Source organism: Sulfitobacter pontiacus (assembly GCF_040790665.1).
Lineage (GTDB): Bacteria > Pseudomonadota > Alphaproteobacteria > Rhodobacterales > Rhodobacteraceae > Sulfitobacter > Sulfitobacter pontiacus.
Genome location: NZ_CP160849.1, coordinates 1,079,041 through 1,135,974 on the forward strand (window position 1 = coordinate 1,079,041; position 56,934 = coordinate 1,135,974).

55 protein-coding genes and 1 pseudogene (2 of these 56 cut by a window edge) are annotated in these 56,934 nt (G+C 59.8%); 28 read left to right on the top strand and 28 right to left on the bottom strand.

Annotated elements, in window-relative coordinates:
- From AB1495_RS05335 to AB1495_RS05350, 4 genes are all read right to left on the bottom strand, one after another.
- On the bottom strand, window positions 1-723 hold the 5' portion of the coding sequence (locus AB1495_RS05335) for an ABC transporter permease (protein ID WP_005850514.1). The gene continues 99 nt to the left of window position 1, outside the view; only the first 723 of its 822 coding nucleotides appear in the window; its start codon is at window positions 721-723; its stop codon lies beyond the left edge, outside the window.
- Complete coding sequence (locus AB1495_RS05340) at window positions 720-1,595, bottom strand: ABC transporter permease subunit (RefSeq protein ID WP_037942582.1); 876 nt, start codon at window positions 1,593-1,595, stop codon at window positions 720-722. Before AB1495_RS05340 ends, AB1495_RS05335 begins: the two co-directional genes overlap by 4 nt.
- Before the next feature lie 2 nt (window positions 1,596-1,597).
- Window positions 1,598-2,725, bottom strand: coding sequence for an ABC transporter ATP-binding protein (locus AB1495_RS05345; RefSeq protein WP_074636525.1), 1,128 nt, complete (start codon window positions 2,723-2,725; stop codon window positions 1,598-1,600).
- Between the two features lie 92 nt (window positions 2,726-2,817).
- On the bottom strand, window positions 2,818-3,909 hold the full coding sequence (locus AB1495_RS05350) for a polyamine ABC transporter substrate-binding protein (RefSeq protein ID WP_074636527.1): 1,092 nt from the start codon (window positions 3,907-3,909) through the stop codon (window positions 2,818-2,820).
- 140 nt (window positions 3,910-4,049) lie between these two features.
- On the opposite strand from AB1495_RS05350, the gene AB1495_RS05355 reads away from it, so the two are divergent.
- The 6 genes and pseudogenes from AB1495_RS05355 (at window position 4,050) to AB1495_RS05380 (ending at window position 11,922) form a co-directional block, all read left to right on the top strand.
- Complete coding sequence (locus AB1495_RS05355) at window positions 4,050-4,730, top strand: GntR family transcriptional regulator (RefSeq protein WP_005850518.1); 681 nt, start codon at window positions 4,050-4,052, stop codon at window positions 4,728-4,730.
- Between the two features lie 121 nt (window positions 4,731-4,851).
- Window positions 4,852-6,283, top strand: a pseudogene (locus AB1495_RS05360) (aspartate aminotransferase family protein).
- 360 nt (window positions 6,284-6,643) lie between these two features.
- Complete coding sequence (locus AB1495_RS05365) at window positions 6,644-7,744, top strand: ABC transporter ATP-binding protein (protein WP_005850522.1); 1,101 nt, start codon at window positions 6,644-6,646, stop codon at window positions 7,742-7,744.
- 111 nt (window positions 7,745-7,855) lie between these two features.
- Complete coding sequence (locus AB1495_RS05370) at window positions 7,856-8,971, top strand: extracellular solute-binding protein (protein WP_009825599.1); 1,116 nt, start codon at window positions 7,856-7,858, stop codon at window positions 8,969-8,971.
- Between the two features lie 100 nt (window positions 8,972-9,071).
- Complete coding sequence (locus tag AB1495_RS05375) at window positions 9,072-10,739, top strand: ABC transporter permease (RefSeq protein ID WP_074636530.1); 1,668 nt, start codon at window positions 9,072-9,074, stop codon at window positions 10,737-10,739.
- A 4-nt stretch (window positions 10,740-10,743) separates the two neighbouring features.
- Window positions 10,744-11,922, top strand: a complete 1,179-nt coding sequence (locus AB1495_RS05380) for an ABC transporter permease (RefSeq protein ID WP_005850529.1) — start codon at window positions 10,744-10,746, stop codon at window positions 11,920-11,922.
- 79 nt (window positions 11,923-12,001) lie between these two features.
- Here the strand turns inward: AB1495_RS05380 and AB1495_RS05385 are convergent, their stop codons facing one another.
- From AB1495_RS05385 to dapD, 8 genes are all read right to left on the bottom strand, one after another.
- Window positions 12,002-13,261, bottom strand: coding sequence for a lytic murein transglycosylase (locus AB1495_RS05385; RefSeq protein ID WP_244268946.1), 1,260 nt, complete (start codon window positions 13,259-13,261; stop codon window positions 12,002-12,004).
- Window positions 13,262-13,383: 122 nt separating this feature from the next.
- On the bottom strand, window positions 13,384-15,663 hold the full coding sequence (gene rnr, locus AB1495_RS05390) for a ribonuclease R (RefSeq protein ID WP_074636535.1): 2,280 nt from the start codon (window positions 15,661-15,663) through the stop codon (window positions 13,384-13,386).
- A 3-nt stretch (window positions 15,664-15,666) separates the two neighbouring features.
- A complete protein-coding gene (locus AB1495_RS05395) occupies window positions 15,667-16,269 on the bottom strand; it encodes a TIGR04282 family arsenosugar biosynthesis glycosyltransferase (RefSeq protein WP_064217293.1) in 603 nt (200 codons plus the stop codon).
- Window positions 16,266-16,688: a GNAT family N-acetyltransferase gene (locus AB1495_RS05400; protein WP_005850535.1), complete on the bottom strand. Its 423-nt coding sequence runs from the start codon at window positions 16,686-16,688 to the stop codon at window positions 16,266-16,268. The genes AB1495_RS05395 and AB1495_RS05400 overlap by 4 nt, the downstream gene beginning before the upstream one ends.
- Entirely contained in the window at window positions 16,685-17,830 is a 1,146-nt protein-coding gene (gene dapE / locus AB1495_RS05405) for a succinyl-diaminopimelate desuccinylase (RefSeq protein ID WP_074636537.1), read from the bottom strand. Before dapE ends, AB1495_RS05400 begins: the two co-directional genes overlap by 4 nt.
- 139 nt (window positions 17,831-17,969) lie before the next feature.
- Window positions 17,970-18,308, bottom strand: coding sequence for a hypothetical protein (locus tag AB1495_RS05410; protein ID WP_005850537.1), 339 nt, complete (start codon window positions 18,306-18,308; stop codon window positions 17,970-17,972).
- Window positions 18,309-18,369: 61 nt separating this feature from the next.
- Entirely contained in the window at window positions 18,370-18,624 is a 255-nt protein-coding gene (locus AB1495_RS05415) for a GlsB/YeaQ/YmgE family stress response membrane protein (protein ID WP_005850538.1), read from the bottom strand.
- A 61-nt stretch (window positions 18,625-18,685) separates the two neighbouring features.
- The gene (gene dapD / locus AB1495_RS05420) at window positions 18,686-19,513 is read right to left on the bottom strand and encodes a 2,3,4,5-tetrahydropyridine-2,6-dicarboxylate N-succinyltransferase (RefSeq protein ID WP_074636539.1); all 828 of its coding nucleotides are present in this window, start codon (window positions 19,511-19,513) and stop codon (window positions 18,686-18,688) included.
- 152 nt (window positions 19,514-19,665) lie between these two features.
- On the opposite strand from dapD, the gene AB1495_RS05425 reads away from it, so the two are divergent.
- A complete protein-coding gene (locus tag AB1495_RS05425) occupies window positions 19,666-20,517 on the top strand; it encodes a TIGR00730 family Rossman fold protein (protein ID WP_093732082.1) in 852 nt (283 codons plus the stop codon).
- A 14-nt stretch (window positions 20,518-20,531) separates the two neighbouring features.
- Here AB1495_RS05425 and AB1495_RS05430 read toward each other — a convergent pair whose 3' ends face one another.
- The 3 genes from AB1495_RS05430 to AB1495_RS05440 all read right to left on the bottom strand — a co-directional run bounded on the left by AB1495_RS05430 (window position 20,532) and on the right by AB1495_RS05440 (window position 22,831).
- Window positions 20,532-20,744 carry a hypothetical protein gene (locus AB1495_RS05430; protein ID WP_074636541.1) on the bottom strand — a complete coding sequence of 71 codons (213 nt, stop codon included), beginning with the start codon at window positions 20,742-20,744 and terminating at the stop codon, window positions 20,532-20,534.
- 188 nt (window positions 20,745-20,932) lie between these two features.
- The gene (gene rlmN / locus AB1495_RS05435) at window positions 20,933-22,108 is read right to left on the bottom strand and encodes a 23S rRNA (adenine(2503)-C(2))-methyltransferase RlmN (RefSeq protein WP_074636544.1); all 1,176 of its coding nucleotides are present in this window, start codon (window positions 22,106-22,108) and stop codon (window positions 20,933-20,935) included.
- 192 nt (window positions 22,109-22,300) lie between these two features.
- Entirely contained in the window at window positions 22,301-22,831 is a 531-nt protein-coding gene (locus AB1495_RS05440; protein ID WP_005850544.1) for an invasion associated locus B family protein, read from the bottom strand.
- Between the two features lie 179 nt (window positions 22,832-23,010).
- On the opposite strand from AB1495_RS05440, the gene AB1495_RS05445 reads away from it, so the two are divergent.
- On the top strand, window positions 23,011-23,991 hold the full coding sequence (locus AB1495_RS05445; RefSeq protein WP_074636546.1) for an asparaginase: 981 nt from the start codon (window positions 23,011-23,013) through the stop codon (window positions 23,989-23,991).
- A gap of 62 nt (window positions 23,992-24,053) precedes the next feature.
- On the opposite strand, the gene serB is transcribed toward AB1495_RS05445, so the two are convergent.
- Complete coding sequence (gene serB / locus AB1495_RS05450) at window positions 24,054-24,929, bottom strand: phosphoserine phosphatase SerB (RefSeq protein WP_005850546.1); 876 nt, start codon at window positions 24,927-24,929, stop codon at window positions 24,054-24,056.
- 252 nt (window positions 24,930-25,181) lie between these two features.
- Between serB and pcaF the strand changes: the two genes are divergently transcribed.
- From pcaF to AB1495_RS05525, 15 genes are all read left to right on the top strand, one after another.
- Window positions 25,182-26,384, top strand: a complete 1,203-nt coding sequence (pcaF, locus tag AB1495_RS05455) for a 3-oxoadipyl-CoA thiolase (RefSeq protein WP_074636548.1) — start codon at window positions 25,182-25,184, stop codon at window positions 26,382-26,384.
- A 30-nt stretch (window positions 26,385-26,414) separates the two neighbouring features.
- Window positions 26,415-27,407 (top strand): 1,2-phenylacetyl-CoA epoxidase subunit PaaA, encoded by a 993-nt coding sequence (gene paaA, locus AB1495_RS05460; protein ID WP_037942555.1) that lies wholly within the window; start codon window positions 26,415-26,417, stop codon window positions 27,405-27,407.
- 5 nt (window positions 27,408-27,412) lie between these two features.
- On the top strand, window positions 27,413-27,757 hold the full coding sequence (gene paaB, locus AB1495_RS05465; RefSeq protein WP_005850550.1) for a 1,2-phenylacetyl-CoA epoxidase subunit PaaB: 345 nt from the start codon (window positions 27,413-27,415) through the stop codon (window positions 27,755-27,757).
- A gap of 53 nt (window positions 27,758-27,810) precedes the next feature.
- Window positions 27,811-28,533, top strand: a complete 723-nt coding sequence (gene paaC / locus AB1495_RS05470) for a 1,2-phenylacetyl-CoA epoxidase subunit PaaC (protein ID WP_074636549.1) — start codon at window positions 27,811-27,813, stop codon at window positions 28,531-28,533.
- Window positions 28,527-28,994: a 1,2-phenylacetyl-CoA epoxidase subunit PaaD gene (gene paaD, locus AB1495_RS05475; protein WP_074636551.1), complete on the top strand. Its 468-nt coding sequence runs from the start codon at window positions 28,527-28,529 to the stop codon at window positions 28,992-28,994. The genes paaC and paaD overlap by 7 nt, the downstream gene beginning before the upstream one ends.
- 3 nt (window positions 28,995-28,997) lie before the next feature.
- Window positions 28,998-30,062, top strand: a complete 1,065-nt coding sequence (locus tag AB1495_RS05480) for a 2Fe-2S iron-sulfur cluster-binding protein (protein WP_074636553.1) — start codon at window positions 28,998-29,000, stop codon at window positions 30,060-30,062.
- Between the two features lie 10 nt (window positions 30,063-30,072).
- Window positions 30,073-32,097, top strand: coding sequence for a phenylacetic acid degradation bifunctional protein PaaZ (gene paaZ, locus AB1495_RS05485; protein WP_074636555.1), 2,025 nt, complete (start codon window positions 30,073-30,075; stop codon window positions 32,095-32,097).
- Window positions 32,087-32,857: a PaaX family transcriptional regulator C-terminal domain-containing protein gene (locus tag AB1495_RS05490; protein ID WP_074636557.1), complete on the top strand. Its 771-nt coding sequence runs from the start codon at window positions 32,087-32,089 to the stop codon at window positions 32,855-32,857. Before paaZ ends, AB1495_RS05490 begins: the two co-directional genes overlap by 11 nt.
- A gap of 55 nt (window positions 32,858-32,912) precedes the next feature.
- Entirely contained in the window at window positions 32,913-33,527 is a 615-nt protein-coding gene (locus AB1495_RS05495; protein ID WP_005850559.1) for a ribonuclease D, read from the top strand.
- The gene (locus tag AB1495_RS05500; protein ID WP_064217285.1) at window positions 33,524-34,486 is read left to right on the top strand and encodes an SIS domain-containing protein; all 963 of its coding nucleotides are present in this window, start codon (window positions 33,524-33,526) and stop codon (window positions 34,484-34,486) included. The genes AB1495_RS05495 and AB1495_RS05500 overlap by 4 nt, the downstream gene beginning before the upstream one ends.
- Window positions 34,487-34,492: 6 nt before the next feature.
- Window positions 34,493-35,101 (top strand): LPS export ABC transporter periplasmic protein LptC, encoded by a 609-nt coding sequence (gene lptC, locus AB1495_RS05505; RefSeq protein ID WP_009825618.1) that lies wholly within the window; start codon window positions 34,493-34,495, stop codon window positions 35,099-35,101.
- Window positions 35,098-35,592, top strand: coding sequence for an LptA/OstA family protein (locus AB1495_RS05510; protein WP_005850563.1), 495 nt, complete (start codon window positions 35,098-35,100; stop codon window positions 35,590-35,592). Before lptC ends, AB1495_RS05510 begins: the two co-directional genes overlap by 4 nt.
- The gene (lptB, locus tag AB1495_RS05515; RefSeq protein ID WP_005850564.1) at window positions 35,592-36,350 is read left to right on the top strand and encodes an LPS export ABC transporter ATP-binding protein; all 759 of its coding nucleotides are present in this window, start codon (window positions 35,592-35,594) and stop codon (window positions 36,348-36,350) included. Before AB1495_RS05510 ends, lptB begins: the two co-directional genes overlap by 1 nt.
- A 249-nt stretch (window positions 36,351-36,599) precedes the next feature.
- Window positions 36,600-37,166 carry a ribosome hibernation-promoting factor, HPF/YfiA family gene (gene raiA, locus AB1495_RS05520; RefSeq protein ID WP_005850565.1) on the top strand — a complete coding sequence of 189 codons (567 nt, stop codon included), beginning with the start codon at window positions 36,600-36,602 and terminating at the stop codon, window positions 37,164-37,166.
- Window positions 37,167-37,208: 42 nt separating this feature from the next.
- Window positions 37,209-37,673 (top strand): PTS sugar transporter subunit IIA, encoded by a 465-nt coding sequence (locus AB1495_RS05525; protein ID WP_005850566.1) that lies wholly within the window; start codon window positions 37,209-37,211, stop codon window positions 37,671-37,673.
- Window positions 37,674-37,679: 6 nt separating this feature from the next.
- On the opposite strand, the gene AB1495_RS05530 is transcribed toward AB1495_RS05525, so the two are convergent.
- The 8 genes from AB1495_RS05530 to cysQ all read right to left on the bottom strand — a co-directional run bounded on the left by AB1495_RS05530 (window position 37,680) and on the right by cysQ (window position 46,784).
- Window positions 37,680-39,107: a sulfotransferase family 2 domain-containing protein gene (locus AB1495_RS05530; RefSeq protein WP_074636559.1), complete on the bottom strand. Its 1,428-nt coding sequence runs from the start codon at window positions 39,105-39,107 to the stop codon at window positions 37,680-37,682.
- A gap of 2 nt (window positions 39,108-39,109) precedes the next feature.
- Complete coding sequence (locus AB1495_RS05535; protein WP_005850570.1) at window positions 39,110-40,807, bottom strand: beta-1,6-N-acetylglucosaminyltransferase; 1,698 nt, start codon at window positions 40,805-40,807, stop codon at window positions 39,110-39,112.
- Window positions 40,804-41,790 (bottom strand): glycosyltransferase family 2 protein, encoded by a 987-nt coding sequence (locus tag AB1495_RS05540; RefSeq protein ID WP_074636560.1) that lies wholly within the window; start codon window positions 41,788-41,790, stop codon window positions 40,804-40,806. Before AB1495_RS05540 ends, AB1495_RS05535 begins: the two co-directional genes overlap by 4 nt.
- A 173-nt stretch (window positions 41,791-41,963) precedes the next feature.
- On the bottom strand, window positions 41,964-42,941 hold the full coding sequence (locus tag AB1495_RS05545; protein WP_244268949.1) for a glycosyltransferase family 2 protein: 978 nt from the start codon (window positions 42,939-42,941) through the stop codon (window positions 41,964-41,966).
- A 56-nt stretch (window positions 42,942-42,997) separates the two neighbouring features.
- Window positions 42,998-43,981, bottom strand: a complete 984-nt coding sequence (gene galE / locus AB1495_RS05550) for a UDP-glucose 4-epimerase GalE (RefSeq protein WP_009825625.1) — start codon at window positions 43,979-43,981, stop codon at window positions 42,998-43,000.
- Window positions 43,982-44,005: 24 nt separating this feature from the next.
- A complete protein-coding gene (gene galU / locus AB1495_RS05555) occupies window positions 44,006-44,905 on the bottom strand; it encodes a UTP--glucose-1-phosphate uridylyltransferase GalU (protein WP_005850578.1) in 900 nt (299 codons plus the stop codon).
- A gap of 281 nt (window positions 44,906-45,186) precedes the next feature.
- Window positions 45,187-45,987 (bottom strand): 3-deoxy-manno-octulosonate cytidylyltransferase, encoded by an 801-nt coding sequence (locus tag AB1495_RS05560; protein ID WP_074636564.1) that lies wholly within the window; start codon window positions 45,985-45,987, stop codon window positions 45,187-45,189.
- The gene (gene cysQ, locus AB1495_RS05565; protein ID WP_074636565.1) at window positions 45,987-46,784 is read right to left on the bottom strand and encodes a 3'(2'),5'-bisphosphate nucleotidase CysQ; all 798 of its coding nucleotides are present in this window, start codon (window positions 46,782-46,784) and stop codon (window positions 45,987-45,989) included. Before cysQ ends, AB1495_RS05560 begins: the two co-directional genes overlap by 1 nt.
- Window positions 46,785-46,896: 112 nt before the next feature.
- Between cysQ and AB1495_RS05570 the strand changes: the two genes are divergently transcribed.
- A complete protein-coding gene (locus tag AB1495_RS05570; protein ID WP_064217278.1) occupies window positions 46,897-47,721 on the top strand; it encodes an ABC transporter permease in 825 nt (274 codons plus the stop codon).
- A 2-nt stretch (window positions 47,722-47,723) separates the two neighbouring features.
- Here the strand turns inward: AB1495_RS05570 and AB1495_RS05575 are convergent, their stop codons facing one another.
- Window positions 47,724-48,326, bottom strand: coding sequence for an alpha-ketoglutarate-dependent dioxygenase AlkB (locus AB1495_RS05575; protein ID WP_074636567.1), 603 nt, complete (start codon window positions 48,324-48,326; stop codon window positions 47,724-47,726).
- Between the two features lie 208 nt (window positions 48,327-48,534).
- Between AB1495_RS05575 and dnaK the strand changes: the two genes are divergently transcribed.
- From dnaK to AB1495_RS05595, 4 genes are all read left to right on the top strand, one after another.
- Window positions 48,535-50,442, top strand: a complete 1,908-nt coding sequence (dnaK, locus tag AB1495_RS05580) for a molecular chaperone DnaK (RefSeq protein WP_005850585.1) — start codon at window positions 48,535-48,537, stop codon at window positions 50,440-50,442.
- A gap of 77 nt (window positions 50,443-50,519) precedes the next feature.
- Complete coding sequence (gene dnaJ / locus AB1495_RS05585; RefSeq protein WP_005850586.1) at window positions 50,520-51,677, top strand: molecular chaperone DnaJ; 1,158 nt, start codon at window positions 50,520-50,522, stop codon at window positions 51,675-51,677.
- A gap of 106 nt (window positions 51,678-51,783) precedes the next feature.
- Window positions 51,784-52,545: a DNA repair protein RadC gene (gene radC, locus AB1495_RS05590; protein ID WP_074636569.1), complete on the top strand. Its 762-nt coding sequence runs from the start codon at window positions 51,784-51,786 to the stop codon at window positions 52,543-52,545.
- A gap of 64 nt (window positions 52,546-52,609) precedes the next feature.
- Window positions 52,610-53,197, top strand: a complete 588-nt coding sequence (locus AB1495_RS05595; protein WP_074636570.1) for a hemerythrin domain-containing protein — start codon at window positions 52,610-52,612, stop codon at window positions 53,195-53,197.
- Between the two features lie 3 nt (window positions 53,198-53,200).
- On the opposite strand, the gene AB1495_RS05600 is transcribed toward AB1495_RS05595, so the two are convergent.
- From AB1495_RS05600 to AB1495_RS05610, 3 genes are all read right to left on the bottom strand, one after another.
- On the bottom strand, window positions 53,201-54,763 hold the full coding sequence (locus tag AB1495_RS05600) for a substrate-binding domain-containing protein (RefSeq protein WP_074636572.1): 1,563 nt from the start codon (window positions 54,761-54,763) through the stop codon (window positions 53,201-53,203).
- An 18-nt stretch (window positions 54,764-54,781) separates the two neighbouring features.
- The gene (locus AB1495_RS05605; protein WP_074636573.1) at window positions 54,782-55,795 is read right to left on the bottom strand and encodes a hypothetical protein; all 1,014 of its coding nucleotides are present in this window, start codon (window positions 55,793-55,795) and stop codon (window positions 54,782-54,784) included.
- Between the two features lie 112 nt (window positions 55,796-55,907).
- On the bottom strand, window positions 55,908-56,934 hold the end of the coding sequence (locus AB1495_RS05610; protein WP_167543141.1) for a polysaccharide biosynthesis tyrosine autokinase. Its footprint extends 1,103 nt past the window's final position; only the last 1,027 of its 2,130 coding nucleotides appear in the window; its start codon lies beyond the right edge, outside the window; it ends in the stop codon at window positions 55,908-55,910.

Below are 56,934 nucleotides of genomic sequence, written 5' to 3' on the forward strand. Positions count from 1 at the left end.
ACCGATCATGATGGTGGATAATGCGTTAATCTCGGGCGAGACGCCAAGACGCACCGCGCTCCAGATCTTGATCGGCAGGGTTGTGGAGGACGGGCCCGTGGTAAACGAAGCGATAACAAGGTCGTCCAGCGAGAGCGTGAACGCCAGCAGCCACCCCGAGATGACAGCCGGCGCAATGATCGGCAAGGTCACCAAACGGAAGGCGTCGAAAGGCGAACACCCAAGGTCCAGCGCCGCTTCCTCCAGCGACCGGTCAAAAGTCACCAGCCGCGATGACACGACCACTGAGACATAGCACATCGAAAAGGTCGTGTGTGCCAGCACGATGGTCAGCGTCCCCCGGTCCAGCCCGATCCCGATAAACAGAAGCAACAGCGATAGGCCGGTAATCACCTCCGGCATGACCAGCGGTGCGTAGATCATACCCGAGAAAAGCGTACGCCCAGCAAACCGCCCGCCGCGCACAAGGATGTATGCCGCCATCGTCCCCAACACCGTTGCCAGCGTAGAGGACGCCACCGCGACCTTCAGCGTTACCATCGCAGCATTCAGAAATGCCTCATTCTGAAGCAGCTCGCCGTACCATTTGGTCGAGAAGCCGGCCCACACTGTCACCAGTTTCGAACTGTTAAAACTGTAGATGACCAGCAGGATCATCGGCAGATAAAGAAAAGCAAACCCGAGGGTGAGCGACGTAATATTGAACCAGCTTGCGCGTCTCATGACTCCACCTCCGCCTGACGTTGCTGGTTGCGTTGGAACAGAACGATTGGAACGATCAGGATCAGCAGCAGGATCACCGCCACCGCGCTCGCGACGGGCCAGTCGCGGTTGTTAAAGAACTCCTCGAACAAGACCTTGCCGATCATCAACGTCCCTGAACCGCCCAACAAAGACGGGATAACGAATTCGCCCAGCGCGGGGATAAAGACCAGGAAACACCCCGCAATGATCCCGTTACGAGACAAAGGTATCGTGACCAGCCAGAATGCCTTTAACCGTGAACATCCCAGATCTTCAGCGGCCTCGATCAAGGATTCGTCCAACCGATCCAGCGCGGCATAGATCGGTAGAATCATGAATGGCAGATAAGTGTAAACAATTCCTATATAGACCGCGGTCGTCGTGTTCATGATCGTCAAAGGCGTATCGATGATGCCCAACCACAGCAGGAATTGATTCAAAAGCCCCTCATTACTCAGAATACCGACCCACGCGTAAACGCGGATCAGGAAGCTGGTCCAAAAGGGCAAGATCACCAGCATCATGAGGGTCGGACGCCATTCCTCGGGCGCGCGGGCCATGCCGTAGGCCATGGGGTAGCCCACCAAAACCGCTAAAACTGTAGATATTAACGCAATCTTCAAACTGCTTAGGTAAGCCTTCCAGTAGAGATCGTCTGAAGCAAGAAAGGTAAAGTTTTCCAGATCGAATGCCGCGAACATCGCCCAAATCCCGTCCTTTGCCGTCGGGGAGTAAGGAGGAATCGACAAAGCCAGATCAGAGAGAGAAATTTTAAAAACAATGATGAAAGGAATGAGAAACAGCGCGAGCAACCAGGCATAGGGCACCGCGATAAGGAAAAAGCGACGCATATTCATCGCTCCAACAGGACGCCGGCGGTGGCGCTCCATGAAATCCAGACCTTATCCTCCCACGTGATCGTGCGGCGCGACAGCCGACGCGTGTTTGCGGTCTGTGCCTTGATCACTTGACCACCGGCCAGCTGGACATGGTAGGTGCTGAGATTGCCAAGATATGCGATGTCCAGAACGGAGCCCTGAACTGCGTTCTTCATTTCTGTCGGCTTCTCGGTAGAAATGGCGATCTTCTCCGGTCGGATCGCAAGATGAGCTTCCTGCCCATCGCTAAAGGGGCGTTCTGATGCCGCAAGCAAGGGGGCCTCATTCGCGACCCAATCAAGGTGGTACATATTTTCGCCCGCGGGCTTCACCGTGCCAGAGATAATGTTCACGTCACCGATGAAGTCAGCGACGTAGACGGAATTAGGTGCTTCGTAGATACCTCCTGGCGTCGCGACCTGGATGATCTGCCCTTCGTCCATCACAGCCACGCGGCTCGCGACGGTCATCGCTTCCTCTTGGTCGTGGGTAACGATAACAAAGGTGGTCCCCGTGCTTTCCTGGATATCCATCAGCTCAAACTGGGTGTCCTGACGCAGCTTTTTGTCCAGCGCGCCAAGCGGTTCGTCCAGTAGCAAAAGCTTCGGCGCTTTGGCGAGGGACCGCGCAAGCGCGACCCGTTGACGTTGCCCCCCCGAGATCTGGTGGGGTTTGCGTTTGGCAAATTTGGTAAGGCGCGTCAGCTTGAGCATCTCTTCAACGCGCGCGGCGATATGTGCCTTGGACATATCCCCTCGTTTCAACCCAAAGGCGATATTCTCCCAGACAGACAGATGTGGGAACAGGGCATAGGACTGAAACATCATGTTCACCGCCCGCTTGTTCGGCGGGATGCCCGCGATATTCTTACCCGCCAATTCGATCTTGCCCGCGCTTGGGTTTTCAAACCCGGCAAGCATGCGCATCATCGTTGTTTTACCGCAGCCCGAAGGCCCCAGCAGAGCAAAGAACTCGCTTTCATAAATACTCAAAGACAGATCATCGATCGTAACGAAATCGCCAAAACGCTTTGTCACATTCTCGAAGCGGATAAGCGGCTTTTCGTTCGGGTCATCCCACGGGGCGAAAACGGGTTGGCTCACTTTGATCTATCCTTTGCACAGCGTTTACCCCTCCGGATGGAAGGGTCCGGTTGATCGGGTCAAAACCGGTAAGGCTTTGACCCGATGCGATTTTAGATACCAGATTTGATCTTCGTCCACATACGCGTGACGACACGTTGTACCTTGGGTGAATATGAAGAAATGGTATACAGGTTTTCCAGCGTGCCTTCGTCTGGGTAAATCGCTGTGTCCCCGATCACGTCCTCGGCAAGGAACTCCTGGCTCGCCTTGTTGCCGTTCGCATAGTAAACGTAGTTCGACGCGGCGGCCATATTCTCTGGTTCCATCATGAAATTCAAGAACTTATGTGCCCCATCCGGGTTTGGCGCATCCGCTGGAATTGCCATATTGTCGAACCACATCAGCGCCCCTTCTTTTGGCGCGTAGTAGGCGATTTCGACACCGTTATCCGCCTCGGCGGCGCGGTCACGCGATTGCAGGATGTCACCCGACCAACCGAAGGCAACGCAGATATCACCGTTGGCCAGTGCGTTAATATACTCCGAGCTGTGGAACTTTTGAACGTGGGGGGCAACCGCCGTCAAAACAGGCTCTGCCTTCGCAATCACGTCGGGGTCCTGGGTTTGGGGATCTTCGCCCAGAAACTTCAGCGCCGCGGGGATCATTTCTGTCGGAGCGTCAAGGAAATGCACGCCACATTCGGCCAGCTTTTCCATATTCTCGGGCTTGAATACGAGGTCAAGCGAATCAACAGGGGCATCTTCGCCCAGCACTTCCTTAACCTTGGTCATGTTCACGCCAAGCCCGGTGGTGCCCCACATATAGTTAACGGCATATTCGTTCCCGGGGTCGTATTTCGATACGCGGTCCTCGATCACGTCCCACATGTTGCTGATGTTCGGCAGTTTGTCTTTGTCGAGCTTCTGGAAAACCCCCGCCGTGATCTGGCGTTCAAGGAAGGTGCCGGTCGGGACAACCACGTCATAGCCGGACCCGCCTGCAAGCATCTTGGTTTCAAGCACTTCGTTACTGTCAAACACGTCATAGATCAGATCAATGCCGGTTTCTTTTTCAAATTTCTGCAACAGGTCTTCGTCGATGTAGTCGGACCAGTTATAGACCCGCACCTCTTCACCCAAGGCGCTGGTGGCGATCAATGCCGTTGCTGCGATTGAACTGAGCAAGCTATATTTCATTGTCATCTCCCGTTGTGTAGGCTCAGTTGATCCGAACCTTTCGTCAATTTGATCAAGTTTTGCGTCATGCGACAAGATCATTTATAATTTTACGCAGGTGCATGCCGTGGTTCAAAATGTGGTTGAGTACAATTTAGGCAAATTTGATGAACGTAAATTCCGCTGACCTTGCGTCGCAAAAGCCTTTGGAAAGCCCGGCCAAGGTGCCGGCCCATCAGCATGTCTATGAACGCGTGCGCAAGCTGATCCTGTTCGGCGATCTTGCCCCCGGTCAAGCGGTCACCATTCAAGGCCTCGCAGAAACCCTTGATGCGGGCATGACCCCGGTGCGCGAAGCGCTGCGCCGTTTGATCGCCGAAGGCGCGCTGGTGCATCAGGGCAATCGCCGCGTATCGGTCCCTGTACTGGACCTCGAAGGGGTTAACGAGCTGGAATTCATGCGAAAAACCCTTGAAGCAGAGCTTGCTCAACGTGCCACAAGCCGCATGTCAGAGACTGTTTTAAGCGAACTCGCACAGGTGGACGACGCGCTGAACCACGCGATTGATCGTGGGGATATCGGCGAATACCTGACCCAGAACTACCGCTTTCACACCATCGTCAACACCTGTGCCGAGGCCCCTATTCTGGCCGCGACCGTCGACCGTTTATGGCTGATGTTCGGCCCGTCGCTGCGCGTGGTCTGCGGTCGGTTTGGCACGTCGAACCTGCCAGATAAACATGCCGACTTGCTGGCGGCTTTTCGCGAAGGCGATGCGGCAAAGGCTGCGCAGGCCATGGCCGAGGATGTTTCTCAGGGCATGGTCCAGATTCGCGCCTCTCTTTGATTAAAATCTGATCGGCTGATAGCCGTTTATCGTCACCACAGCAGAGCGATTCGATTGACTCTGCATAATTTGATCATATTCTGAGCCCAATCTTCCCTCCCCATTCCCAGAGGTGTTCTTTATGGCCCATATCACCAACCACATGCCCACCGCCGAGCTGCAAGCACTTGACGCCGCGCATCACATGCACCCGTTCACCACCAATGACGAACTTGCCGAGAAGGGCGCGCGGATTATCACCCGTGCCAAGGGCGTCTACCTGACCGACAGCGAGGGGAACGAGATCCTTGACGGGATGGCGGGTCTTTGGTGCGTCAACATCGGGTATGGCCGTCAGGAAATGGCCGACGTCGCCGCGCGCCAGATGCTCGAGCTGAACTACTACAACACCTTCTTCATGACCTCACACGTGCCCGCCATCGCCCTTGCAAAAGAGATCGCGTCACTGGCCCCCGGCGATCTGAACCATGTGTTCTTTGCCGGGTCGGGGTCCGAAGCGAATGACACCAACATCCGGATGGTGCGCACCTATTGGGCCATGAAAGGGAAGCCAGAGAAATCCCACATCATCAGCCGCAAGAATGCCTATCACGGGTCGTCGATGGGGTCCGGCTCCCTTGGTGGCATGAGCTATATGCACGAACAGGGCGGCATGCCGATCCCCGGCATTCACCACATCAACCAGCCCGACTGGTGGGTGGAAGGGGGCGACCTCACGCCCGAGGCCTTCGGCCTTGCCCGCGCGCAAGAGCTTGAGGCCAAGATCCTTGAGCTGGGGGCAGATAATGTCGCGGCGTTCATCGGTGAACCCATTCAGGGCGCGGGCGGGGGTTATCGTGCCGCCAAGCACCTACTGGCCCGAAATCCAGCGTATTTGTGACAAGTACAATGTATTGATCATCGCGGACGAGGTGATCTGTGGCTTTGGCCGGACAGGCAGCTGGTTCGGGTCCGAGACCATGGGGATCAAGCCGCATATCATGACCATCGCCAAGGGCCTAAGCTCTGGCTACCAGCCGATTGGCGGGTCCATTGTGTGTGACGAGATCGCGCAGACCATCGGGTCCGGGGAGTTCAATCACGGCTATACCTATTCGGGGCACCCCGTCTGCTCGGCCGTGGCACTGGAAAACCTGCGGATTATGCAGGACGAAAACATTCTGGATCACGTGAACAATGTTGCCGCCCCCGCCCTGAAGGAAGGGCTGGCCAAACTGGCAGAGCATCCATTGGTCGGCACCGTCAACGTCGCGGGTCTTATGGCGTCGCTGCCCCTGTCCCCGCGCAAAGAAACGCGGTCAAAGTTCGCAGGCGATGCAGGAACCGTCGGTTATATGTGTCGTGAACGCTGCTTTGCGAATAATCTGGTGATGCGCCACGTCGGCGACCGGATGATCATCTCGCCACCGCTGGTGATCACCCCAGAAGAGATCAAAGTATTCATGACGCGCGCCACCAAAGCGCTGGATGAAACCTATACCGCGGTCAGAGAAGGCGGCCTGCTCAAGGCAGCCGAAGACCACGCGCAAGACGCTGAATCGCCGCTCGGCTAAGGCGTGACATACATTCGGGACGAGGCGCAAAGGTCGCCCGTCCCGCCGCTGGAAGCACTGCAAGGACTTGTCTGTTTGCGACATCGGCAGTGGCTGACCAGCGCTCAAAATCGCCGGGTTCGGGGCGAGCCGCTGATGCTTAACCTATGGCAGATATTAACGAATTCCCCTTATTTCAAGCAGGCTGCACAGTAATTCCGCAGGCAAAAGAACTGTTTCTTGTCAAATAACCGTCGATCTTCCCGCAATTGACGCTTTCTGCCCAAAAGTGTCGTTAATTGGTTGCAAAGCGGAAACCAGCCAGTTTTAACTTCCTGTCAACAAGGGCGCTTGAACGTCACAATAAACGGGGAGCCAGCTTTGGCAGATACTTCAGCAACGAATGCGTTCGTAGAATTTGAACGCGTGCAGAAAAGCTATGACGGCGAAAATCTCGTCGTAAAAGACCTCAACCTGTCGATGCCGAAAGGCGAGTTTCTGACAATGCTCGGGCCATCGGGGTCCGGCAAGACCACCTGCCTGATGATGCTGGCGGGTTTCGAAACGGCCACGCATGGCGACATCCGGCTTGATGGTAAATCGATCAACAACATCCCGCCGCACAAACGCGGCATTGGCATGGTGTTCCAGAACTACGCGCTTTTCCCGCATATGACCGTTGCCGAAAACCTCGCCTTCCCGCTTGAGGTGCGCAAGATCGGCAAGTCCGAGCGTGAAGAGAAAGTAAAGATCGCGCTGGACCGTGTTCAGATGGGCGACTTCGGCGGCCGCCGTCCGGCACAGCTTTCCGGTGGTCAGCAGCAACGCGTTGCCTTGGCCCGTGCTTTGGTCTTCGAACCTGAACTGGTGTTGATGGACGAACCGCTGGGGGCGTTGGACAAACAGCTGCGTGAAACATTGCAGTTCGAGATCACGCATCTGGCGCATGAACTGGGCATCACCGTGGTCTACGTGACCCACGACCAGACCGAAGCGCTGACAATGTCCGACCGCGTGGCCGTGTTTGAAAACGGGCGCATCCAACAGTTGGCCCCGCCCGATCTGTTGTATGAAGAGCCCGAAAACAGCTTTGTTGCGCAGTTCATCGGCGAGAATAACACTCTTGAAGGCGTCGTGACCGAGATCAAGGGCGGCACTTGCCTTGTGCAGCTGGACGGCGGCGGCCTGATCGAGGCAAAGCCGATCAACGTGACCCGCGCCGGCGAACGCACCCGCGTATCGATCCGCCCCGAACGTGTCGAATTCAACAAGGACCGGATGCAGGAAGGGGCACACACCCTGAAAGCCGAAGTGCTTGAATTCGTCTATATGGGCGACATCTTCCGCACCCGCCTGCGGGTTGCCGGGACCGACAACTTTATCATCAAGACACGAAACGCACCCGATCAGGTACGTTTGAAGCCAGGCCAGCAGATCGAGATTGGCTGGTTGGCAGAGGATTGCCGCGCCCTCGACGCATAAGCGTCAGGACGCGGCCGGCCGTCCAACGTTCGACGGCGTCGCACGAGGCTGTGGTTAAGCCCGATATCACACCCTCAAGACCCTAACGGGCATATAATGGGAGACTATCTAATGAAGTTTACGACAACGCTACTCGCATCCTCCGCGATCATTGGCGCTGGCACATTGGCATTCGCCGATGCGCATGCGGACATGGCCAAAGAGATGACGCTTGTTTCCTGGGGTGGCGCTTACCAAGCCAGCCAAGACAAAGCGTATCTGCAGCCCTATCTGGAAATGCACCCTGAACTCTCTGCTGTTTGGGATGAAAGCTCCAACGAAGCCGTGGCTAAGCTGCGCGCGATGAACGAAGCCGGCAACGTGACCTGGGATCTGGTCGACGTGGTTGCCGCTGACGCCATCCGCCTGTGCGACGAAGGTCTGGCGATGGAAATCGACGCGGACGAAATGCTGGCAGAAGCCCCCGACGGGACATCCGCTGAAGACGACTTTGGCGACCTGCTGGTCAGCGACTGCTTTATCCCGCAGATCGTGTACTCGACGACATTCGGGTATCGCACAGACATGGTTGGTGACACGCCTCCAACCAAAATCTGCGACGTCTTCGACACCGAAGCCTACCCAGGCAAGCGCGCGCTTGAAAAGCGCCCCATCAACAACATGGAATGGGCGCTGCTCTGTGACGGCGTTGCAAAGGACGAAGTCTATGACGTTCTGGCAACTCCGGAAGGTCAGGAACAGGCTCTGGCCAAGCTCGACACCATCAAGGACGACGTGATCTGGTGGTCCGCCGGTGCCGACACGCCACAGCTGCTGGCCGATGGCGAAGTCGTCATGGGTTCCACCTACAACGGCCGTCTGTTCAGCGTTATCGAAGAGCAAGACCAGCCCGTTGCAATGCTGTGGGACGCACAGGTGTTCGACCTTGACGGTTGGATCATCCCAGCAGGTCTGCCTGACGACCGTCTGGCGCGTGTCAAAGACTTCGTGAAGTTCGCGACAGACACCCAGCGTCTGGCGGATCAATCGCAGTACATCAGCTACGGCCCTGCCCGTTTGTCCTCCGCTCCTATGGTTGGCAAGCACGCAGAACTGGGCATCGACATGGCACCACACATGCCAACCGACCCGGCCAACGCAAAGAACACGTTCCTCTACAACTACGAGTTCTGGGCTGACTACCGCGACGACATCGACGCGAAGTTCCAGGCATGGTTGGCGCAATAATCGGCTGAACCATTCGGAGGAGGCCGCTTTGGCCTCCTCCACCCCTTATTTGTTTTTCCATTTTCCCGACCTTCCAGCGACCTAACCCCATGGGGCCGATATGAGCGATACCGCCGACGCGACGAATGACACACCTGAACAGACCGGCCCGATGCTGGCCGCGGACGGCACACCGCTGAAACGCAGCCTGAACCGTGCGCTCCGTCGTCAGAAGCTCAGCGCGCTTTTGCTGATCGCCCCTCTGCTGATCTTTATCCTGATCACCTTTATCGCACCGATCGCCGATATGCTGTTCCGCTCTGTCGAGAACCAGATCGTCAGCGACACGCTGCCCCGCACCACGCAAACCCTGTCCGACTGGGACAGCGAAAGCGGTGAAACCCCCGGTGCCCCCGTCTACAAGGCGCTTTACGAAGACCTGTTCATCGCGCAGGAACGCAAATTGCACACCCGTCTGGGCTCAAGGCTCAACTACGAGCTGACCGGTGCATCGTCCCTGTTCCGCAAATCCGGCCGCGGCGTGGATGACATTGGCGAAGTGTTTCAGGACCAGTTCGAAGATCTGAACGACTTCTGGAAGAAGGGGGAAAACTGGAATGCGCTGCTTGGCTCCGACGCATGGCTGGCAGAGATTTCCGACTGGAAAAAATCCTCCGGCGACGACCAGCCCGCGTTTGAAATGCGCGAAGGCATGGCAGAGCTTCTGCCCGAGACCGCCGAATACTACGAAATTTTCGCCGACTTCGTTCAGAACGACGACGAAGACAACCTGTACAAGGAAGACCCATGGGCGCTGATCTACTCGGCACTCTATGACGACCTGACAGGCCCCACGGCATCGCAAATCGCCAGCTATTCAGGCCCGGCATCAGCCGAACTGACCGAGGCAGCCGCAGCCGCCCCTGCATTCGACGCAGTCGATTACAAAACAGCCTTCACCGAGATTGACGACGATTGGGGCAAAACCCCTATCTGGAGCACCATCCGCGCCTACAGTCCCGCGCTGACCAACGGCTATTTCCTGAATGCCGTCGACATGCAGAAAACGGCTGACGGTCCCGAATTCCGCCCCGACAACGAACGCATCTACGGCACGCTGTTCCTGCGCACGCTGTTCATGTCGGTCTGCATCACCCTCAGCTGTATCCTGCTGGGCTATCCGGTGGCGTGGATCCTCGCCAACCTGCCCGCGCGTACCGCGAACCTGCTGATGATCCTCGTGCTGCTGCCCTTCTGGACCTCGCTTCTGGTGCGGACATCGGCGTGGAAGGTCATGCTGCAACAACAGGGTGTGATCAACGATACACTGGTGTGGCTGGGGCTGGTGGCCGATGACAGCCGTCTTGCGCTGATCAACAACCAAACCGGCACGATCATCGCGATGACGCACATCCTGCTGCCCTTCATGATCCTCCCGCTCTATTCCGTGATGCAAACAGTACCGCCAAGCTATCTACGTGCGGCAAAGTCGCTGGGGGCCACGAACTGGACAGCCTTCTGGCGCGTGTATTTCCCGCAATCGGTGCCTGGCATCGGCGCGGGGTCGATCCTCGTGTTCATCCTGTCTATCGGCTACTACATCACACCGGAAATCGTCGGCGGCACCACGGGGACATTCATCTCCAACCGGATTGCCTACCACATCTCCAGCTCGCTCAACTGGGGCCTCGCGGCCGCGCTTGGGGCGATCCTGCTGGCCGTGGTGCTTGGGCTTTACTGGGCCTACGACAAGATCGTCGGCATCGACAACGTGAAACTGGGAGGCTGATATCATGGTCGCACTCACACCTATCTCCCGCAAACCCGTCGGTTTCTATGTACCGGTTGTCGCCGCAGCAGGCGCCTTTGCCGGGCTCTTTGTCGGCACCGCCCAAGGCAGCGGACTGCTGGGCATCCTGATCGGAGCACTCTCCATGGGGGCGCTGGCCTTTGTGCTGACGCAGCTGATCAAGAACGAAACCATCGCCCGCTGGACCTCTGTCATTCTGCTGGCGGTGATCGGCTTTATTCTGGGCGGCGTGCCCATGCTGGTCCTAGGGGCCATCTTCGGCTGGTTCTTCGGCTGGTTCAGCTTCTGGCTTTACGAGGGACGCTACCGCGCCAAGGTCGCGCCCTATCTGACCCCGGGTCAGGTGCTTTGGCACTTTGCCTTCCGCATCATTTGCGGCGCGATCCTTGTGTTCCTGATCACACCGATCCTCGTGGTCATGCCACTTAGCTTCAACGCCGAGAACTTCTTTACCTTCACCCCTGAAATGCTGCGTTTCGATCCCGAAGGGTATTCGCTGCGCCACTACAAGGACTTTTTCAGCAGCTCCGCATGGCAAGGTGCCGTCTGGAACTCGATCAAGATCGCCCCGGCCGCGACCCTTCTGTCGGTCAGCTTCGGCACCCTCGCGGCGATTGGCCTGAGCCAGCAGCACGTGCCGTTCCGGCGCGCGATCATGGCCATCCTGATCTCGCCCATGATCGTCCCGCTGATCATCTCGGCGGCGGGCATGTACTTCTTCTACAGCCGCGTCGGCCTGCAGGGCACATATGTCGGCGTTGTCCTGGCGCACGCAGCCTTGGGCATCCCCTTCGTCATCATCACCGTCACCGCGACACTGGTAGGCTTTGACCGGTCTCTCACCCGCGCGGCGGCGAATATGGGGGCCAATCCGGTCACAACCTTCTTCCGCGTGCAAATGCCGTTGATCCTGCCGGGCGTGATCTCGGGCGGTTTGTTCGCCTTCATCACCTCGTTTGATGAAGTCGTCGTAGTGCTCTTTGTCGGCTCTGCCGGTCAGAAAACGCTCCCGTGGCAGATGTTCACCGGCCTGCGCGAACAGATCAGCCCCACGATCCTTGCCGTGGCGACGATCCTTGTGGTCATCTCGATCTGCCTGCTGACCGTGGTCGAACTGCTGCGCCGCCGCTCCGAACGGTTGCGCGGGATGTCCCCCGGCTAAGCCGCTTCCAAATGGTTTAAAATCCTCGCCGAAGGCACGCGCCGGACCCAAAGGTCCGGCGCGTTTCATTTACGCCAGACTATTCCGCCGCGGCTCCGCGCAGCGTTTCCAACAATCGGGGGGAGGCATAGCCGTCGGGCACAAGCCCCTGCGACAATTGGAACTCGCGCACCGCATTGATGGTCAGCGGGCCGATTTTCGCGTCGATCTGGACCGTATCAAACCCCTGCGCCGTCAGCTGCGTCTGAAGCTCGATCCGTTCGTCATAGGTCAGCGCGCGGTCTTGCACCGGCCAGCTGACCTCGATCGGCCCGCCCCCGGCGATACGATCCGCCAGATGCCCCACGCCGATCACATAGGCATCGGCCGAATTATAGCGTTCGATCACCGCGAAATTGGCATAGATCAGAAACGCTGCACCGTCTGCCCCACCGGGCAAAAGCAGGGACGCAGGACCGTGATCCCCCAGCGACCCTGTCACAGGGCGCACCCCAAGCGCACGCCATTCCGCTGCCGTTTTCAGGATATCGCGCCCCGCCAGAAGATAGTCGAACCCCTCGGGCAGCCGTACCTCGACGCCCCAAGGCTGCCCCTGGACCCATCCGAAGTGCTTGAGATACGCCGCGGTAGAGGCAAGCGCGTCACGTGGATCATCGCTCCAGATATCGCGTTTGCCATCGCCGGTGAAATCCTCGGCATATTGCTGGAAGGACGAGGGCATGAACTGCGTGTGCCCCATTGCACCAGCCCAACTGCCCTGCATCCGCGCAGGCGTGGTATCGCCCGCCTGCAAGATCCGCAGCGCGTCCAGCAGTTCCCCTTCAAAAAAGGCCCGCCGCCGCCCCTCATAGGCCAATGTCGCGAGCGAGCTGAGCACCGGATCGCTGCCCCTGAAGGTGCCATAGGCGCTTTCGAGCCCCCAGATCGCGGTGACGATCTCTTTCTCGACGCCATAGCGCGTTTCGATCTGGGATAGTGCGTCGGCCTGCTCGGCCAGCGCCTTCTTCCCGTTGGTGACCCGTAGATCAGAGGTCGCGGTCTCCAGATAGGCCCAGATTGTTTTGGTGAATTCGGATTGGTTGCGGTCGCGGCGGATGACCTGCGGGTCATAGCGCACGGTCTGCATCACGCGGTCAAAGACCGCACCGTCGATCCCTGCGGCCAAGGCACGCGCACGAAAGGCTGTCACCCAGTCCTGCAACCCCGCCGCGTTGCCCGGCTTTTGCACCATGGCGGGTGGGCGCGCAGTACCCTCGGCCCCCGCAGCGATCACACCTGTGGCAGCCGTCACCGAGAGTGTCACCCCGCCAACCAATGCGCCAATTTTCAGCAGTTCCATTCCCACGCCCTTCCCCAGCATCACGCTACAAGCCTAGCGTCAAACGCCGCGCCCAGAAAGGCGGAGTTGCCCGCTGTGCGTGTTACTGCCTGCCTGTTCCTGCCTCGTGTACCGCTCCGGGGTTAGCGTCGTGTGCGTTTGACCTTGCGTTTCACCTTATCCGCCTTGCGCTTGGCTTTGACACCTTTGCGCTTGGGGTTGGTGCGGCCCGCAGGCCCACCGCGCCCGCGCCGCGCCCCTTGGCCGCCCTTGGGCAGGGCGTCACCCTCAAGCGTCAGCAGCTCCAGCGCGATGCCCCCGGTGACCGGGACCGCCTCTGACAGGCGCACGGTGACACGCTGCCCGACAGAGATGATCATGCCCGTATCCGACCCCATCAGCGTGCCGGCCTCTTGGTCGAAATGGAAATACTCGCGCCCCAGCGACCGCATGGGTAGCAGCCCGTCTGCCCCGGTTTCGTCCAGCTTCACAAAGGCCCCAAATCGCGCCACGCCGCTGATCCGGCCCGAGAATTCATTGCCCACACGTTCCGACAGATAGGACGCGAGATAGCGATCGGTGGTGTCGCGCTCTGCCATCATCGACCGGCGTTCCGTGTCCGAGATATGCGCGCCGGTCTGTTCGATATCCTCGATATCATGCTGGCTTAGCCCGTCACTGCCCCAGCCATGGGCAGTGATCAACGCGCGGTGCACGATCAAATCCGCGTAGCGCCGGATCGGAGAGGTGAAATGCGCGTAGGACCGCAGCGCCAGACCAAAGTGCCCGATATGCGCAGGCCCGTAATAGGCTTGCGTCATCGACCGCAGGGTCGACAGGTTGATCAGCTCTGCATCATCCGTGCCCGCCGCATCGTTCAGCAGCTTGTTCAGATGGCGCGTATGCAGCACCTGTCCCTTGGCCAGCGTATAGCCCGCCGCCTGCGCGGTTTCGCGCAAGGCGTCCAGCTTGGCGGGAGAGGGTTCTTCGTGGATGCGATAAAGCAGCGGCGTTTTCTTGGACAGCAGTGTTTCGGCGGCGGCGACATTGGCCAGCACCATGAACTCTTCGATCAAGCGGTGCGCATCCAGCCGGTCCTTGAAGTTCACCGACTTCACGGTGCCGTCCTTGTCCAGCTCGATCCGCCGCTCGGGCAGGTCAAGGTCCAGCGGCTGACGCTCGGCGCGGGCAGCTTTCAAGGCGGCATAGGCGGCGTAGATCGGTTTTAGCACAGGATCCAGCAACGGGCCGGTGCGGTCATTGGGGGCACCGTCAATCGCGTCCTGCACCTCTTCGTAGTGCAGCGAGGCGGGAGAGCGCATCAGCCCGCGATGGAAGCTATGGCCGATCTTGTTGCCCGCCGCATCCAGCACCATGCGCACCGCGATACAGGCCCGCGGCACGCCTTCGTGCAACGAACACAGATCCCCCGACAGACGGTCGGGCAGCATCGGCACCACACGGTCGGGGAAATAGGTGGAATTGCCCCGTTTGCGCGCCTCGCGGTCCAGCGCAGAGCCGGGGGTGACATAGGCGGCCACATCGGCAATCGCGACCCAGACGACATGGCCACCCTCGTTCTTGGGGTCTTCGTCAGCATGGGCATAGCATGCGTCATCATGGTCCCGCGCGTCCGACGGGTCGATGGTGATCAGGGGCAAATCGCGCAGATCCTCGCGCCCTTTCAGGCCCACGGGTTTTGCGGCATCGGCCAGCGCCATCACGTCGTCAGGAAAGTCGTCGGGGATACCATGTTGATGGATCGCGATCAGGGACACGGCCTTGGGCGCCGACGGGTCCCCCAGCCGTTCAATGATACGCGCCCGTGGCGATCCCATGCGCGCCTTTGGTCCGGCCTGCTCCGCCTCGACCAGCTCGCCATCCTTGGCCCCGTGGGTCGCGTCTTTGGGCACCCACCATTCCTTGTCGGACCCTTTGTCGATGGGCACAATGCGCCCGCCCTCTGTGGTCTTGCGGAAGATGCCCAAGACCCGCTGCGGGTTCGCGCCAATGCGGCGGATCAGCCGCGCCTCGTAGTGGTGGTCTTGCGCCTGTACCAGCGTCAACCGCGCCAGAATGCGGTCACCCGCCCCCAAGGCGGGGTCAGAGGCACGGGGGATCACCAGCACCACGGGCTCCACGCCTTCGCCCTGCCACTCCATCGGTTTGGCAAACAGATCGCCATCCTTGTCCGGCCCCGTGACCTGCAACACAGACACCGGCGGCAAGCGGTCAGGGTCCTGATAGCTGCGCTTGCGCTTTTCCAGATGGCCTTCGGCCTCCAGCTCTTTCAGCACGCGTTTCAGGTCGATCCGGGCCGCCCCCCTGATGCCGAACGCCTTGGCGATGTCACGCTTGGCGGTCAGAGTGGGGTTTTCGGCGATCCATTCAAGGATCTCGGGCTTTGAAGGTATTTTGCTCATGCTTCACGAGGTAGCACGCGCACCCCGCTTCGTCATGGGCAAATCGTCGATTGTATCCACGTCCCGCAATGTGGCGACCTGTGCGATGCGGTGATCGGGCAGCGTGGCGACGGTATCGGCCAGCGCATGCTCCGTGGACCAGCGGACGTTTTCAAACAGGCGCGGCGGCACGGGGCGGGCGCGTTTCAGCCCGACCAGCCAATAGCCCCCGTCCGGTGCAGGCCCGAACACCGCGTCATGAGACCCGAGCGCGCGAAACGCATCAGCCACCCGCGCCGCGGTCACGCCCGGAATATCCGCCCCGATGACACAGACCGGCCCCGCGGGCGCGGCACGCAGCATACGACCCATACGATCCCCCAGATCGCCGCGCCCCTGCGGCCAGCGGGGCAGATGCGCGGGCCAAACGCGGCTGGACAGCCCTGCACGATCCGGTGCGACAGCCAGCACCACCTGCCAGCGCGGATCTTGCACACGGCGGATCAAAGCGCGGGTCTGATGCCGGAACCACCACGCGGCAGCGGTCATGCCCAGATCACGGCCAAGCCGCGTCTTGACCCGCCCCGGCAGCGGCTCTTTCACCATGATAACCAGCGTGCGGTTCAAAGCGACAGCACCATCTCGCGATGATCAATGCCGGCGTCGTCAAAGACCGGCCCCTGCGCCACGAACCCCAGCTTTTCGTAGAACCCCAAAGCATGCAGCTGCGCGCCGAGCTTCACGAAGCGCACGGCAGGATCCTTGCGCGCCTCGTCTACCGCCGCGCGGATCAGCGCCGCGCCAAGCCCCGTACCGCGGTGGGACTTGATCACACATACGCGCCCGATCTTGGCCGTATCACCCTTGATATGCATCCGCGCAGAGCCGATCGGCAGCTCTTCCTCGGTGGCAAGGAAATGCGTGGCGTCGTCATCGCGGTCGTCCATTTCATCGGCTTCCGACACGTTCTGCTCTTCGATAAAGACGATGCGGCGCAGCAGGTGACAGCTGGCGAGGTCTTCGGTCACGGCGATATGGGCGGTCATGCGAAATAGTCCTTCAGGATGCGGGTATAGATGGATTTGAGCTGGTGGATCTGCGCCACCTCGACGTTTTCGTCGACCTCGTGCATGGACTGACCAACCAGCCCGAATTCAACCACAGGGCAGTGGTGCTTCATGAACCGCGCATCCGACGTCCCGCCAGAGGTGGACAGTTCAGGTGTCACCCCCGTCTCTGCCTGCACCGCTTTGGACACCAGATCAGACAGCTCACCCGGTGGCGTGATAAAGCTCTCGCCTGAAATCTTGACCTTGAGCTCGACCTGCACGCCGAAACTGTCGCGGATCGCGGCGGCCTGTTCCTCCAGCCAAGTGGTCAGGCTAGCGCCCGAATGCTTGTCGTTAAAACGGATGTTCACCGTCGCGCGGGTTTCAGCCGGGATCACGTTGGTCGCGGGGTTGCCGGTATCGACGGTGACAATCGCCAGCGTGGAGGGATCGAAATGGTCGGTCCCTTCGTCCATCTGATGCGAGGCAAGCTGATCCATCAGCCGCATCATCGCAGGCATCGGATTATTGGCGCGGTGAGGATAGGCCGCATGGCCCTGTTTGCCGATCACGCGAAAATGCGCGTTCAGCGACCCGCGCCGCCCGATCTTGATCATCTCACCCATTTTGTTCGGACATGTCGGCTCCCCTACCAGACAAACATCCATCCGTTCGCCCGCCTCTTGCATGTAATCCAGCAAGGCGCGGGTGCCGTCGATGCCTTCGGCTTCCTCGTCGCCGGTGATTGCCAGCACGATGGACCCATCCGGGGGCGTGTCGCGGACAAAGTCGATGGCCGCGGCGGTAAAGGCAGCCACACCGGATTTCATATCGGTGGTGCCGCGCCCGTACATGATGCCGTCTTTGACCTCTGCGCCAAAGGGCGGCATCGTCCAATCGGCCTCGTTCCCGATGGGCACGACATCGGTGTGACCGTTAAAGCCGAAGCTGCGTGTGTTACCCTTGTTGCCCCAACGCGCAAAGAGGTTCTTGATCCCGCCACGGTCCGCCCAGGCACAGTCAAACCCCGCCTCGGTCAGCAGATCGAACAGCACCTCTTGCGCGCCCCCGTCTGCGGGGGTGACCGACGGGCAACGCACCAGTTTGGCGGTCAGGTCTACGGGATCTATGGCGGACATGTCAGGGCTCCTTCGGCGTGTGTCGCGGTGTTGCCCTACATTTGTGGGGAAAATTCACCAAAGCCAAGGGGCAGCGCGGAAATACACAAAGCGGTGAGCCACATAGCCCACGCCAGCGCTGCAAAGTCGCGCAGGAACCTTAGTCGAAGAAAGGCGTCATCTGCGCAATAATGACAGAGTTTTCATCCAGCGCCCGCGCCATCAAGGCCCGTTCGTCTTCGTCAATCTCGTGGCCTTCGGCCTCGCGGTCGGCAATCGTGCCGTATCCGGTCACGTCCAGCGGGTTGGTATCAGCCTGTTTCAGGATGGCGACCGTCTCGCGCACGGCTTCCGCTTCGTCGATACCAGAGGCAAAGCACATCAGCGCAGCGCCCGTCGCCTTGTCCGGCAGGCCGTCGCCCTCTTTGCGGCCAATCTCGACCAGCAGCGTATAGACCTGCTGGCGTGACGGTTTCTTGGGTTTCTTCTGGTCAGACATAAAAAGGGCCACCGCATTAAGATGCGGCAGCCCTATCGTGTTCTGTGTCGTCTGAAAAGGGTCAGCTACGTCCGCGTACCAAACGTGTGACCCAAATCAACAGGCAGGCCCCGATGACGCCGACGACCAGCTGACCAATCCAGCCACCCAAGGTCGCACCGACGATTGTCATCAGCAGGAAGTTGGCAACGATCGCGCCAATGATCCCCAGAATAATGTTCATGATCAGCCCCATATCGGACTTCATGATCTTTTCCGCGATCCAACCGGCCAGACCACCGACGATTATTGCTGCGAACCAACCCAGACCTGTCATTTCAAATTCTCCATAAATCTTGTTTCATAGAGTGAACTCACAGGTCTGTGAAAAGGTTCCCTTAGTCGCGCAGCAGCTCGTTGATCGAGGTTTTGGAGCGGGTCTTTTCGTCGACGCGCTTCACGATCACGGCGCAATAAAGGTGCACACCGTTCTTCGACGGCATGGACCCCGCCACAACGACCGACCCCGCGGGCACTTCGCCATAGAAGACTTCGCCGGATTCACGGTCGAGGATTTTGGTCGACTGGCCGATGTAGACCCCCATCCCCAGAACGGAGCCTTCGCGGACGATACAGCCTTCGACCACCTCGGAACGCGCACCGATAAAGCAGTTGTCTTCGATGATTGTCGGGCCGGCCTGCATGGGCTCGAGCACGCCACCGATGCCAACGCCACCCGACAGGTGGACGTTCTTGCCGATCTGCGCACAGGACCCGACGGTCGCCCATGTGTCAACCATTGTGCCGCTGTCGACATAGGCACCAATGTTCACAAAGGACGGCATCAGCACGACGCCCGGCGCGATATAGGCCGATTTGCGCACGACACAGTTGGGCACGGCGCGAAAGCCCGCCTCTTTCCAGTCGGCATCGTTCCAGCCTTTGAACTTGCTATCGACCTTGTCCCACCAGCCGCTGCCCTGCGGGCCGCCGTCGTGCTGTTCCATATCCTTGATGCGGAAGCCCAGCAGGACCGCTTTCTTGGCCCATTGGTTCACATGCCAGTCGCCGTTCTCCATCTTTTCGGCAACGCGCAGCTTGCCGCTGTCCAGCGCGGCCAGCGTGTCTTCGATCGCGTCACGTGTTTCGCCGGTGGTGGCCGATGTGATCGTGTCACGGGCATCCCAAGCGGCTTCGATGGCAGTTTCAAGTTGGGCGTTCGACATGGGTGTAGCTCCGGCGAATGAGGGTCAAATGTTGCGACTGGCTATACAGTCGTCAGGCCCGTCGTGCAATGACGTCGGATGGCGTGGTCATTTGCGCCAAAGGCGGGCATGTTGCGATAAAGGGCGCAAACCGCTCGGATAGACCGGAGAGTATGATGACCGATTCAAAACGCCACCCCCTGCGGCAGGCCGGCGACGACCGCGCCACAGCACAGGATGTTCCCGACACGCCGCAGACGCGGGCCCCGGCCTACCGGCTGGCCTTTACCGATGATGATTTTATGTGCCGTCAGGAATTGCGCCCCGTCCGGCTGCAACTTGAACTGCTGAAGCCAGAGATGGCGTTGGATGCGCATGGCGTCAAATCCACCATCGTGCTGTTCGGCGGCGCGCGTATTCCGGCCCCCGCACACAAAGACAAGGCGCGTACAAAAACGCTGGCCGACCTGTCGCATTTCTATGATGAAGCCCGCGAATTCGCGCGGCTGATGACGCTGAAATCGATGGAGAGCGACGGTCAGGATAATGTCATCGTCACAGGCGGTGGCCCCGGCGTAATGGAAGCAGGCAACCGCGGTGCCATCGACGCAGGCGGGCAATCCATCGGGCTGAATATCGTGCTTCCGTTTGAACAGGCCCCGAATGAATATGTCACACCCGAGCTGTGCTTTAACTTTCACTACTTCGCGATCCGCAAGATGCACTTCCTGATGCGTGCACGTGCGATCTGCGTATTCCCGGGCGGTTTCGGCACCCTGGACGAGATGTTTGAGACGCTGACCCTGATCCAGACAGGCCGGATGAGCCGTGTGCCGTTCCTGCTGTTCGGTCGTGCCTTCTGGGAAAAGATCATCAACTGGGATGCGCTGGCCGACGCGGGCACGATCTCTGATCAAGATCTGGACCTGTTCCAATTCGTCGAATCCGCCGACGAGGCGATGAAGCTGATCGAAAACTGGGATACAGCCCCCGCCCGAGAGGAAGTCCCCGGGCGTTCCAAATAAAGACCCCGGTCAGATCAGGCGCAAAGATCGGCCGGAAGCACACAGACCTCAACGTGATGCGGCAGCGTTTCCAAAACGGACCCGTGGTCCGTATCACGTACCCCATAGCCATAGCCGGCCAGACGATGTTTCCATTCGCGGTAGGACAAGGCGCTTTCGCGTTCGCGCGTGACAAGCGCCAGTACATCGGCAGTGATAAAGGCGTCGTTTTTAATAATGATAGTCATTGCAGTATCGCTCCTGATTGTGTTGTCGATGGAAACAATATTCTGGGCGATGATGACTTAATTTCTGCTTAAATGTGGCGCACCCAAGGTCATTTCACGGTGAGCGCGCCACAATCGACCGCTAAAAATACAAACAGCCGCCCCAGATCGGGACGGCTGCATCATGCTATTCGTTTGACGCTAAGGGGTTACATCCCTGCGTCTGCCTCGATCTGCTTGCGCGATTTGCGTTCACGCTCGGTCGCCGATTTCAACTGACCACACGCGGCCATGATGTCTTCGCCGCGTGGTTTACGCACAGGCGAGGCATAGCCGGCCTGATACACAATCTCGGAGAACGCGCGGATACGGTTATTCGACGACCGCTTATACGGTGCGCCGGGCCATTCGTTGAACGGGATCAGGTTAATCTTGGCAGGGATACCTCGGATCAGCTCTATCAAACGGTGCGCATCTGCGTCTGAATCGTTCACACCATCCAGCATCACATATTCAAACGTGATCCGTTCAGAATTGCTGACCTTAGGATAGGCCCGCAGCGCCTCTATCAGCTCTGCGATGTTCCAGCGTTTGTTGATCGGCACCAGCTTGTTACGCACCTCATCCGTGGTCGCGTGGAACGACACAGCTAACTGACAGCCGATTTCCTCGGCTGTACGTGCGATCTCTGGCACTACACCCGAAGTCGATAGGGTGATCCGGCGGCGTGACAGCTGGATGCCCTCGGGGTCCATTGCGATCTTCATCGCGTCGCGCACGTTTTCAAAGTTATACAGCGGCTCGCCCATGCCCATCAGGACGATGTTGGACAACAACCGCGGTGCCTCTGAGATGGTCCCGGGCACGGGCCATTCACCCAGATCATCCCGCGCCACCATCACTTGCCCGATGATCTCGGCCGCAGTCAGGTTGCGCACAAGTTTCTGCGTACCGGTGTGGCAGAAGGAACACGTCAGGGTACACCCAACCTGCGAGCTGACACATAGCGTGCCGCGGCCTTCTTCGGGGATATACACCACTTCGACCTCATGACCGCCCGCGATGCGCACCAGATACTTGCGGGTGCCATCCTCTGACACCTGTTTGGTCACGACCTCGGGCACTTCGATCACAAACTTCTCGGCCAGCTCGGCGCGGAATGCTTTCGACAGATTGGTCATGTCGGCAAAATCGCGCGTGCCCCATTGATAGATCCACTGCCAGATCTGCCCGACGCGCATCTTCGCCTGCTTTTCAGGCGTACCTTCGGCAATCAGCGCAGCGCGCATGGCGTCACGGGTCAGCCCGACAAGGTTCATCGGCCCCTCCGCCTGCTTGCGCGGAATGGTCATGACATCTTGAGTGATCGGCGCGGTCGCAGACATGGGGATTCTCCGGTGTGCAGGGGTTTGAGCGCTCTATATAGGGATTTTTCCCTAAATCAAAAGGAAACGCCGCATTGCTGGGCCGGGCTGAGTGCATAGCTTCGCCCGACATGGCCGCTTTATCGACCAAACCCTTGGTATGAAAAAGCCCCGCCAATGGCAGGGCTTTGCGATCAGTTCAGGCGGAAAAACCTAGCCGCCGCAGCGTTTGGCCGCATCTTCAACCGCAGCTGTGAACCCCAGAAGCGAGAACGTGTCCTCGGTCTGTGTCCCTCGCCCGGAACGGCCCGTAAGCTTGGCATCCGCGCCACGTTTCATCGCGGCGATGATCTTGTTGTCGTCCTCGGTGGTCGCAGGCCAGGCCCATTCGCCTTCGGTAAACAGCTCGAACGTGGTGCCGCCGATGTTCATGTTGACCGTCGACCCCGACGCAAAGGGATAGCCGCCGGTAAAGGCCACCTGCCCCTTGGCCCCTGCGCTTGGACGGTAAAAGACCATCAGCAGGGTCTGGCCACGGTTCACCGCCACAACGCGACCATCGCGGGAGTTTACAGATTCTTTCGGCGTGGAGACGCCCCAGCATTCGGTCGGGTTGTCTTCGACGAATACGCTCCAGTCCGTCTCTGCTGCCACGCGGTTCGTGCTTTGCGCTTGCGCGAAAACGCTGCCTGCGCTCAGACCCGCCAGCGCCGCCGCAAAACCAATCGTCCTAAAGTTCATCATCTACCTGGGCCTCCAGCCGCCATTAACCTCAACATCACAACAATTCCCCAATGGCAGCCCTTCGGGAGGCGCTCTTGATCAAAGGAACTGTATTTCTCTCGTCAACAAGCATAATAACGGCAAACAGGCGACACACGAAACCCTGATTGGCAGGAATTCGCCAACGAAAAGGATAATTCATGACCCAAGCAGCCCCCTTTGCCGAAATCTGGCGTGGTCCGTTTCTGGAAAGCGTGCATTCGGGTCATGCGGTGGTCTGTGACAGCAGCGGTCAGATCCTGCAGGCTTGGGGCGATCCCGACACGGTGATCCTGCCGCGCTCCTCTGCCAAGATGATCCAGGCGCTGCCCCTGATCCAGTCCGGTGCCGCCGATGCCTATGGCCTTGGGCCCCAACATCTGGCGCTGGCCTGCGCGTCCCATCAGGCGGCGGATTTGCATGTGGGCATCATCTCTGACTGGCTCAAGACATTGGGGCTGGACGACAGCGCCTTTCGCTGCGGCACGGCACTTCCCGGGGACGAGGCCGCCCGCAATGCACTGGTGTGTTCCGGCACGCAGCCTTGCCAGATCCACCATGAATGTTCCGGCAAACACGCAGGGTTCCTGACCGTAAACACCCATATGGGCGGCGGCTCGGATTACGAAAAGCCGGACCACCCCGTGCAACGCGCCTGTCTCGAGGCGTTCGAGCGTGTGACCGGCACCACCTCGCCCGGCTTCGGGATCGACGGCTGCTCTGTCCCGAATTTTGCAACCACGCTACACGGTATGGCCCGCGCCATGGCGCATTTCGCCGCTGCTCCTGATGGGTCGGCCGAGGCGCGGCTGCATCAGGCCATGCGCCTGCACCCCGACCTTGTCGCCGGCGAGACCCGCGCCTGCACCAATCTGATGCGCGCGATGAACGGCAAGGTCGCGCTCAAAACCGGGGCCGAGGGGTTCTTCATCGCGATCCTGCCGGATCAGAACATCGGCGTGGCTCTCAAGGCGGCCTGTGGCACCAAACGCGCGGCCGAATGCGTGATCACCTCGATCCTGGTCAAACTCGGCGCGCTCGACCCGAACCACCCCGAAGCGTTGAAATACCGCAATGCCCCGATAGAAAACCGGCGCGGCATCATTACGGGCACGCTCAAACCTGCCGCTGGCTTTGCGTAACGCCGCTTCCAAATGGTTAAAAATCCCGGGGTATGGAGCAGCGCCCCATGCAGCTTGCGCGCCTAGATGACGAATTCGTCCTTGGCGTACCCCTGCACATAAAGCAGCGCCGTCAGGTCGCCAAAGTTGATCCGCACGTCACATTCCGCCGCCACGGCGGGCTTGGCGTGCAGCGCCACGCCCATGCCCGCGCGCGCCAGCATGCCCAGATCGTTTGCCCCGTCGCCCACGGCAATCACGTCGTCCTCTGACAGCCCCAGCCGCGCGGTGATCTGTTCCAGCGCATCGACCTTGGCCTGTTTGCCCAGGATCGGCACGCCGACGTCGCCGGTCAGCACGCCATCCGATGCGATCAGCGTATTCGCGCGGTTCTCGTCAAAGCCAAGCGCCTCTGCCACCGCGGCGGTGAATGCCGTGAAACCGCCCGAAACAAGCGCCGCATAGGCCCCATTTGCCTTCATCGTGGCGATCAGGGTCTTGCCGCCGGGCATATGGGTGATCCGTTCGGCCAGCACGCGGGTGATCACCGCCTCGTCCAGCCCCTTCAACAGACCAACCCGTTCGCGCAGGGCGGCGTTGAAATCAAGCTCTCCGTTCATGGCGCGGGCGGTGATATCTTTCACGCGGTCCCCGACCCCGGCCTCATCTGCCAGCTCGTCGATACACTCCTGCTGGATCATGGTGCTGTCCATGTCCGCCAGCAGCATCTTCTTGCGGCGGCCTTCCGACGGGGTGATCACCAGATCGACCCCCATCCCCTGGCATTCGGCCCAGACATCCCAGCGATTGCCCGGCATCCGCTTCATGTCAAAGCCCGCCGCCTCGTCCGGAGCAAGCCATACCGCATCCCCGCCGCCCCATGCGTTGCGCACGGCATCGACCAGCGACGCCTCAAGCTGCGGGCGTTGAGGAGAGGTTAGCAGGGTCACACTATGCATGGGTCAGGTCCGTTCGGGTCAAATCAGTCTGGGGCGCATCTTGCGCATTGTTTTAACGGGGTTTCCACCCCTGTTCCAGCGCTCCTGCGGGGGAAGGTTGCGCGCCTCGCCCAAGCGGCCCGAACAGACCTCCTTGCGCGTTACCCCGCCCACCCTTATGTTACAAAATATGTAAACTGAAAAATGTCAGGTAACATTTAAGTTGCGTCGAATCGCGACTATCCCTACGCTCGTCAACCAAGGGAGACTTTCATGGACGCTTTTATTTGTGACGCGCAGCGCACACCCATCGGCCGCTTTGGCGGCGCATTGTCATCGGTCCGCGCTGATGATCTGGCAGCGGCACCGATTGCCGCACTGATGGCCCGCAATCCTGATCTGGATTGGTCCAAAATCGATGACGTGATCTTTGGCTGTGCCAACCAGGCCGGCGAAGACAACCGTAACGTGGCCCGTATGGCCGCCCTGCTGGCCGGTCTGCCGGTCGATGTGCCCGGTGCAACGATCAACCGCCTATGTGCCTCTGGCATGGATGCCGTCGGTGCCGCGGCCCGCGCGATCAAATCCGGCGACATGGATCTGGCGATTGCCGGCGGCGTCGAAAGCATGACCCGCGCGCCTTTCGTGATGCCCAAGGCAGAAACCGCCTTCTCGCGCAACAACGCTGTCTATGACACCACCATTGGCTGGCGCTTTGTGAACCCCAAGATGAAGGCGCAATACGGCGTCGAATCCATGCCCGAAACCGGCGACAACGTGGCTACGGATTATGATATCAGCCGCGAAGATCAGGACGCCTTTGCCAAGCGCAGTCAAGACCGTTGGGAAGCGGCGGACAAGGCCGGTGTTTTCGCCGACGAGATCACCCCCGTGTCGATCCCGCAGCGCAAGGGCGACCCGATTGTCTTTGACCGCGACGAACACCCGCGCCCCGGCACCACGATCGAAGCGCTGACCAAGCTGCGCCCGATCAACGGCCCCGACCTGACCGTGACCGCGGGCAATGCCTCTGGCGTCAACGACGGCGCGGCGGCGATGCTGATGGCCTCTGAAGCGGCGGCGTCGCAGCACGGGCTGACCCCGATTGCACGCGTTGTCGGTATCTCTGCCGCGGGTGTTGAACCGCGCGTCATGGGCATCGGCCCTGTTCCTGCCAGTCAGAAAGTTCTGGCCCGCGCAGGTCTGACCATCGACCAGATGGATGTGATCGAACTGAACGAAGCATTCGCTTCGCAAGGGATCGCCACATTGCGCGCGCTTGGCGTGGCGGATGATGCGCCTCATGTGAATGCCAACGGCGGCGCGATTGCCATCGGTCACCCGCTGGGGATGTCCGGTGCCCGTCTGGTCATGACCGCAGCTCTGCAGTTGAAACGCACAGGCGGCCGCTATGCGCTGTGCACCATGTGTGTCGGTGTCGGCCAAGGCGTCGCCATCATTCTCGAACGCGCTTAACGCAATTATCCCCCTGAAAGGATCTGAACGATGTATGCACAGATGATCAAATCCACCGGCCAAGGTGTCAAATCTCTCGAAGAGATGGATCCGCAGGAACGCGCCTTTCAGGAACGGATAAATGCGGGCGGCAAGATCGAACCGAAAGACTGGATGCCGGAGGGGTATCGCAAGAACCTGATCCGGCAGATCGGCCAGCATGCGCATTCGGAAATCGTGGGCCAGTTGCCAGAAGGCAACTGGATCACCCGCGCCCCGACGCTGGAGCGTAAGGCGATCCTGCTCGCCAAGGTGCAGGACGAGGCAGGCCACGGTCTGTATCTCTATTGTGCCGCCGAAACACTGGGGGTCAGCCGTGACCAGCTGACCCGCGACCTTCTGTCGGGCAAAATGAAATACAGCTCTATCTTCAATTATCCGACCCTGACATGGGCCGACATGGGGGCTGTCGGCTGGCTGGTCGATGGTGCAGCGATCATGAACCAGGTGCCGTTGCAACGCACATCCTACGGCCCCTATGCCCGCGCGATGGTGCGTATCTGCAAAGAGGAATCGTTCCACCAGCGCCAGGGCTACGACATCATGATGAAGATGGCGAAGGGCACAGACGCGCAGCGCAAGATGGCGCAGGACGCGCTGAACCGCTTCTGGGGGCCTGCGCTGATGATGTTTGGCCCGTCAGACGAAAATTCCGTCCATTCGGCGCAATCGATGGCGTGGAAGATCAAGATGAACTCCAACGACGAGCTGCGTCAGAAGTTTGTCGATGAATGTGTCCCGCAGGCCGAATATCTGGGCCTCAGCGTTCCCGACCCCGATCTGAAGTGGAACGAGGAACGCGGGCATTACGACTTTACCCAGCCCGATTGGGACGAATTCTTTGACGTGCTCAAGGGCAATGGCCCCTGCAATACCGAACGGCTCGCCGCGCGCAACAAGGCGTGGGACGACGGCGCGTGGGTGCGGGACGGTTTAATGGCACATGCGGCGAAGAAACGCGCCGCGAAACTGGCAGCGGAGTAAGCAAGATGAGCAGCCCAGAAGCAAAACCCTACCCCGGCACCCAAGCGGTCGACCACGGCAAGGCGCGCGCCGATGAATGGCCCCTGTTCGAGATTTTCATTCGCGGCCAGCACGGGCTGAGCCATCGCCACGTCGGGTCGCTTCACGCAGCTGACGCCGAAATGGCGATCAAGAATGCCCGCGATGTTTATACGCGCCGCAACGAAGGCGTGAGCATCTGGGTCGTCGAGGCCGCCCATATCGCTGCCTCCTCGCCCGAGGAAAAAGGCCCGCTGTACGAGCCCGCCAACGACAAAGTCTACCGCCACCCCACCTTCTTTGACATTCCAGACGAAGTGGGGGCGATGTGAGCACGGCAAATATAGACCCTAACAAAGGCGATTTGTTCGAATTTCTATGCCGGATGGGGGATAACACCCTTGTTCTGGGGCACCGCGTTTCGGAATGGTGCGGCCACGCCCCCGTGCTGGAGGAAGACATCGCGCTGGCGAATACCGCGCTGGACCTGATCGGCCAGACCACGCTTTGGCTGGATCTGGCGGGTAAGGTCGAAGACGCGGGTCGCGATGCGGATCGGCTTGCCTTTCACCGTGACGTCTGGGATTTCCGCAATCTGTTGTTGGTCGAACAGCCCAACGGCGATTTCGGCCAGACGATCATGCGCCAGTTCCTGTTTGACGCATGGCACCTGTCGCAGCTGACCGCCCTGATGGAAAGCAGCGATGCACAGATCGCCGCCATCGCGGAAAAGTCGAGCAAAGAGGTGACCTACCATCTGGAGCGCGCGACAGACACGGTGATCGGCCTTGGCGACGGCACCGAGGAAAGCCACCGCCGCATGCAGAGCGCGCTGGACCTGTTGTGGCCCTATGTCGGGGAAATGTTCGTCGCGGACGCTGTGGACGAGGCCATGGTCGCAGCAGGCATCGCGCCCGATCCTGCGTCCCTGCGCGCCGCCTATGATACCTTGGTGAACGATGTCTTCACCGCCGCCACGCTGACACGGCCCGAAAGCGATTTCGGCCATCGCGGCGGCAAATCCGGTAAACGCCATTCGGAACATCTGGGGCATATGCTGACGCAGATGCAATGGCTGCAACGCGCCTACCCGGATGCGACATGGTAGTCGAAAAGCCTTCGTTAGAGACTGTTTGGGGCTGGCTTCACGCCGTGCCGGACCCCGAGATTCCGGTAATCTCGCTGACCGACCTGGGGATCATCCGCGATGTGCAATGGCAGGATGACACGCTAGAGGTCACGGTGACGCCGACCTACTCCGGCTGCCCTGCCACGACGATCATCAACCTTGATATCGAAACGGCATTGCGCGGGCATGGAATCGAAAAACTGTCTCTAAAGCGGCAACTTTCGCCTGCCTGGACCTCTGACTGGATGACCGACGCAGGCCGCGCCAAGCTGGAAAGCTACGGCATCGCCCCGCCCCAACCCGCAGGTGGCCCCGAACGCTGCCCCCGGTGCCAATCGACGCAGCTGGAAAAGATCAGCCAGTTCGGATCGACCCCCTGCAAGGCGCAATGGCGCTGCACCGACTGTCTGGAACCCTTCGATTATTTTAAGTGTATCTGACCCATGAGCCAATTTCTCCCCTTATTAGTGACTGATATTCACCGCACCATCCGCGACGCGGTGGTCTTGACCCTGCAGCCCGAAGACCCAAAGGCGTTTGCCTTCAAGCAGGGTCAGTATCTGACCTTCAAACAGGATTTCGACGGGACCCAGCTGCGCCGCAACTATTCCATTTGCGCCGGTCTGGATGACGGCGTGCTGCAAGTGGGGATCAAGCGGGTCGATGGCGGTGCCTTCTCTACCTTTGCGAACGAAGTATTGAAGGTCGGGGATACGCTGCATGCCATGCCCCCCCAAGGCACGTTTTCCGCCGGGTTAGAGCCTGATCGCGCGCGGAATTACCTTGGCTTTGCCGGCGGGTCGGGGATCACGCCCGTGCTGTCGATCCTCAAGACGGTGCTGAAACGCGAGCCCAAATCGACCTTTACGCTGGTCTATGCCAACCGCGCTGTGAACACGATCATGTTCCGCGAAGAGCTGGAGGATCTCAAGAACCGCTATATGGGCCGGTTGAGCGTCATCCACATGCTGGAAAGCGGCCAGGACATCGACCTGTTCACCGGCCGCGTAGACCAGAATAAATGCGCCGAGCTGTTCAAGACCTGGATCGACGTGTCGGACATGGACATGGCCTTTATCTGCGGGCCGGAGCCGATGATGCTGGCCATCGCGGATGCCCTGAAAACCCACGGGTTAGAGCCTGAACAGATCAAGTTCGAACTGTTCAGCGAAAGCCAACAGGGCCGTCTGGCGAAACAAGAAATGGCCAAGCGCAGCGAAGGTCAGGCGCAAACGCAGGTGACCGTGAAAATAGACGGCGCGCAGCACAGCTTTACCATGGCCAAGGGGCAGTCGGTACTGGATGCCGCGCTAGAGAATAACCTTGATGCGCCCTTTGCCTGCAAGGCGGGGGTCTGTTCGACCTGCATGTGCAAGGTCACCGAAGGCGAGGTCGAGATGCTGTCGAACCACGCGCTGGAGGACTACGAAGTCGAACGGGGATACCGGCTGAGCTGCCAAAGCTATCCGCTGAGCGACACGCTTTTCATTGACTACGACCATCACTAAGGGGCCCAATATGCGCGATATCCAAAGCTTTGCCGCCGGACAATGGATCAACCCCGGTGCCGGTGCACGCAACATCGCAAGTGCTATCACCGGCGATGTGATCGCCCAAGCCGGCAATGACGCGCTGCAGGTTCAGACGATGCTGGCCTATGCTCGTGACATCGGCGGCCTTGCCCTGCGCAAGCTGACCTTTCACGACCGAGCCCGGATGCTCAAGGCCGTCGCGCTGTATCTCAATGACCATAAACAGAGCCTATACGAGCTGTCGTTCGACACAGGTGGCACGCAGGCTGACCACATGATCGACGTGGATGGCGGGATCGGCACGATGCAGGTCTACGCCGCCAAGGGTCGCCGCGAGATGCCGGATGATCAGGTCTATCTTGATGGTCCCGTCGAACAGCTGGGCCGCGCGGGTCAGTTCATGGGCCGCCACATCTGCACGCCGCTGCAGGGCGTTGCAGTGCATATCAACGCTTTCAACTTCCCCGTTTGGGGCATGTTGGAAAAGCTCGCCCCGACGCTGCTGGCCGGGGTGCCTGCCATCGTCAAACCCGCCACCGCCACCTGTCAGGTGACCGAGGCCTGTTTCCGCCTGATGATCCAGTCCGGTATTCTGCCAGACGGCGCGATCCAGTTGGTGACGGGGGGCTTGGGCGATATGCTGGACCACCTCGATTGTCAGGATGTCGTCAGCTTTACCGGCTCTGCTGAAACGGCACTGAAACTGCGCAGCAACCCTGTGTTGGTCGAACGCTCCGTCCGGTTCGCGTCTGAACAGGATAGTCTCAATGCCTCTGTGTTAGGGTCTGATGCGGGCCCCGGCACGCCCGAGTTCGATCTGTTTGTGAAAGAGGTCCAGCGCGAGATGACGGCCAAGGCGGGGCAGAAATGCACCGCCATCCGCCGGATCATGGTACCGCAACCCCATGTGGATGCGCTGATCGCCGCGCTGTCGGACCGGCTGGCCAAAGTCACCATCGGCGATCCCCGTCTTGAAGGCACGAAAATGGGCGCGCTTGTTTCGCAATCGCAGCGCCGCGACGTGCTGGAGAAAGCCGCCCTGATCGGGACAGAGGCGACGCGTGTCTTTGGCGACCCCGACGCCTTTGCGGTCGAGGGCGCGGATGCCCAGAAAGGCGCCTTTGTCCCGCCGATGCTGTTCCACTGCGCCGATCCCGATGCCGCCACGCATGTGCACGACACCGAGGCTTTTGGCCCTGTGTCCACCATCATGCCTTACCGCGACACCGATCACGCCATCGCGCTACTGAACAAAGGCAAAGGGTCGCTGGTCGCCTCCATCATCACCCGCGATGGCGAGACCGCACGCGACATGGTGATGGGCGCAGGCGCGTTTCACGGGCGGCTCTATTTCAACAACCGCGACTCGATGGCCGAGGCGACGGGCCACGGTGCCCCCCTGCCCCATATGGTCCACGGGGGTCCGGGGCGTGCAGGCGGCGGCGAGGAACTGGGCGGCGTGCGCGGTGTCATGCATTACATGCAGCGCACCGCCATTCAGGGCAGCCCCGATATTCTGACCGCCATCGGCAAGCAATGGGTGCCCGGCGCGACCGAGATTTCGGACCGCGACCACCCGTTCACCCGCCGCTTTGGCACGCTCGATCTGGGCGAGACGTTCAATTCGGCGAGCCGCACCGTGTCGCTGGAGGATATCGAGACCTTCGCCCATTTCACCGGTGATACGTTTTACGCGCATATGGATGACGCCGCCGCCAAGGCGAACCCGTTCTTTCCGGGCCGTGTTGCCCATGGCTATCTGCTGCTGAGCTTTGCCGCAGGGCTGTTCGTGCAGCCTGACCCCGGCCCTGTGCTGGCGAATACCGGGCTGGACAACCTGCGCTTTATGGCACCGGTGCAGGCGGGCGACAGCATCAAGGTCCGGCTCAGCGTCAAGGCAAAGACGCCTCGCAATGACGAATACGGTGAGGTACGCTGGCACGTGACCCTGACCAATCAGGATGATGCCGCCGTGGCCGAGTATGAATTGCTGACGATGAATGCCTATTGACGACTTTGACCTTGCGATCGCCCCACTGAAAGACCTTGGCGGCCAGCGCGTCTGGTCTTTGATGATCAGTCTCTTTGGTGATCTGGCCCGACAGGAAGGGCAGATCATCGGCGGGCCGGTGCTGTCGGCGATCATGTCGGCGATGGACGTCCGCCCCGAGGCCGCGCGCGTGGCTCTGCATCGTTTGCGCAAGGACAAATGGATCGCCTCCGAGAAACACGGGCGGATCAGCCATCACAGCCTCACCCCCGAAGGCCGCGCCCAAAGTCAGGCGGCCAGTGGCCGGATCTACGCCACCCCTGACGATCTGCCCGAGCACTGGCAAATGGTCGTGACCGATGACGCCGACTCCGGCGCGCTGGAAAAGGCGGGATTCACCACGTTGATGCCGCGTCTTTATGTCGGGGACGCCGCCCTGCCTGTGCCGAAAGATGCCGCCACGCTGCCCGGTCAGGCTGCCCCCGACTGGATGAAACGCCAGCTAGAGCCTGCCTCCCTTGCCGAAAGCTATGCGCAGCTGTCGGACGCCTTGCACCATGTCGCGCGCGACCTTGCCGGCGCCGACACGCTGACGCCATTGCAAATTGCGACCCTGCGCTGCCTGATCGTGCATAATTGGCGCCGCCTTGCGCTGAAGCACCCCGCGCTGCCGCGTCCGCTGATCCGCGATGATTGGGCCGGTCTGGTCGCGCATCAAAGGGTTGCTGCCCTGCTTGAAGCCTACCCACGCCCCGACCTGCCGGAAATCGCCACCGCCTGAGGCCGCGCAGAAAGCGATGCTTTCCCAACGCGCGCCGTCGGGATATAGGGAGGGCATGACAAATACAGTTTACCAAAATGACCTGCCCGACGGGCTGAACCTTGGACCGATGGTCGCGATCGATTGCGAAACCATGGGGCTGCATCCGCACCGTGACCGGCTGTGTGTCGTGCAGCTGTCCGGCGGTGACGGGAACGCGCATCTGGTCCAGATCGCCAAGGGCCAGACCGAGGCCCCTAATCTTTGTGCCCTGCTCGAAGACCCGCATGTGCTCAAGCTGTTCCACTATGGCCGGTTTGACATCGCGGCTTTGCTGAACACCTTTGGGGCCAAGGCCGCGCCGGTCTATTGCACCAAGATCGCCAGCCGCCTTGTGCGCACCTATACCGACCGCCACGGGCTTGCCAAACTCTGCCAAGAACTGCTGAGCGTCGATATCTCCAAACAGCAGCAATCCAGCGATTGGGGTGCCGAGACGCTGACCAAAGCGCAGATCGACTATGCCGCCTCGGACGTGCTGCATCTGCACAAGCTGCGGGACGTGCTGAACCAGATGTTGATCCGCGAAGGACGCATCGAGCTCGCGCAAGCGTGTTTTGAATTTTTGCCAACCCGTGCCCAACTCGATTTGGACGGCTGGCCCGAAACGGATATTTTTGCACACGCATGACCACACCTTTCCTAGATACCGCCCGCCGCGTCATCCGCACCGAAGCCCAAGCGCTTGAACAACTGGCCGACAGTCTGGACGACCGTTTCCGTCAGGCGATCGACCTGCTGGTCGCGACCCGTGGGCGGGTGATTGTCACCGGCATTGGCAAATCCGGCCATATCGCCAAAAAGATCGCCGCGACGCTGGCAAGCACCGGCACGCCCGCGCAGTTCGTCCACCCTGCCGAGGCAAGCCACGGCGATCTGGGGATGATCACCGGCGATGATGTGGTGCTTGCGATCTCGAACTCGGGCGAAGCGCCGGAGCTTGCCAATCTGATCGCCTATTCGCGCCGCTTTTCCATCCCGCTGATCGGCATCACCAGCCGCGCGCAAAGCAGCCTTGGCGCGCAATGCGACGTGGTGCTGGAACTGCCGCAACTGGCAGAGGCCTGCGGGACCGGCGTGGTGCCGTCGACATCGACCACGATGACACTGGCGATGGGGGATGCTGTGGCGATTGCCCTGATGGAAAATCGCGCCTTCACCGCCGAACATTTCCGCGAATTCCACCCCGGTGGCAAACTTGGCGCGCGGCTTAGCCGCGTCGCTGATCTGATGCACACGGGCGATGCGCTTCCGCTGGTGCAGGTCGATGCCCCGATGTCCGACGCGCTGATGGCGATGAGCAGTAAATCCTTTGGCGTGGTGATTGTCACCGACAGCAACGGCGCGCTGGCCGGTATCATCACCAGCGGCGATTTGGGGCGTCACCTTGACGGGCTGATGTCCAAAACCGCGCGCGAGGTCATGACGCCGACCCCTGTCACCGTCGCACCCGACGCGCTGGCGGAAAAGGCTGTGGGCATCATGAACGCCCGCAAGATCACCTGTCTGCTGGTGCTGGACCCCGCCCAAGGGGACGTCCCCGCAGGTCTGCTGCATATCCACGACTGCCTACGCGTCGGTCTGGGCTAGGGCGCGATGCAGGGGGACCGTTACACAAGGCTGATCTCTTGGCTCAAGGTGCTGTTCCCCTTGGCAGCGCTTGGCCTGCTGTCGACCCTGTTCCTGCTGTCGCGCGCGATTGATCCCGGGCAGGCCATCCCCTTTGCCGAGAAAGAGGTGCAAGATCGCCTGCGCGACCAGCAGATCACCGGCCCCTTCTTTACCGGCGCGACGTCAGAGGGGGACGAGCTGTCGTTCTATGCCGATGTGCTCACCCGCCCCGACGGGCAGACCGGCATGAACCACGCCGAAAACCTGCGTGCGACGATCAACACCCCCGAGGGATCGACCTTTCGCCTGCAATCGGATCTCGCCGATTTTGACATCGCCGAGGACGTGGCCGATCTGCTGGGCAAGGTGATCCTGACGACCTCGACCGGATACCGGCTGCAAAGCGAAAAGATCACGTCAGACCTGTCGGGGCTGAATATCCAGTCGCCGGGCGCGGTCCACGGCACTACCCCAGGTGGTACGCTGGAGGCTGGTGCCATGTCGATAACGCAAACAGATGAGCAAACCGCCCCCCAATTGGTTTTCACAAACCGGGTGAAGCTGATATACAAACCGAAATCCAAATCAGAGTGACGCACGTGAAACACCTACTGCTGCCCGTTTTCCTGCTCCTTTCCGCGATGCCAATCGCCGCACAAGGGACCAATGTGGCCTTTGGGTCGATCCGACAGGATACCGGCCTGCCCGTCGAGGTGACCGCCGACAACCTGTCAGTCGATCAAGGGGACGGATCGGCTGTTTTCACTGGGAATGTGCTGATCGGTCAGGGCGAGATGCGCCTGTCCGCCGCACGCGTTCTGGTTGTGTACCGGGCAGAGGCCGAAGGCATCGCGCGGCTTGAAGCGACAGGCGGTGTGACCCTTGTCTCGGGCAAGGACGCCGCCGAATCAGAGCGCGCGGATTACGACATCGACACGGGCACGATCGTGATGTCGGGGAACGTGCTGCTGACCCAAGGGCGCAATGCGCTCAGCTCTGACACGATGAGCGTCAAGCTGTCGGACGGCACGGCGCAGATGTCCGGCCGCGTGAAAACAATCCTGCAAACGGGCAGCAACAACTGATGTCTTCCCCGAATTTGACGGTCACGGATGGCGCAAGCGGTCTGCGTATCGAACATCTGCGTAAATCCTACCGCAAGAAAACCGTCATCCGCGACTTCTCGATGGAGCTGAACCGGGGCGAGGTTGTTGCCCTGCTGGGGCCGAACGGGTCCGGCAAGACGACCACGTTTTACGCCGTGGCCGGGCTGGTCATGCCCGAGGGCGGCACTGTCACGATTGATGGCAAGAACGTCACCACCCTGCCGATGTATCGCCGCGCACAGCTTGGCATCGGCTACCTCCCGCAAGAGATGAGCATCTTTCGCGGGCTGAGCGTGCAAGACAATATCTCGGCGATTCTGGATATCTCTATCTCTGACGCGCGCGGGCGGCGTGAACGGCTTGAAGCCTTGCTGTCGGAATTTTCCATCGAACACCTGCGCCGTGCGCCGGCCTTGGCCCTGTCAGGCGGGGAGCGTCGCCGCGTGGAAATCGCCCGCTGTCTGGCGGCCGATCCCAAATACCTGCTGCTCGACGAGCCCTTTGCCGGCGTGGACCCGATTTCGGTGGATGACATCCGCCATCTGGTTGCCGATCTAAAAAAGCGCGGCATCGGCGTGCTAATCACCGACCATAACGTTCGGGAAACATTGGATATTGTGGACCGTGCTTACATCTTGCACGAAGGCACTGTGCTGATGTCCGGCACCCCGGAAGAGGTCGTGCAGAACGAGAATGTGCGCCGGGTCTACCTGGGCGATAACTTCCGCATTTCCTAATCAACTACAGACATATTGCGCTAGTTTCCGCACATCCATGCGCCGGATTCATTTGACAACGCGGCCCAATCACGCGCTCAATAGGACTATGGCGAGACGGCGTATCATGTTTGTGCTGCATCCCCCCCTTCCCAAAGGGATGGTGTCTCTCGAACGCGTCGCATCGTCATTCACCCGCATCTGACCCCGCCTTTACCGCATTTTATGCGGCCTATGGTGTTGTCCGGATCATAAGAACAAGGAGAATTTATGCGGTACCAAATCAGTGGCAAACAAATCGACATCGGCGAAGCCCTGCAAACGCATGTGAAAACGGAATTGGGCGAAGCTGTCCAGAAGTATGCTGAGCGTCCGACGGACGCGAATGTCATCTTTTCCAAATCCGGTCACGAGTTCGTCTGCGAAACGACGGTGCACCTATCGACTGGCCTTACGGCGTCAGCGAAAGCGCATGCTACTGATATCTATGGATCTTTCGATTCATGTGCAGCAAAGATGGAAAAGCAGCTGAGGCGCTACAAGCGACGGTTGAAAGATCACCATCGCGAGCGTGCGCAACCGGTTGAACTTTTCGGTGCATCCTCGTATATCCTCGCCTCAGAAAGCGATTCAGACGCGCAGGAACCCGAAACACTCCAACCCATGATCATCGCGGAAATGCAGACCAAGATCGCGACCTTGTCTGTGGGTGAAGCTGTGATGCAGATGGAAATTTCGGGAACGCCTGTCGTGGTCTTCCGCAAAGACGGTCAAGAAGGCGTAAACGTTGTCTACCGTCGCGATGACGGCAACATCGGCTGGATCGATCCGTCGTAACACAAACCGGACCCATCAGCGGCCGAGAACAGAGCGAGCAGAATGAATTTTGCGAAACTCCTAAAGCCGGGGGCTGTCAAAGTCCTCACATCGGCCTCAAGCAAGAAACGCCTGCTCCACGATATCGGGGAGCTGGCGCATAATGCTTACGGCTTGAAAGCCGCCGCGGTGGTCGAAGCCTTGATGACGCGCGAATCCCTTGGTCCGACAGGCGTGGGCCACGGGGTCGCGCTGCCCCACGCGCGGCTTGAAGGTCTGGACAATGTGCTGGGCGCCTTTGTGCTTCTCGACAAGCCGATCGATTTCAACGCGGTCGACCGCCAGCCGGTCGATATCGCCTTTGCCCTGTTTGCCCCTGAAAGCGCGGGTGTCGAACACCTCAAGGCGCTGGCGCTGGTGTCGCGCACACTGCGCAATGCCTCTGTCTGCTCTAAGCTGCGGGCCAACCCGGACCCCGCCACGCTTTACGCGATCCTGACCGAAGCACAGGCAACGCAGGCCGCCTAAGCGGCGCTACCCCCAGCTTTTGAACCCGAACAACATATAGTCCCGTTGGTACGCGTCGGATGCGCGTTTTTCGATGTCGGCATCATAGATGTCGGCCAGCGCAAAGGGGTGGGTTGCGGGTCGTGCGGGCAAGGCTGCGGGCGGTTGCACCCCGACGCTTTGCGCCAAAGCTGACAGCTCTGCGGCCAGCGCGTCCTCGCGGATGATCCGGTCGGGCAAGGCGAATTCGCCGAAACCCTGTACCGCCTGCGCCTGCGTGCACCATGCCTGGTCTACACGGATTGCTGTCTGCCCGTTCAGATTCCCCTTGAGGAAGGTCAGAAACGCCTTGAACGCCGCGCGATGCGCATCGGCGTCATAGCTGTTGTCCGGTTCGCCTTTCGGCAGCGGCAGCTTGTAGCGGTTGATCAACGTCGTGCGCAGCTGCGGGTAGCTGCCTTTGTCCGTGGTCACGATGTGCCGGCAGAACGCGTCATGCGCACGGTCCACCGGATGCCGCAGCACGGTGAAGCTGCGGTGACCGGGATGCCGGCGCTTCCATTGGCGCAACTGCTTCTGGTTCAACTTGGTTTGCAGCTTGTCCCGCCCGACACCATCCAGCGCCGCCATCCAGTCCAGCACCTGCGGCTCTGGCCCGCTGCGCAAGGGCAAATAAAGCAACGGAGCTTCGGCCGCCGCGACATAGGACGGCACCACCGGCCCGCGGCGGGGTTCGAAATTTGGGGTGCGGGTCAGGTCGAAGCGATCCATCCGGCCAAGCGCATCCAGCATATCGTCATAATTGCTGACCTTGGCCGAGATCGGGTCGGGGTTCTGCTTCTTCAGACTTTTATCCAACGCCTCTAGCGGGTGATCCACGCCCAGATACCGCGCCAGACCGTTCATCACCTCGACGCTTTGCAGATCCTCATAGGCCACGTAAAACGCCGTCTGCCCCAGCGTCTGCAACCGGTTCAACAGTGTCAGCTGGAACGCCTGAAGCGCCTCTAGGTGGTCCGAGAATTCTTCTTCGTCAAAGACGGCTTGCGCCTTTTTCCGCGCTTTCACATCCGTCAATTTCCACTGACCGGTGCTGCGCGCGATCTTCCAGCTGACGTAGCTTTCGACAGGGTTGCGCGTCAGGATGATCTTGGCGCAGGCGGCGTCCTCCAACAGCGGGTCCAGCACGCGCGGGTCGTGATTGTGGAAATAGCGAAACCCGCCGATGCCCTTGGTCTTGTCGCGTATCGCAACCAGCAGCTTTGTCGGGTCGTCGTCCCGTGTTTGCTGGTCTATGCCCAAAATCTCGGTGCTTTTGGGGTAGCCGATAAAATGCGGGTTGAAGGCCTCGCCGTGGCAGGTGATCCCGTCAAAGGCGTTCAGGTTACTCTCCAGAAAGTTGGAGCCCGTGCGCATTTCGGCAAAAACGACAAAGCTTTTGAAATTAGAACTCATATTTATTGCACCAGATAGGGTTTGCGCGGCGGTTTCTGGGGGGCCGACATGCCACGTTCAACAGGAAAGTCGCCCATCAGATAGGGGTGCATCCCCTGGTTCTTGAGGTTCTGCAGGAATTGGCCAAAGCCGGTGAGATCCGCCATCTTTGGCACTTCGGACAGACGACCGGTTTTGACCTGCCCGATCTCGTCCAGAATGCTTTGCAGCGGCTCCATCGGGGCTTCGATGAATTCGGCCATCGTCCAAATACGCACCCGCGCCTTGGCGTAATGCGACCGCAGCACTTTCATGTGTTCGCTTTCGATCTTTTGCAACGCGGCGGCGGTGCGGCGAATGTCGGCGAAATCCTGATTGGACCGGAACAGCGGCACGGCCCAAGCCCCGGTGATCACCGACACCTGCGCATTCGGATCCTTGGCGATGTTCCAGACGATATCCTGATTGTCCTGCGGGCCGAACTGGAAGCATTGACGTTCGCCACGGGTGTTCCAGATCAGATTGGTCAGAAACGCCTTGGGGTCGTAGTCGCGTATCTTGGCGCTATTGCTCAGCGCCCCGTTGATCGAGTTCTGCCCATCGGCAAAATGCACGCGATCCGGTGCGAACAGATGGCCATGCACCCGCGCGCCGGTGGATTTGGTGAGCCAGGGTTCAAAGTTCTCGAACAGCTCGACAAATCCCTGAAACACGGAATAGGGCGCGGCAGTGACGCCGTTTTCCCAATCTTCATTGGGGAAGCGGCTTTGCATATAGAGCCCCGCCCGCCCCCGCGTGCGCCGTTCAACCGCTTTGGCAAAGACACGGTCAATCTTGCCGGGGTTCGGTTCTGTCCGCTTCATGGCACCCGCCTCATCGGTGAGGAACGCCTCGTAGAGCCTGTCCGCTTTGGGCCATATCTTGCGCGCGACAAAGCAATCGGACCGCCGCAAAAGCTGGAGGTGATCGTCGTAAAAGATATGCGGCTTGCCCTGAAAATCGAACTTGGACAGCGTCAGCGACCGGCTTTCGATCTGGGTCGAATACAGCCGCGCGAGCGTCTGGAAGTAGCTTTCATCCGGTATCCAGACGTGGCGGAAATAAGCGTCGTATGCCGCGCGTTTCGGGTCTTGCAGGATCGCCGACAGGGTTTGCCGCGTCAGGCACCACCATTGCGACCCCATATGCGGCACGACCCCCTTGGGGATACGCCGCTTGAGCCCGATAAAGCGCTGCACAGCCACCGCCTTGTCGAACAGATAGCGCCGCCGTTTCCACGAGAAGGGAAAACGCATGGTAAAACGTTCTTCGTCCAGCCCGCCAACGGTCCAGGGCACATCGGCTGTGGTGGCGCTTTCGATAAAATCGGTGCGCGGGCGGGCGGCAAGATAGTCGATCAGCTCTTTCACCGGACGCAGCGGCAGGCATGACCCCGATGCCAGATATACATGGCGCACATCCGGAAAGCGGTTCAGCATCATCTCGGACGCGGTTTGCGAGGCGGCCACCAGCCCCCATGTCCCCCATTCGCAACGGTATCTTTTGCTGAACACCAGCGCGGGCACATCCGCCAACGCCTGCACAAAAGCATCATGGGTCTGGCGTGGCACCGATTTATCGACGTGGATCACCACCGGACAGCCCGCCGCCGCCCAATGTCGCGCGACCTGTTCAGCGCGGCCTAGGGCGGTGTGCACCAGCATGACGATCCCGACGCTCATGCCCAGTTCCCCTTGGACATGAGCCCGAGAATCTCGAGCTGGCGCCAGTTGATGTATTTCTCGGACCACTTGCCCCACAGCTGCGGGTTCTGGTCGGGGTTGTTGGCATAGGTCCTGTATTCGATGGATTTGGCATAGTGCTGGCCGCGCACAAGCTCCTCTGCCGCCTTGGCGCTAAAGGTATCCAGGAATTTGGCATGAAGCAGCACGCCTGATGCTTTCTCTCCGCCCCATTCGTCATAGACACGGTTCAACCCACGCGGCAGCAGCATATGGGTGGAACTGACATAGGCATAGCGCCGGTCCCATTTGACCAGGGGCACCTTGTTCAGCGCGGGGGCCTTGGCGGGCTTGTGTTTGAAAAATACCCGCGCACGCGGCCCGCCCTGTATCCACAGGTTTCCATATTTGGCATTGCGCGAGATCGCGTAGTTGCCGCTGTCGAACCACGATGCGATCTCCATCGGGTTCTGCCCCTCTTGATAGGGTTCATCCCCCAGCCGTCCCTTGGGGTAGACATCCAGCAGCATCGCGCCAAAGCTGCGGATCTCGCAGTTGTCCAGCCAGTCGGTCAGCGCCTGAACCGGCCGCGTATCGCAAAACGGATAGACAAAGAATTCATCCGGATCGACAACCAGCACCCAATGCCCGTGCGCGTATTTGCGTTTGAGGTAGTTCATCCAGTCGACACCGAACCCCGACCGCCGATAGCTGGCATCGGTATGCCAGACAGAGACATCCTTCATCCCGCGCAGGTAATCGGCACTGCCGTCGTCGGACCCGTTATCGACAAAGAGAAAGTGATTGATCCCCAGCTCTCGATAATACTCCAGGAAATACGGGAGCCGGATTTTCTCGTTCCGCATGGTGCAGACAAGCAAGACATCATCGGGACGGATGGCGCTGGTGTTGTCCTGAACATGTGTCAGCTCGGACGACTTGCGCAGCGCCCGGATCAACCGCCGCTTGCGCCGCACGCGCATCTTGTAAGAATCCCAAAGGCTCACGTGTTCTCCATACCCTGCGCGGAACGCCCCGCCGGTCTAAGGCCCTCATCCCATCAGGTTTCGAGCCAATATGTCATGGGCCGTGTTCATAAACAACGTACTTTGAAACAGTTACGCGTTGCACGAATGACGGGCAGGACCGGGGAATATCAGGCCCAGGGGCTGCGCATCAGGTCGCTGTCTTCCAGATCCGCCGGTCCGGTATAGCGCCGCGCATCCGCGTGCCACAGATCGGGGGCGTCGGCGATCTGGTCATAGTAACCGTCAAACTGTTCCGGGTTGTGAAAATGCTGCCCCCGCGCCTTTTCCTGACGGGACTTAGCAATAATCTCTGGCAGGAACTTACTGTGCAGCAACCCCCCCGAGGCCGTCTTCCCCCCCGGCCCGTCGTAGATGTCATTCAGCGCGGGCGGCAGGAGGGAGTGGGTCGAATTCACATAGACATAGCGCCGATGCCAGTGGATCAGCGGTATCTTGTTCAACGTCGGTGACTGGCTGGGACGATCGGCAAAGAAAACCCGTTCGCGGGCACCACCCTGCACCCAGAGATTGTTCATCGGCCACTGGCGCACCACCCGATAGGGGGCGGGGTCGAACCAATCCAGCAGCTGCGCCGGGTCTTGGCCGGGGGCATAGAACTGCGCGCCCAATGGGCCCTTCGGGAACATATCCAGCATCAGCGTGCCGAACCCTTTGCGCGCTTTACGCTCAAGTTGATCGGTCAACGCGGGCAGTTTCCGCGTCTCCATCTGGTCATAGACCAGCAGCTCGTCCGCATCGACGGTCAGACACCAGCGCCCGTGCCCATGCCGCCACAGCAGCCAGTTCAGCCAGTCCAGCCCGAACCGCGACGCGCGATAGCTGGCAGAGGTTTGCCACAGGGTCACATCGGGCTGTGCCGCCAGCATTTCGGTACTGCCGTCGTCACTGTCATTGTCGATCATCAGAAAATGCGCAACGCCAAGATCGCGGTAGTGATCCAGAAAATACGGAAGCCGCGCGGACTCGTTACGCAGCACGACAAAGGCGAGCACGCCATCGCGCGGAATGGCGGGCCGCCTTGGCGCTTTCAACTGATGCCGCGACCGCAATGCACGCCACAGCAGCCGCCGCCGTTTCAACCGCATCCGATAGGCCCCCCATAGCCGGGCCCCTCGCGACGCGGGAACAGCGGCGCTGTTGGTCATGCGCTATAGTGGCCGGTCTGGTGCCATCTCCACGCGTCGGTGATCATCTGCTGTAGGGTCGACCGCGTGGGCCGCCAGCCCAGCTCTGTCTCGGCGCGGACCGAGCCCGAGACCAGTTTGGTGCAATCGCCCGGCCGCCGGTCGCCTTCGGTCATGGGGACGGCGCGGTTGGTGACCTCGCGGCTGTGTTCCACTACCTCGCGCACCGAAAACCCGGTGCCGGTGCCCAGATTGAACACGCGACTGCCCTTATCCTCTCGCAGCCAGTTCAGCCCCAGAACATGGGCATCGACCAGATCGCAGACATGCACATAGTCACGAATGCAGGTGCCATCGGGCGTGTCGTAATCGGTGCCAAAGATCGTCAGCGCATCACGTTTGCCGTCGATGGCGTCCAGCATCAGCGGGATCAAATGTGTCTCGGGCTGGTGGAATTCGCCGACCTCCCCTTCGGGGTCGGCACCGGCCACGTTGAAATAGCGGAAGATCACGCTTTGCAGGCCATAAGCCGCCTCGAAATCGCGCAGGATATCTTCGATCGCGCGTTTGGAGGCCCCGTAGGCATTGATCGGGTGCTGCGCGCTATTTTCATCCAGCACGACATTATCCTGATCGCCATAGGTCGCACAGGTGGACGAAAAGACGAAGTGTTTGCAGCCTGCGGCGACCGTCGCCTCGATCAGGTTCAGCGACCCTTCGACGTTGTTGCGCCAATAGGTGCCGGGCTGTTTCATGCTATCGCCCACTTGGCTAAGCGCGGCAAAATGCATGACGGCGACCGGCTGGTATTGTTCAAACGCGGCGTCAATCTCGGCGCGGTTCAGCAGGTCACCCTGCACGAACGGGCCGAATTTTACTGCGTCACGCCAGCCGGTGACCAGATTATCGAAGGTGACGGGGGTATGCCCTGCGGCGGCCAGCGCCTTGCACGCGTGCGACCCGATATAGCCCGCACCGCCGGTGACCAAGATATTCGCCATACGCCCGTCCCTATCGTCCTGCGCTTATTGCGCCGCGGTTTCACCCTGCATGATGTCTTGTAGATACGCACGCAGATCATCGCGCAGCTCTTCACGTGCCAGCCCAAAGGACACGGTCGCCTGCAGGAACCCCGACTTGGAACCGCAGTCGAAACGCTGGCCCTTGAAGCGGTAGCCATAGACATCGTTACCTTGGGTCAGCTCTGCTGCGATGGCGTCGGTCAATTGGATTTCCCCGCCCGAGCCGGACTTCAGTTGGTTCAGGTTCTTCAGCACGTTTGGCGACAGGATATAGCGGCCGATTACCGCAAGGTTCGACGGCGCGTCCTCGGCTTTGGGCTTTTCGACCATGCCCTTCACCTTGACCAGTTCGCCATCGGTTTGGCCCTCGTCGATGTCCAGCATCCCGTACGAGGAGGATTTTTCAGGGTTCACTTCCATCGCCGCAACCATGTTGCCGCCCGTCTCGTTATAGGCTTCGATCATCTGCTGCAGGCAAGGTTTGTCGGCAGCGATCACGTCATCAGGCAGCATCACCGCAAAGGGTTCGTTGCCGATCAGACGACGGGCGCACCATACCGCGTGGCCCAGACCAAGCGCTTTGTGCTGGCGGATATAGGCGATGGCACCGCTGTCCATATTGGTGCTTTTCAGGATCTCCATCAGCTCTGTCTTGCCCTTGGAGCGTAGTTCCTGTTCCAGCACGGGAGAGTGGTCGAAGTAATCTTCCAGCGCGCCCTTGCCGCGGGAGGTCACAAAGATGAATTCCTTGATGCCCGCAGCGCGGGCCTCGTCGATGGCGTATTGCACCAGCGGGCGATCGACCAGGGTCATGATCTCTTTGGGGACAGATTTCGTCGCGGGCAAAAACCGCGTTCCTAAACCAGCCACCGGAAAAATCGCTTTTGTTACTTTCTTAGCCATGTGAAATCGTCGCCTTTATACATTTACGTGCGGATAACCGAGTTAGCGCTCATTGAATTGCAAACCACCATGCTGCCAGCCCTAAATATGGGCAGCGCCTAAAATATGGCGGCTTCTTGCTGATTTTGCGGTCGAAAGCTCCTTTATGCCGCAGCTTGCACATCTTTGCGCCTTATCCGACGTTTTCGTTAAATAAATCGAAACGTCGGATCGCTGCGGTTTTATTCATTACAGGTTGCACGCCCCACCGCAATATTGGTGATGGCGGTGGGGCGGCGCGGTTACGCCAACCCCATCTCGGCCATCATCGCTTCGATCTTTGGCACATCTTCGGGGTTGTTCAGCTCCCAGAACTGGCGGCCCTTGGCCTCGACCTCGACGCAGAGCACCTTGTGGCTGTTTTCCATGAAGCGCAGCTGCTCCAACCCTTCAAGCTGTTCAAGCGGGCCGACCTTCCATGACGGATAGGCCGCCAGCGCGTCGGGGCGATAGGCATAGACGCCCACGTGGTGAAACACCGGCGTGGCATCGGTATCCTCATAGGTTTTCGACGTGAACGGCACGACTTCCTTTGAAAAATACATCGCCGCATGATCCGCTGCGAAAACGGCGGTGGTGCCCCCCACCCGACCTGCTTTGCGGTCGGCCAGCAGCCCGTTCAACGCCGCGCCATCGCAGCGCAATACCGGCGTCGCGATCCCGGCATTAGGGTCGCCTTGCAGACCCTGCACAAGGCTTTCGACAAACCAATGTGGTGTCAGCGGCGCGTCGCCTTGCAGGTTCACCACGATGTCATAGCCACCGCCCAGAACCGCATGGGCTTCGGCGCAACGCTCTGTCCCGTTGGCACAGTCGACCGAGGTCATCACCACCTCGGCCCCGAAGGCTTCGGCGGCGTCCTTGATGCGATCATCATCGGTGGCCACAACAACCTTGTCGACGCCCTGAACCTCGCAGGCAGCACGCCAGCTGCGTTCGATCAGGCTGCGTGCCGTACCGCTCGCCCCTGTCAACAGCGCCAGCGGTTTCGCCGGATAGCGGGTGGAGGCATAGCGGGCGGGAATGACAATAAGGACCGGCATCAGGAGGCTTTCAGATCAACGCCCGGTGCATGGGCGATAAAGAAGGGGTTGGCGAAATCGGCTTTGCCGTAGGTCAACGGGGTCAGGTCGTCAAAGCGCACAACGGCCCCACCAGCGCCGGTCAGAAGCGCGTGGCCTGCAGCCGTGTCCCATTCCATCGTGCGCCCGACGCGTGGGTACAGATCCGCCTCGCCCGTGGCGATCAGGCAGAACTTCAGCGACGAGCCCGCGCTTTTCATGTCGCGCACATTGTATTTCGCGATGTAGTCATCGGTCGCCTGATCGCGGTGCGACTTAGACGCGACGACCATCAGCGCGGCATTATCCGGCGTAGAGACTGATATCGGCTGCACAGGGCCCATGCTGTCTTTTGGGAAATCGCCGGTTTCCTCGACCGCGCTGCCATCGGCCAGCGTGAAGAACATCCGCGAACGGGCTGGGGCATAGACAACACCGCGCGTCGGCAAGCCGCCCTCGACCAGCGCGATGTTCACGGTGAAATCGCCCCGACGGTTGATGAACTCTTTCGTGCCGTCCAGCGGGTCCACGATCAGGAATGTATCGCCCGACGCCGAATGGGTGGCCGATTGCTCTTCCGTGACAAGCATCACATCAGGGAACGCCGCGCGCAGCCCGTCCGAGATGATCTTGTCCGCCGCTTCGTCGGCAATGGTCACGGGGCTTTCGTCGGATTTGGTTTTGACCTCGAAATCATCCGCGCCGTAAATCTCCATGATCTTGTCGCCTGCTTCGATCGACAAACGGCGCATCACCGTTACCAGTTGCTCATAATCCATAATGTCGCGGCCTTTTCAGTTTCGTTGATTACTTTGCGCAAACCCCTTATGATTGCGCCTTGACGGAACAGCAAGAATTCCGTGCGAGGGTACGTCACAAAGAGGCTTTACGATGTTTCAACCAAGGCGCACCAACACGGGCAATTTCCGCTCGGCCGTTAACTTCTTCGAACTCATCTACCACTCCGTCGTGCGCTCTGTGCGCAAGCAGCACAACAATGCCTTTGCCGCCATCGGGATCAACATCCTGCAAGCGGTGATCTTTGTTGGCGTGTTTTATGTCATGTTCTCGGTTCTGGGGATGCGCGGGGCGGCCATTCGGGGCGATTTCGTGATCTATATCATGACCGGCATCTTTTTGTTTATGGTGCACACCAAAACGGTTGCCGCCGTCGCCGCTGCCGAGGGACCGGCGAGTGCGATGATGAAACACGCGCCGATGACCACGATGATCGCACTGGCTGCGGCGGCCTTGGGCGCGCTGTATATTCAGATGCTATCGCTGATCCTGATCATGTCGGTCTATCACCTGGCCTTCAATCCGGTAGTAATTTACGACCCGTCGGGCGTGATGTTCATGCTGATGATCGCGTGGTTTACGGGCGTGGCCGTGGGGATGGTGCTGCTGGCCATCAAACCCTGGGCACCGGCCTTTACACAGATCTTCACGACGATTTACCAGCGGGCGAATATGATCGCTTCGGGCAAGATGTTTCTGGCCAATTCGCTGCCGTCCTTCATGCTGGCCATGTTTGACTGGAACCCCTTGTTCCACGTCATCGACCAGGCGCGCGGGTATGCGTTTATTAACTACAACCCGCGCTACAGTAACTGGGAATATGCGGTTTGGGTCGGTGTGGTCCTGATGGTGATCGGGCTGATGGGTGAATTCTACACCCGTAAACATGCCTCCGCGAGCTGGAGCGCGCGACGCTAGGCTCAGGTCACGACCCGCAGCGTGATGTTGATCCGCCCGCCTTTGGGCAACAGCGTCGAAGACCCCGTACGAATGCGGTCGATCCCGTGATAGTTCAGCCGTGCCTCGCCGCCCATGACAACGACATCGCCCGATTGCAGCCAAAGGCTGTCGGTCTTGCCACCGCGCTTTTGACCGCCGACGCGCAACATCCCTTCGTCGCCAAGCGAGATGGACACGACCGGCCAGCGGAAATCCGTCTCGTTCTTGTCCTGATGCAGGCCCATTTTCGCGTCTGACGCGTAATAGTTGATGAGGCAGGACTCCGGCTGCCGTTCCAACCCCGTCAGGTCATTCCAGATCGCCAAAACCTCAGGCGGGATCGCAGGCCACGGGGTGCCGTTGGGGTGGGTTGGCGCATAGCGATAGCCCTGCGTATCGGACAGCCAGCCGCAGTCCCCCGCGGAGGTCATACGCACCGACATCTGCTGCCCGCTTGGCATGACGGGGCGGAAGAACGGCACCTGTTTGACCACCCCGCGCACGGCATCCAGCAGCCCGCGCTGCGCCGACAACGTAAGGTAAGATTTGTGAATTTCGAAGCCGCGTAACCGCAATATCGTCATCTAAACGCCCTTCTTGCCTGCTTTCGCGAAAAATCCACGCAGAATCCGCCTCTCCTTTCTCATGCAACGGTTGCAGGGTCCATATCTGCTCCTTATATACGCCGAGAACCGCTAAAGGCATCCGGCCTTTGGTGAAAAAGATCGGGGCAAAGGTGCCACAACGGGCCTGCGCTTCGTGTCATCGCCTTGAGTAAAAGAGGGATCAAACATGGCCAAAGTTATTGGTATCGACCTAGGAACGACAAACAGCTGTATCGCCATCATGGACGGCAGCCAGCCTCGCGTTATCGAAAACGCCGAAGGCGCGCGCACCACGCCCTCCATCGTTGCGTTCACAGACGACGAACGTCTGGTTGGACAGCCTGCCAAACGGCAAGCGGTTACCAACCCCGACAACACAATTTTCGGCGTGAAACGCCTGATCGGCCGTCGCAATGACGACGCGGATCTGGCCAAGGACAAAAAGAACCTGCCCTTCACCGTCATGGACGGTGGGAACGGTGACGCATGGGTACAAGCCAAGGGCGAGAAATACTCCCCCTCGCAAATCTCTGCGTTCATCCTTGGCAAAATGAAGGAAACAGCGGAATCCTATCTGGGCGAAGAAGTCACCCAGGCCGTGATCACTGTTCCTGCCTACTTTAACGACGCTCAGCGTCAGGCGACCAAAGACGCGGGCAAGATTGCCGGTCTGGAAGTGCTGCGGATCATCAACGAACCGACAGCGGCGGCCCTGGCCTATGGTCTGGACAAGAAAGACACGCAAACCATCGCGGTCTATGACCTTGGCGGCGGTACATTCGACGTGACCATCCTTGAGATCGACGATGGCCTGTTCGAAGTGAAATCCACCAACGGTGACACGTTCCTCGGCGGTGAAGACTTCGACATGCGCATCGTGAACTACCTTGCGGATGAATTCAAAAAGACCAACGGCGTCGACCTGACGCAAGACAAGATGGCGCTTCAGCGTCTGAAAGAAGCGGCAGAGAAGGCCAAGATCGAACTGTCCAGCGCAAGCCAGACAGAGATCAACCAGCCGTTCATCTCGATGGGCAAAGATGGCTCGCCACTGCACATGGTGATGAAGCTGACCCGCTCCAAGCTGGAGCAATTGGTTGGTGACCTGATCAAAGCGTCGATGAAGCCCTGCGCAGCCGCGTTGAAAGATGCCGGTGTATCCGCATCCGAGATCGACGAAGTCGTTCTGGTCGGCGGTATGACCCGTATGCCGCGCGTCATCGAGGAAGTGACCAAGTTCTTCGGCAAAGAGCCCCATAAGGGTGTGAACCCTGACGAGGTTGTTGCCTTGGGTGCGGCCATTCAGGCCGGTGTTCTGCAAGGCGACGTCAAAGACGTTGTTCTGCTGGACGTGACACCGCTGAGCCTTGGTATCGAAACGCTGGGTGGCGTGTTCACCCGTCTGATCGACCGCAACACCACGATCCCGACGAAGAAGTCGCAGGTCTTCTCGACCGCCGAGGATAACCAAAGCGCCGTGACCATCCGCGTCTTCCAAGGGGAGCGTGAAATGGCTGCGGACAACAAGATCCTTGGCGCGTTCAATCTGGAAAGCATCCCACCCGCACCCCGCGGTATGCCCCAGATCGAAGTGACCTTTGACATCGACGCAAACGGTATCGTTGCCGTAGGCGCGCTGGATAAAGGCACGGGCAAAGAGCAGAAGATCACGATCCAAGCATCCGGCGGTCTGTCCGATGCGGATATCGAAAAGATGGTGAAAGACGCCGAAGAAAATGCCGACGCCGACAAAGAGCGCCGCGCATTGATCGAGGCGAAAAACCAGGCGGAATCGCTGATCCACTCGACCGAGAAGTCGCTGGAAGAGCATTCTGACAAGGTTGACCCGACCACCGTCGAAGCGATCGAACTGGCCATTGCTGCGTTGAACGACGAACTGGCGACCGACAATGTTGATAAGATCAACAACGGTATCCAGAACGTTACCGAAGCGGCGATGAAACTGGGCGAAGCCATCTACAAGGCGGCTCAGGACGAAAACGAAGACGTTGCCCCGGCTGCGGATGCACCCGAAGGTGACGACGATATCGTCGATGCCGATTTCGAAGATCTGGACGATAACAAGCGCGCGTAAGCACGCCCACGGAACCACTGAAGGGGCCGGTCCGCTTGCCGGGCCGGCCCGTCACGTTCCAGCGTAGGAGCTAATTCATGGCCAAACGTGATTACTACGAGACGCTCGGCGTCGCTAAAGGTGCCTCTGCCGACGAGATCAAAAAGGGCTACCGCACCAAAGCCAAGGAATTGCACCCCGATCGCAATGCCGACAACCCCAATGCCGAAGCCCAGTTCAAAGAAGCGAACGAAGCTTACGAAGTCCTGAAAGACCCCGAAAAGAAAGCTGCCTATGACCGGTATGGTCATGCGGCCTTTGAAGGGGGTATGGGCGGTGGCGGTGGCCATCGTGGCGGCGGCTTTGGCGGCGGCGGTCAAGGCGACTTCTCTTCGGCGTTCTCTGACGTGTTTGACGACCTGTTCGGCGACTTCATGGGGGGACAGCGGGGCGGCGGCGGACGCCGTGCCGCACGCGGTGCCGATCTGCGCTATAACCTCGGGATTACGCTCGAAGATGCGTATCGGGGCATGCAGAAGTCGATCAACGTGCCCACCTCTGTGGCCTGCGATTCCTGTAACGGTTCCGGGTCAGAAGGCGGCGCAGAGCCGACCACCTGCCCCACCTGTTCCGGTATGGGCAAGGTCCGTGCACAGCAGGGCTTTTTCACGGTGGAACGCACCTGTCCGACCTGTTCGGGCATGGGTCAGATCGTCAAGAATCCCTGTAAATCCTGCCGTGGTGCAGGGCGCGTCGAAAAAGACCGTGCGCTGTCGGTGAACATCCCTGCGGGCGTTGAAACCGGCACACGTATTCGTCTGGCGGGCGAAGGCGAAGCAGGCATGCGTGGCGGGCCGTCGGGTGATCTGTACATCTTTATCGAGGTGCAGGACCACAAGCTGTTCGAACGCGACGGGCCAAACCTGTTCTGCCGCGTTCCCGTTTCGATGAGCACCGCCGCCCTTGGGGGCAGCATCGAGGTGCCAACGATCGACGGTGGTCGTGGCCGCGTGCAAATCCCGGCGGGCAGCCAGTCCGGTCGCCAGATGCGTCTGCGCGGCAAGGGTATGCCCCCGCTGCGTGGGGGTGGCACGGGCGATATGATCATCGAACTGGCGGTCGAGACGCCGGTGAACCTGACCAGCCGCCAAAAGGAATTGTTGCAGGAGTTCGAAAAGGAATCCTCCAACAACAATCCTGAAAGCAGCAGCTTCTTTTCGTCGGTGAAATCCTTCTGGGATTCGATGAAAGGGTAAGACCTGAGCATACAAAACATCGGGCGGGGCGCAGGCTCCGCCCTTTTTGTTTCTGCCCCTGCCCGCGTTAACGGGATGATAACCTCTTTGGCCGCAAGCTGGGCCAATGGGACGCAACAACGCTCACTTTTCTGACCCGCGCCTGCCCTTTCTGGGGGACGAAGCGGTGCCCGCACCGGTAGCATCGGGCAAACAGCCGTCCTATATCGCGGATCACCGACAACGTTTGCGCGCACGCTTTATGCAGGGCGGTGCCGCCGCAATCCCGGACTATGAACTGCTAGAACTGGTGCTCTTCCGCGCCATCCCGCGCCGTGATGTCAAACCGCTGGCCCGTGCGCTGATGGACAGGTTCGGCGACTTCAACCGCGTGATCACCGCGCCTGAACCGCGGCTTAGGGATATCTCGGGCGTGGGCGACGCAGTGATTGTCGAGCTTAAGGTGATTGAAGCCGCAGCCCACCGTATGGCGCGCTCCAGGGTGATGCGGCAGCATGTGCTCTCAGGCTGGGACGCTCTGCTTGACTATTGCCACACCACGATGGCGCACCGCGAAACCGAACAGTTCCGCGTCATTTATCTGGACCGCAAGAACGTCGTCATCGGCGATGAGGAACAGGGCAAGGGCACTGTCGATCACGTCCCCGTCTACCCGCGAGAGGTCGCCAAACGCGCGCTTGAACTGAACGCCAGCGCGCTTATTCTGGTGCATAACCACCCCTCGGGCGACCCTACACCATCACAGGCCGACATCGACATGACGCAGCAGATTTTCGCGGCCTGCAGCGCCCTGGGGCTGACCCTGCATGACCATCTGATCATCGGCAAATCACGCGAGCTTAGTTTTCGCAGCGAAGGGTACCTATAAGCGCAACTGATCTGTTCGAATTTGCGCAGTTTACCGGATCACCCCTCGGCACTAGCTTTGGCCTATGTCCAATACGCCGCCCCCCGACCCGCTTTCCCTGATGCAGCGCGATGGCCTGCCCGATCCGCTGCGTGCGTTGATCAAAGCCTTCCCGCGCGACGGTTGGGAGGAGAACCCGAATTACTCCCGCCTGATCGCGTTCTGGTTGGATCGTCATATGATGTTCCGCCGTCTGCTGGACCAGATGGAGGGGGACGCACAACTGGCGATGGACCGCGTCGAGCCGCCCGAGACCTACAAACGCAAACTATCGCGTTTCGGCGGGATGCTGATCAACGAGCTGCACGGTCACCACCATATCGAGGATGCCCAGTATTTTCCCGTGATGGCGCAGCTTGACCGAGGTGCGGCGCAAGGGTTCGATATTTTGGATCGCGACCACCACAGTCTTGATGGTATTTTGAACGATCTGGCCGAGACGGCGAATGCCGTCCTGCGCCATGAGGGGGACGCGGCAGGGTTCCTCGACAGTACCGCGGCCATGAAACAGCGTCTGGATGCGTTCAAACCCATGCTGAACCGCCATCTGATCGACGAGGAAGAACTGGTCGTGCCGGTGCTGCTGAAATACGCCCCGCCCCAGTTTCGCTAGGGTTCAGCGCACCCAGACCTCTACCCGCCGGTTGGCCTGACGGCCCCATGCGGTATCATCACAGGCCATTGGCATCGCCTCGCCAAAGGCGTCCAGATCCAGCGTCACACGTTCCAGATTGGCGGTAACCGCCGCGGTGATCACCGCTTGCCGCACGGCTTCTGCCCGACGCAGCGCGATGTCACGGTTGGCGAAAGACGCGCCCTGCCCGTCACTGAACCCCACGAACAACAAACGGCGCGCGTCGTATTGCCCCACCTCGAGCGCGCGGGCGAGTTGCTGCACGTTTGACCGCGATTGCGCATCCAGACGCACCGATCCCGCCTCGAACCGGAAAGAGGTCGACAGCCGCGCCATGGGCTTCAACGCTGCATTCATCCGCTGTAGTTCCTCAAGCGTGATTTCCGGCCCCGCGACAGCAATCGCGTTTGTAAATCGGTTGCCCTGATCCTCGACAGGGATCTCCTCGGGCGTCTGATCCACAAACCCCGCGCGTCGGATCACGATCTGCGCCGCAGGGCTGCGGGTAAAGGCCAGAAACTCACGCGCCACCTGTGGCAGACGGCGGGCCGGAAAGTACAGAAACATCGGCGCGGTCAGCGGGTAATCTTCGGTCTTGATGGTGCGGCGCGAGGCATCGAGCGCAAAGCCACAGCTGCCCGAAAGCGTCAACACATCGGTATCACGTTGTTCGGCATAGCTGGTGATGCCAAGCGCGAAACTGTCGTTTGCCACCGCTTCCGCCAGATCGGCAGGGCGGGCATGGCGGGTGATATTTTCGGTGAACTTCAGCGTCGCGGGCCGCATCACCTGATCACTAATCGCTTGTGCCAGCCCGCTGCTGGTGTCAGGCAGATGCAGATCAATGGGTGCGTCCGGCCCGCCAAGCGCCTGCCAGTTGGTCACCTTACCCGCAAAGGCCCGCGCCAACATCAACGGAGAGATCTGCTTGACCGGGTTCGAGGCCGACACCACCGGCACCACAGCATCAAGCGACAGCACGCGACTGCGGTTCAGGCCCGTCATATCCCCCAACCCCGCCTCGCGCGCGCGGACCCGCTCTTCAGGGCGCATTTCGCGCAGGGACATCACGATATCAGCCTCATCTGCCAGAAGATCGGCAAAGCCTTCGTCGCTGTTGCTTGCCCGGAACATGAACAGTGCCACGGTTTGTTCGCTTTTTTCGTCGATCAACCGGTAGGTAAAGCGGTGTTCGTCTTCATCCTCGCGCACAGCGGTATAGCCGTTGCGCTGCGCAAACCCGTCGATCAGGGCAGGCATCAACACTTCGCCCATCGTGGCCGATCCCGAAAGCTGCAGTTCGGCGACGAAAGGGTCCAGATTAGGGCAGCCCGGCCCTTCGCATTGAACGCCGGTGCTGTCGACCGTCAGCTCGCCATATTCGGTTTCGACGCGGTAGAACTCGCCATCAAAGCCCAGCAAGGTGCCGCTTAGTTCAATCTTGCCATCACGGGAGGAAAGCGCGACATCCTGCGCCCATGCGGACAGCGTCGCCGAACATAAGAAAAGTGCGGCGAGAACCGCCGCACGTATAATCGTGATCATAAGACCCCAAGCGTTGCGTTAGTGTCCCGCAACCTTCATGTCTTGGAGCAGATTATTCAACACAAGAAAGCTGCCGACCGCATCACAATCCGGCACTGCGACGCTTAGGTCGCGTGTTCTAAGCGTGGCATCGCCAAGCAGTTCGATCGATTGCGCCTCTATCTCTTGGCCGCAGTTCGCCTGGATCACTTCGGCTTCCACGGTCAGCGCAACGCGGGCGTCGGCGTTTTCCATCGCAGCGGGGAATGTGTACACCTCGGCCACCAGTGGCTCTGCCGCGCTGAGGTCGCCGTTCACGGTCATAAATCCGCCTTCCCCCGTGATCGCGGAGGCAACGCTGCGCGGCTTGCCAGCCCAGACATGGCCCGAACCATCGTAGTCGGACCCGAATTCGCGGGCGTGCATCTGGAAACCCGTGTCACCCTTCCATTGCAGAACCACGCGGTCAAATTCGGCCAGATCATCAATCTTCGCATCCGCAACCGCGCCTTCGCCGTTTCCGAAAGCAATGACAAAGGTCGCATCCTGCGCAAGCGCCGGAACGGTAATGTCCAGCGCGCCGGTGTCAGATGTCGTTTGGGTAAAGATCATGCCGCTGTGATGCACTGTGATCCGTTCGTTTGGCATGCAGGGTGCCGCCAGTGTCAGGTTCACCATAGCTGCCGCGACGGGGCGCGCGTTTGCGGTGATATCGCAGGTCTGTGTGGCCGCTGGTTCCGTCGCAATTGGGGCGGAAACTGGGCGAGAGATCGGTTCGTCCGCGCTTGCAGCGGCCAACATGACGGGGGCAGAATCGGGCAGCTCCACCGTGGGCTCCAGCGGGGCCGCATTGAACTCGGCCGAGGTGAGGACGATGTCTTCGACCTCGAGCACGGCATTCTCGTTGCTTAGCCGGCGCAGCTCTTGCTCTTTCACAGCGGCGTCAGAGCCATAGCGGGCTGTCGCAGCGTCAGAGCTTTGCATCACGTAGCCGATGCCCAAAGCGCAGGCGAGCGTGCCAGCAGCTGTCGCGATCTCTTTCATACGTGCCATCTGATGGTCCTCACTGGGATAACTTCCCAATGAATATCGCCTAGCAGAGCGGCCCTGTTATGACCCTTGAGGGGAAAGATTTGGGCAGTTTTGAGGCATGCCCAAGCCTTGCTTAACTGTCGTAATAGCCCTTGCCGTAGGCCCCATAGGCACCGTATTCGCCGCCATAGCCATAGCGTTTCATGCCCTTCTCATCGATCTGGCTGAGCACAAGACCGGTGATCCGCTGGTTCGAGTTGTGGAAGAAACGCATGGATTCCTCGACCAGACCCTTGTTCGTGCTGTCCCATTTGACAGAGAACAGGATCGCGTCGGCATTCTGCGAGATGATACGTGCATCCGGCACAACGAGCACAGGCGGCGTGTCGATGATGATGAAGTCATACTGATCGCGCATTTCGGAGATGAAGGATTTGAACCGATCGGAGGAGAAGATATCCGCCGCGTTCACATTGGTCTTTTCGCCGCCCAGAACATCCGCGCCAAAACCGTCAGGCGTATGGATCGCATCGGCGAATTTCACATCGCCGTTCAGGACAGACGCGATGCCGTTGCGCGGCATATCGGGGAAGTATTCGTTCAGCGTGCGGCGGCGGATATCGCCTTCGACCAGCAGGACGGATTTGCCCAGACCGGACAGGAATTTCGCCAGCGACAGCGAGACGGTGGTTTTACCCTCCCCCGGGATGGACGAGGTCGATACGATGACCTGCGGCTTTTTGTCGAGGTTCGACAGCATCAACGAGGTGCGCAGGTTGCGGATCGCTTCGGCGGCGGCAGACGTCGGCTTGTCCGACAGATACTTGAGCGTGTCCTTGCGGTGACGCGTAGGGATCAGCGGGATCTGCCCGATCACGGTATAGCCGGTGTGTTGCTCAAGCTCGTTCGCGGTGCGGAACGTGCGGGTTCTGAATTCGCGCAGCAGTACGAGCCCCGAGCCGACCATCGCCCCAAGGATCATCGCCAGCGCAATGATCTGCGATTTCTTCGGCGCGCTTGGTGAATTTGGCACGACCGAGCTGGACAGCATGCGGCTGTCGGCCTTCTGAATGCCTTCTTGGGCAGAGGTCTCTTTGAGGCGGGTCAGGAAATATTCATACAGCAGACGCGTTGCTTCGGATTCACGGGTCAGCTGTTGC

Excerpts from the sequence above, each read along its gene's own strand:
- galE (WP_009825625.1), bottom strand. The coding sequence starts at position 43,981 with ATGGCGAATATCTTGGTCACCGGCGGTGCGGGCTATATCGGGTCGCAC.
- dnaK (WP_005850585.1), top strand. The coding sequence starts at position 48,535 with ATGGCCAAAGTTATTGGTATCGACCTAGGAACGACAAACAGCTGTATC.
- AB1495_RS05430 (WP_074636541.1), bottom strand. The coding sequence starts at position 20,744 with ATGACTATCATTATTAAAAACGACGCCTTTATCACTGCCGATGTACTG.
- AB1495_RS05490 (WP_074636557.1), top strand. The coding sequence starts at position 32,087 with ATGCCTATTGACGACTTTGACCTTGCGATCGCCCCACTGAAAGACCTT.
- AB1495_RS05340 (WP_037942582.1), bottom strand. The coding sequence starts at position 1,595 with ATGCGTCGCTTTTTCCTTATCGCGGTGCCCTATGCCTGGTTGCTCGCG.
- AB1495_RS05410 (WP_005850537.1), bottom strand. The coding sequence starts at position 18,308 with ATGTCTGACCAGAAGAAACCCAAGAAACCGTCACGCCAGCAGGTCTAT.
- rlmN (WP_074636544.1), bottom strand. The coding sequence starts at position 22,108 with ATGTCTGCGACCGCGCCGATCACTCAAGATGTCATGACCATTCCGCGC.
- AB1495_RS05385 (WP_244268946.1), bottom strand. The coding sequence starts at position 13,261 with ATGGAACTGCTGAAAATTGGCGCATTGGTTGGCGGGGTGACACTCTCG.
- paaD (WP_074636551.1), top strand. The coding sequence starts at position 28,527 with ATGGTAGTCGAAAAGCCTTCGTTAGAGACTGTTTGGGGCTGGCTTCAC.
- AB1495_RS05440 (WP_005850544.1), bottom strand. The coding sequence starts at position 22,831 with ATGATGAACTTTAGGACGATTGGTTTTGCGGCGGCGCTGGCGGGTCTG.
- AB1495_RS05425 (WP_093732082.1), top strand. The coding sequence starts at position 19,666 with ATGATGACCGATTCAAAACGCCACCCCCTGCGGCAGGCCGGCGACGAC.
- dapD (WP_074636539.1), bottom strand. The coding sequence starts at position 19,513 with ATGTCGAACGCCCAACTTGAAACTGCCATCGAAGCCGCTTGGGATGCC.
- AB1495_RS05350 (WP_074636527.1), bottom strand. The coding sequence starts at position 3,909 with ATGACAATGAAATATAGCTTGCTCAGTTCAATCGCAGCAACGGCATTG.
- AB1495_RS05560 (WP_074636564.1), bottom strand. The coding sequence starts at position 45,987 with ATGCCGGTCCTTATTGTCATTCCCGCCCGCTATGCCTCCACCCGCTAT.
- galU (WP_005850578.1), bottom strand. The coding sequence starts at position 44,905 with ATGGCTAAGAAAGTAACAAAAGCGATTTTTCCGGTGGCTGGTTTAGGA.
- AB1495_RS05545 (WP_244268949.1), bottom strand. The coding sequence starts at position 42,941 with ATGCGGTTGAAACGGCGGCGGCTGCTGTGGCGTGCATTGCGGTCGCGG.
- radC (WP_074636569.1), top strand. The coding sequence starts at position 51,784 with ATGGGACGCAACAACGCTCACTTTTCTGACCCGCGCCTGCCCTTTCTG.
- AB1495_RS05575 (WP_074636567.1), bottom strand. The coding sequence starts at position 48,326 with ATGACGATATTGCGGTTACGCGGCTTCGAAATTCACAAATCTTACCTT.
- rnr (WP_074636535.1), bottom strand. The coding sequence starts at position 15,663 with ATGAGCAAAATACCTTCAAAGCCCGAGATCCTTGAATGGATCGCCGAA.
- AB1495_RS05495 (WP_005850559.1), top strand. The coding sequence starts at position 32,913 with ATGACAAATACAGTTTACCAAAATGACCTGCCCGACGGGCTGAACCTT.
- pcaF (WP_074636548.1), top strand. The coding sequence starts at position 25,182 with ATGGACGCTTTTATTTGTGACGCGCAGCGCACACCCATCGGCCGCTTT.
- raiA (WP_005850565.1), top strand. The coding sequence starts at position 36,600 with ATGCGGTACCAAATCAGTGGCAAACAAATCGACATCGGCGAAGCCCTG.
- AB1495_RS05605 (WP_074636573.1), bottom strand. The coding sequence starts at position 55,795 with ATGGCACGTATGAAAGAGATCGCGACAGCTGCTGGCACGCTCGCCTGC.
- AB1495_RS05525 (WP_005850566.1), top strand. The coding sequence starts at position 37,209 with ATGAATTTTGCGAAACTCCTAAAGCCGGGGGCTGTCAAAGTCCTCACA.
- serB (WP_005850546.1), bottom strand. The coding sequence starts at position 24,929 with ATGCATAGTGTGACCCTGCTAACCTCTCCTCAACGCCCGCAGCTTGAG.
- lptB (WP_005850564.1), top strand. The coding sequence starts at position 35,592 with ATGTCTTCCCCGAATTTGACGGTCACGGATGGCGCAAGCGGTCTGCGT.
- AB1495_RS05370 (WP_009825599.1), top strand. The coding sequence starts at position 7,856 with ATGAAGTTTACGACAACGCTACTCGCATCCTCCGCGATCATTGGCGCT.
- cysQ (WP_074636565.1), bottom strand. The coding sequence starts at position 46,784 with ATGGATTATGAGCAACTGGTAACGGTGATGCGCCGTTTGTCGATCGAA.
- paaZ (WP_074636555.1), top strand. The coding sequence starts at position 30,073 with ATGCGCGATATCCAAAGCTTTGCCGCCGGACAATGGATCAACCCCGGT.
- AB1495_RS05570 (WP_064217278.1), top strand. The coding sequence starts at position 46,897 with ATGTTTCAACCAAGGCGCACCAACACGGGCAATTTCCGCTCGGCCGTT.
- AB1495_RS05375 (WP_074636530.1), top strand. The coding sequence starts at position 9,072 with ATGAGCGATACCGCCGACGCGACGAATGACACACCTGAACAGACCGGC.
- AB1495_RS05595 (WP_074636570.1), top strand. The coding sequence starts at position 52,610 with ATGTCCAATACGCCGCCCCCCGACCCGCTTTCCCTGATGCAGCGCGAT.
- dnaJ (WP_005850586.1), top strand. The coding sequence starts at position 50,520 with ATGGCCAAACGTGATTACTACGAGACGCTCGGCGTCGCTAAAGGTGCC.
- paaB (WP_005850550.1), top strand. The coding sequence starts at position 27,413 with ATGAGCAGCCCAGAAGCAAAACCCTACCCCGGCACCCAAGCGGTCGAC.
- AB1495_RS05530 (WP_074636559.1), bottom strand. The coding sequence starts at position 39,107 with ATGAGTTCTAATTTCAAAAGCTTTGTCGTTTTTGCCGAAATGCGCACG.
- AB1495_RS05400 (WP_005850535.1), bottom strand. The coding sequence starts at position 16,688 with ATGACCGCCCATATCGCCGTGACCGAAGACCTCGCCAGCTGTCACCTG.
- paaA (WP_037942555.1), top strand. The coding sequence starts at position 26,415 with ATGTATGCACAGATGATCAAATCCACCGGCCAAGGTGTCAAATCTCTC.
- dapE (WP_074636537.1), bottom strand. The coding sequence starts at position 17,830 with ATGTCCGCCATAGATCCCGTAGACCTGACCGCCAAACTGGTGCGTTGC.
- AB1495_RS05355 (WP_005850518.1), top strand. The coding sequence starts at position 4,050 with ATGAACGTAAATTCCGCTGACCTTGCGTCGCAAAAGCCTTTGGAAAGC.
- lptC (WP_009825618.1), top strand. The coding sequence starts at position 34,493 with ATGCAGGGGGACCGTTACACAAGGCTGATCTCTTGGCTCAAGGTGCTG.
- paaC (WP_074636549.1), top strand. The coding sequence starts at position 27,811 with ATGGGGGATAACACCCTTGTTCTGGGGCACCGCGTTTCGGAATGGTGC.
- AB1495_RS05500 (WP_064217285.1), top strand. The coding sequence starts at position 33,524 with ATGACCACACCTTTCCTAGATACCGCCCGCCGCGTCATCCGCACCGAA.
- AB1495_RS05540 (WP_074636560.1), bottom strand. The coding sequence starts at position 41,790 with ATGCGCGTGCGGCGCAAGCGGCGGTTGATCCGGGCGCTGCGCAAGTCG.
- AB1495_RS05445 (WP_074636546.1), top strand. The coding sequence starts at position 23,011 with ATGACCCAAGCAGCCCCCTTTGCCGAAATCTGGCGTGGTCCGTTTCTG.
- AB1495_RS05480 (WP_074636553.1), top strand. The coding sequence starts at position 28,998 with ATGAGCCAATTTCTCCCCTTATTAGTGACTGATATTCACCGCACCATC.
- AB1495_RS05380 (WP_005850529.1), top strand. The coding sequence starts at position 10,744 with ATGGTCGCACTCACACCTATCTCCCGCAAACCCGTCGGTTTCTATGTA.
- AB1495_RS05600 (WP_074636572.1), bottom strand. The coding sequence starts at position 54,763 with ATGATCACGATTATACGTGCGGCGGTTCTCGCCGCACTTTTCTTATGT.
- AB1495_RS05415 (WP_005850538.1), bottom strand. The coding sequence starts at position 18,624 with ATGACAGGTCTGGGTTGGTTCGCAGCAATAATCGTCGGTGGTCTGGCC.
- AB1495_RS05535 (WP_005850570.1), bottom strand. The coding sequence starts at position 40,807 with ATGAGCGTCGGGATCGTCATGCTGGTGCACACCGCCCTAGGCCGCGCT.